This window comes from Salidesulfovibrio brasiliensis JCM 12178, assembly GCF_001311825.1.
GTDB lineage: Bacteria > Desulfobacterota > Desulfovibrionia > Desulfovibrionales > Desulfovibrionaceae > Pseudodesulfovibrio > Pseudodesulfovibrio brasiliensis.
On the sequence record NZ_BBCB01000010.1, the window covers coordinates 1 to 57,645 of the forward strand.

General features: G+C 60.5%; 42 protein-coding genes and 9 pseudogenes. 24 read left to right on the plus strand and 27 right to left on the minus strand.

Annotated features, from left to right (window positions below):
• The 10 genes and pseudogenes from JCM12178_RS04900 to JCM12178_RS04945 form a co-directional block, all read left to right on the plus strand.
• Window positions 1-334: MBL fold metallo-hydrolase (locus JCM12178_RS04900; protein ID WP_054649276.1), on the plus strand; the 334-nt coding region annotated here is incomplete at its 5' end.
• Window positions 325-723, plus strand: coding sequence for a ComEC/Rec2 family competence protein (locus tag JCM12178_RS04905; RefSeq protein WP_054649278.1), 399 nt, complete (start codon window positions 325-327; stop codon window positions 721-723). The genes JCM12178_RS04900 and JCM12178_RS04905, both read left to right, overlap by 10 nt.
• 40 nt (window positions 724-763) lie before the next feature.
• On the plus strand, window positions 764-1,624 hold the full coding sequence (locus JCM12178_RS04910) for an HDOD domain-containing protein (protein ID WP_054649280.1): 861 nt from the start codon (window positions 764-766) through the stop codon (window positions 1,622-1,624).
• A 29-nt stretch (window positions 1,625-1,653) separates the two neighbouring features.
• Entirely contained in the window at window positions 1,654-2,484 is an 831-nt protein-coding gene (locus tag JCM12178_RS04915; protein ID WP_054649282.1) for an MBL fold metallo-hydrolase, read from the plus strand.
• Between the two features lie 79 nt (window positions 2,485-2,563).
• Entirely contained in the window at window positions 2,564-2,962 is a 399-nt protein-coding gene (locus JCM12178_RS04920) for a response regulator (RefSeq protein WP_054649284.1), read from the plus strand.
• A 145-nt stretch (window positions 2,963-3,107) separates the two neighbouring features.
• On the plus strand, window positions 3,108-4,241 hold the full coding sequence (locus JCM12178_RS04925; RefSeq protein WP_054649286.1) for a PSP1 domain-containing protein: 1,134 nt from the start codon (window positions 3,108-3,110) through the stop codon (window positions 4,239-4,241).
• Between the two features lie 39 nt (window positions 4,242-4,280).
• Window positions 4,281-6,230 carry a methionine--tRNA ligase gene (metG, locus tag JCM12178_RS04930; protein WP_054649288.1) on the plus strand — a complete coding sequence of 650 codons (1,950 nt, stop codon included), beginning with the start codon at window positions 4,281-4,283 and terminating at the stop codon, window positions 6,228-6,230.
• A gap of 239 nt (window positions 6,231-6,469) precedes the next feature.
• Window positions 6,470-7,647: pseudogene (locus JCM12178_RS04935) on the plus strand (aminotransferase-like domain-containing protein).
• 32 nt (window positions 7,648-7,679) lie between these two features.
• Window positions 7,680-9,385 (plus strand): annotated as a pseudogene (locus JCM12178_RS04940) (FAD-dependent oxidoreductase).
• Between the two features lie 118 nt (window positions 9,386-9,503).
• Window positions 9,504-9,890, plus strand: coding sequence for a response regulator (locus tag JCM12178_RS04945; protein ID WP_054649290.1), 387 nt, complete (start codon window positions 9,504-9,506; stop codon window positions 9,888-9,890).
• A gap of 53 nt (window positions 9,891-9,943) precedes the next feature.
• Here JCM12178_RS04945 and JCM12178_RS04950 read toward each other — a convergent pair whose 3' ends face one another.
• On the minus strand, window positions 9,944-10,483 hold the full coding sequence (locus tag JCM12178_RS04950; RefSeq protein ID WP_054649292.1) for a GAK system XXXCH domain-containing protein: 540 nt from the start codon (window positions 10,481-10,483) through the stop codon (window positions 9,944-9,946).
• 130 nt (window positions 10,484-10,613) lie between these two features.
• On the opposite strand from JCM12178_RS04950, the gene JCM12178_RS04955 reads away from it, so the two are divergent.
• Complete coding sequence (locus tag JCM12178_RS04955) at window positions 10,614-11,768, plus strand: iron-containing alcohol dehydrogenase (RefSeq protein WP_054649294.1); 1,155 nt, start codon at window positions 10,614-10,616, stop codon at window positions 11,766-11,768.
• On the opposite strand, the gene JCM12178_RS04960 is transcribed toward JCM12178_RS04955, so the two are convergent.
• From JCM12178_RS04960 to JCM12178_RS05005, 10 genes and pseudogenes are all read right to left on the minus strand, one after another.
• Window positions 11,765-12,163 carry an OsmC family protein gene (locus JCM12178_RS04960; protein ID WP_054649296.1) on the minus strand — a complete coding sequence of 133 codons (399 nt, stop codon included), beginning with the start codon at window positions 12,161-12,163 and terminating at the stop codon, window positions 11,765-11,767. The genes JCM12178_RS04955 and JCM12178_RS04960 overlap by 4 nt on opposite strands.
• Before the next feature lie 54 nt (window positions 12,164-12,217).
• Window positions 12,218-14,413 (minus strand): ATP-binding protein, encoded by a 2,196-nt coding sequence (locus JCM12178_RS04965; RefSeq protein ID WP_172677069.1) that lies wholly within the window; start codon window positions 14,411-14,413, stop codon window positions 12,218-12,220.
• A gap of 56 nt (window positions 14,414-14,469) precedes the next feature.
• A complete protein-coding gene (locus JCM12178_RS04970) occupies window positions 14,470-15,222 on the minus strand; it encodes a transporter substrate-binding domain-containing protein (RefSeq protein ID WP_054649300.1) in 753 nt (250 codons plus the stop codon).
• A gap of 293 nt (window positions 15,223-15,515) precedes the next feature.
• Window positions 15,516-15,943: pseudogene (locus JCM12178_RS18600) on the minus strand (methyl-accepting chemotaxis protein); the annotation flags it as partial.
• A 348-nt stretch (window positions 15,944-16,291) separates the two neighbouring features.
• Window positions 16,292-17,326, minus strand: a pseudogene (locus JCM12178_RS20660) (methyl-accepting chemotaxis protein); the annotation flags it as partial.
• Between the two features lie 148 nt (window positions 17,327-17,474).
• On the minus strand, window positions 17,475-18,227 hold the full coding sequence (locus JCM12178_RS04985; RefSeq protein WP_054649306.1) for an acyl-CoA dehydratase activase: 753 nt from the start codon (window positions 18,225-18,227) through the stop codon (window positions 17,475-17,477).
• A 2-nt stretch (window positions 18,228-18,229) separates the two neighbouring features.
• A complete protein-coding gene (locus JCM12178_RS04990; RefSeq protein ID WP_054649308.1) occupies window positions 18,230-19,507 on the minus strand; it encodes a double-cubane-cluster-containing anaerobic reductase in 1,278 nt (425 codons plus the stop codon).
• 114 nt (window positions 19,508-19,621) lie between these two features.
• Entirely contained in the window at window positions 19,622-19,900 is a 279-nt protein-coding gene (gene hgcB / locus JCM12178_RS04995) for a mercury methylation ferredoxin HgcB (RefSeq protein WP_054649311.1), read from the minus strand.
• A gap of 10 nt (window positions 19,901-19,910) precedes the next feature.
• On the minus strand, window positions 19,911-21,041 hold the full coding sequence (gene hgcA / locus JCM12178_RS05000) for a mercury methylation corrinoid protein HgcA (protein ID WP_252989026.1): 1,131 nt from the start codon (window positions 21,039-21,041) through the stop codon (window positions 19,911-19,913).
• A complete protein-coding gene (locus JCM12178_RS05005) occupies window positions 21,034-21,348 on the minus strand; it encodes an ArsR/SmtB family transcription factor (RefSeq protein ID WP_157054761.1) in 315 nt (104 codons plus the stop codon). Before JCM12178_RS05005 ends, hgcA begins: the two co-directional genes overlap by 8 nt.
• A gap of 201 nt (window positions 21,349-21,549) precedes the next feature.
• On the opposite strand from JCM12178_RS05005, the pseudogene JCM12178_RS20665 reads away from it, so the two are divergent.
• Both JCM12178_RS20665 and JCM12178_RS17585 read left to right on the plus strand, forming a co-directional pair.
• A pseudogene (locus JCM12178_RS20665) lies at window positions 21,550-21,852 on the plus strand (hypothetical protein); the annotation flags it as partial.
• A 41-nt stretch (window positions 21,853-21,893) separates the two neighbouring features.
• A complete protein-coding gene (locus JCM12178_RS17585) occupies window positions 21,894-22,358 on the plus strand; it encodes a cache domain-containing protein (protein ID WP_083465745.1) in 465 nt (154 codons plus the stop codon).
• Between the two features lie 73 nt (window positions 22,359-22,431).
• Here JCM12178_RS17585 and JCM12178_RS05020 read toward each other — a convergent pair whose 3' ends face one another.
• A complete protein-coding gene (locus JCM12178_RS05020) occupies window positions 22,432-23,352 on the minus strand; it encodes a Gfo/Idh/MocA family protein (RefSeq protein ID WP_172677071.1) in 921 nt (306 codons plus the stop codon).
• A gap of 192 nt (window positions 23,353-23,544) precedes the next feature.
• Between JCM12178_RS05020 and lpxB the strand changes: the two are divergent.
• From lpxB to JCM12178_RS05045, 5 genes and pseudogenes are all read left to right on the plus strand, one after another.
• Window positions 23,545-24,614, plus strand: a pseudogene (gene lpxB / locus JCM12178_RS05025) (lipid-A-disaccharide synthase).
• Window positions 24,607-26,292, plus strand: a complete 1,686-nt coding sequence (locus JCM12178_RS05030; RefSeq protein WP_054649322.1) for a glycosyltransferase family 2 protein — start codon at window positions 24,607-24,609, stop codon at window positions 26,290-26,292. Before lpxB ends, JCM12178_RS05030 begins: the two are co-directional and overlap by 8 nt.
• Window positions 26,293-26,326: 34 nt before the next feature.
• Window positions 26,327-26,650: a hypothetical protein gene (locus tag JCM12178_RS05035; protein ID WP_054649324.1), complete on the plus strand. Its 324-nt coding sequence runs from the start codon at window positions 26,327-26,329 to the stop codon at window positions 26,648-26,650.
• A gap of 87 nt (window positions 26,651-26,737) precedes the next feature.
• Window positions 26,738-28,024 carry an NYN domain-containing protein gene (locus JCM12178_RS05040; protein WP_054649326.1) on the plus strand — a complete coding sequence of 429 codons (1,287 nt, stop codon included), beginning with the start codon at window positions 26,738-26,740 and terminating at the stop codon, window positions 28,022-28,024.
• 135 nt (window positions 28,025-28,159) lie between these two features.
• The gene (locus JCM12178_RS05045) at window positions 28,160-28,627 is read left to right on the plus strand and encodes a hypothetical protein (protein WP_054649328.1); all 468 of its coding nucleotides are present in this window, start codon (window positions 28,160-28,162) and stop codon (window positions 28,625-28,627) included.
• A 59-nt stretch (window positions 28,628-28,686) separates the two neighbouring features.
• Here the strand turns inward: JCM12178_RS05045 and JCM12178_RS21230 are convergent.
• Window positions 28,687-31,385: pseudogene (locus tag JCM12178_RS21230) on the minus strand (cation-transporting P-type ATPase).
• Between the two features lie 252 nt (window positions 31,386-31,637).
• Between JCM12178_RS21230 and JCM12178_RS05055 the strand changes: the two are divergent.
• Entirely contained in the window at window positions 31,638-32,198 is a 561-nt protein-coding gene (locus JCM12178_RS05055; RefSeq protein WP_083465746.1) for a phosphate-starvation-inducible PsiE family protein, read from the plus strand.
• A 22-nt stretch (window positions 32,199-32,220) separates the two neighbouring features.
• Window positions 32,221-33,132: a universal stress protein gene (locus tag JCM12178_RS05060; protein WP_054649330.1), complete on the plus strand. Its 912-nt coding sequence runs from the start codon at window positions 32,221-32,223 to the stop codon at window positions 33,130-33,132.
• Window positions 33,133-33,305: 173 nt separating this feature from the next.
• Here JCM12178_RS05060 and JCM12178_RS05065 read toward each other — a convergent pair whose 3' ends face one another.
• From JCM12178_RS05065 to JCM12178_RS05080, 4 genes are all read right to left on the minus strand, one after another.
• Complete coding sequence (locus JCM12178_RS05065) at window positions 33,306-34,070, minus strand: Ppx/GppA phosphatase family protein (RefSeq protein ID WP_172677072.1); 765 nt, start codon at window positions 34,068-34,070, stop codon at window positions 33,306-33,308.
• A 108-nt stretch (window positions 34,071-34,178) separates the two neighbouring features.
• Window positions 34,179-35,240, minus strand: a complete 1,062-nt coding sequence (gene mltG / locus JCM12178_RS05070; RefSeq protein WP_054649334.1) for an endolytic transglycosylase MltG — start codon at window positions 35,238-35,240, stop codon at window positions 34,179-34,181.
• On the minus strand, window positions 35,219-35,629 hold the full coding sequence (gene ruvX / locus JCM12178_RS05075) for a Holliday junction resolvase RuvX (protein ID WP_054649336.1): 411 nt from the start codon (window positions 35,627-35,629) through the stop codon (window positions 35,219-35,221). Before ruvX ends, mltG begins: the two co-directional genes overlap by 22 nt.
• Before the next feature lie 3 nt (window positions 35,630-35,632).
• A complete protein-coding gene (locus JCM12178_RS05080) occupies window positions 35,633-39,154 on the minus strand; it encodes an FAD-binding and (Fe-S)-binding domain-containing protein (protein WP_054649338.1) in 3,522 nt (1,173 codons plus the stop codon).
• 371 nt (window positions 39,155-39,525) lie between these two features.
• Between JCM12178_RS05080 and JCM12178_RS05085 the strand changes: the two genes are divergently transcribed.
• Entirely contained in the window at window positions 39,526-40,092 is a 567-nt protein-coding gene (locus JCM12178_RS05085; protein ID WP_054649340.1) for a sulfotransferase family 2 domain-containing protein, read from the plus strand.
• A gap of 195 nt (window positions 40,093-40,287) precedes the next feature.
• Here JCM12178_RS05085 and JCM12178_RS05090 read toward each other — a convergent pair whose 3' ends face one another.
• The 8 genes and pseudogenes from JCM12178_RS05090 to JCM12178_RS05115 form a co-directional block, all read right to left on the minus strand.
• Window positions 40,288-41,409: an NAD(P)H-dependent flavin oxidoreductase gene (locus JCM12178_RS05090; RefSeq protein WP_054649342.1), complete on the minus strand. Its 1,122-nt coding sequence runs from the start codon at window positions 41,407-41,409 to the stop codon at window positions 40,288-40,290.
• Between the two features lie 96 nt (window positions 41,410-41,505).
• Window positions 41,506-42,174, minus strand: a complete 669-nt coding sequence (locus tag JCM12178_RS20230) for an NAD(P)/FAD-dependent oxidoreductase (RefSeq protein ID WP_250635933.1) — start codon at window positions 42,172-42,174, stop codon at window positions 41,506-41,508.
• Window positions 42,171-42,695 carry an NAD(P)/FAD-dependent oxidoreductase gene (locus JCM12178_RS20235; RefSeq protein WP_250635934.1) on the minus strand — a complete coding sequence of 175 codons (525 nt, stop codon included), beginning with the start codon at window positions 42,693-42,695 and terminating at the stop codon, window positions 42,171-42,173. The genes JCM12178_RS20230 and JCM12178_RS20235 overlap by 4 nt, the downstream gene beginning before the upstream one ends.
• 15 nt (window positions 42,696-42,710) lie before the next feature.
• Window positions 42,711-43,322, minus strand: a complete 612-nt coding sequence (locus tag JCM12178_RS20240; protein ID WP_369404464.1) for a RecB family exonuclease — start codon at window positions 43,320-43,322, stop codon at window positions 42,711-42,713.
• Window positions 43,323-43,369: 47 nt separating this feature from the next.
• Window positions 43,370-45,577, minus strand: a pseudogene (locus JCM12178_RS20695) (PD-(D/E)XK nuclease family protein); the annotation flags it as partial.
• Window positions 45,578-48,730, minus strand: a complete 3,153-nt coding sequence (locus tag JCM12178_RS05105) for a UvrD-helicase domain-containing protein (protein WP_054649346.1) — start codon at window positions 48,728-48,730, stop codon at window positions 45,578-45,580.
• Between the two features lie 3 nt (window positions 48,731-48,733).
• Window positions 48,734-49,606, minus strand: a complete 873-nt coding sequence (locus tag JCM12178_RS05110) for a DMT family transporter (RefSeq protein WP_054649348.1) — start codon at window positions 49,604-49,606, stop codon at window positions 48,734-48,736.
• A complete protein-coding gene (locus JCM12178_RS05115; protein ID WP_083465750.1) occupies window positions 49,607-50,593 on the minus strand; it encodes an ornithine cyclodeaminase family protein in 987 nt (328 codons plus the stop codon).
• Between the two features lie 136 nt (window positions 50,594-50,729).
• On the opposite strand from JCM12178_RS05115, the gene JCM12178_RS05120 reads away from it, so the two are divergent.
• Together JCM12178_RS05120 and JCM12178_RS05125 are read left to right on the plus strand one after the other, a co-directional pair.
• Window positions 50,730-51,554 carry an RluA family pseudouridine synthase gene (locus tag JCM12178_RS05120; RefSeq protein WP_054649350.1) on the plus strand — a complete coding sequence of 275 codons (825 nt, stop codon included), beginning with the start codon at window positions 50,730-50,732 and terminating at the stop codon, window positions 51,552-51,554.
• A gap of 71 nt (window positions 51,555-51,625) precedes the next feature.
• Window positions 51,626-52,768, plus strand: coding sequence for a hypothetical protein (locus JCM12178_RS05125; RefSeq protein ID WP_054649352.1), 1,143 nt, complete (start codon window positions 51,626-51,628; stop codon window positions 52,766-52,768).
• 79 nt (window positions 52,769-52,847) lie between these two features.
• On the opposite strand, the gene JCM12178_RS05130 is transcribed toward JCM12178_RS05125, so the two are convergent.
• Together JCM12178_RS05130 and ftsY are read right to left on the minus strand one after the other, a co-directional pair.
• Window positions 52,848-54,320, minus strand: coding sequence for a 30S ribosomal protein S1 (locus JCM12178_RS05130; RefSeq protein ID WP_054649354.1), 1,473 nt, complete (start codon window positions 54,318-54,320; stop codon window positions 52,848-52,850).
• A 32-nt stretch (window positions 54,321-54,352) separates the two neighbouring features.
• A pseudogene (ftsY, locus tag JCM12178_RS05135) lies at window positions 54,353-55,797 on the minus strand (signal recognition particle-docking protein FtsY).
• 141 nt (window positions 55,798-55,938) lie between these two features.
• On the opposite strand from ftsY, the gene asnS reads away from it, so the two are divergent.
• Window positions 55,939-57,306, plus strand: a complete 1,368-nt coding sequence (asnS, locus tag JCM12178_RS05140) for an asparagine--tRNA ligase (RefSeq protein WP_054649356.1) — start codon at window positions 55,939-55,941, stop codon at window positions 57,304-57,306.
• The last annotated feature ends 339 nt before the right edge of the window (window positions 57,307-57,645 follow it).

The window sequence follows — 57,645 nt, forward strand, 5'->3', positions numbered from 1 at the left end:
CTTCGACATCGGTAGGGCCGTGGTGGGGCCGTATCTGGCGAGCGGTCGGCCGCCGCGTCTCGACGCAGTGGTCATGACCCATGCGGACAACGACCACATGGGTGGGCTGGCGTGGATCGTGGAGCGGTTTGCCGTGAACCGTTTCATCGGCAACGGTGACGCGCCGGACGGTGTGGCGGGCGCACGGATCATGAAGCTCTTGATGCGCGCGGAATCCCCCGGATCGATATGCAGTCCGGGGATGCAATCACTCTTGGTCGCGGTGCGGTTCTGCGTGTCCTTCATCCCGGAAATGTCTCGGGATACAACTCCAACGACAGCTCCTTGGTCCTGAGGCTCGAATGGAACGACAGGGTGCTTGCCTTGTTGACAGGCGACATTGAACAGAAGGCCATCAGCGATATTCTGCGTTCAGGCGTGTCGATGAAGTCGCAGGTGCTGGTCATGCCGCACCATGGCAGCAAGGGCAGTTCGCCGGAAATGATCGTGCCCGCCGTTGGTCCGGAGATAGGGCTCATCTCATGCAGGCGTGATAACCGCTACGGATTTCCCCACCCTTCGGTGCTTGGTGCATTGCGTGATGTCGGGGCTTTGATATTGCGTACGGACATAGACGGTGCGGCTTGGCTGTGCTGGGATGACGATATGGGAGCTTTGCGTATAGAAACCGCTGTATCGAATCGGAAAAACGGGCGTATGCAGTTGTTTCTTCCTGTTTATTAAGGTACTGGTCAATCAGGATTAATATGAGGATGGAAATCTGATGACCTCGACTGAAACCATACTGCGGGCTGTTGACATGGTTCCGGCGCTGCCTAAGACGGTGGACGCCATGCTCAATATGGGATGCGAACGCGATTGTTCCTCGATGGAGCTTTTGGGCATCCTCGGCAAGGACCCGGTCTTCAGTCTCAAACTGCTCCGGCTGATCAATTCACCGTTTTGTTCCATGGAAGAAGACGCGGCGTCGTTGCAGCGGGCAGCGGTCTTTGTCGGCACGGACACGCTACGAAACGTCGCCATCGGCCTTGGCGCAGTGGGCGCGTTCCCGGTGCGCAGCATGACCGGCCTCGACCCTGCCGAATTCTGGTTGCACTCTCTGGCCACCGGTGTTTGCGCAAGACTCATCGCCGAACGTCAGGGCGCGTCCGTGGAAGAAAGCTCCGAGTTCTTCCTTGCGGGCGTATTGCATGATATAGGAAAGCTGGTCCATGCGCTTTTCATGGGTGAGGAGTTTGGGCAAGTGCTTAAAATGGCGGCAGAACCCGGATGTGCACTGGCTGATGCCGAAAGCGAGGTGCTCGGAACCACCCATTCCGAAACGGGCTTCATGCTTGCCCGGAAGTGGGGGCTGCCACCGCTGGTCGCCGAGGCCGTCCGGTACCATCATGTGCCGTCGGCCTCCACGGGAAGTTCGGTTGTCGTCTGCGTTCACGCCGCCAACGAGATCGTGAAGCGGTTTGCCTTCGGTTCCGCTGGCGACTTTGAGGTGCAGGAGTTCTCCCCGGCCATAGCCGAAAGGTTGGGAGGATCTCTCGCCGAAGTGGCTGAAGAGCTTGGCGATCTGGACCACGAGGTGGATCAGGCGAGAATTTTCATCAAGTTGGCGGAAGCGGGAGCATAGGCAGGCGTTTAACAAGCGGGGGGTTGCGGATGATTGTCAGGTGCTGGGGCGCGCGAGGTGGCATCGCCGTCTCCGGGACGCGGTTCGACAGGTTCGGCGGGGATACCTGCTGCATCGAAGTGCGCGACTCGGATGGCAGGGTGCTCATCATCGACGCCGGAACCGGAATCCGCAGGCTCGGCAAGCGCCTTGTAGACGAGGGCGTTCCCGACTGCGACCTCTTCTTCACGCATTTCCATTGGGACCATCTCATGGGCCTGCCGTTTTTCAGAGCTCCACACCATTTTGCCGTGCGCATCAACGGCGACCCCCTTCCCGGAGTCACCACCGAGGAAGTGTTGAACAACGTCGTGTCTCCACCGTACTTCCCGGTTCCGTTTGCCGAGTTTTCCAAAGGGATGGAATTTTGTCCATTTGAGGGAAGCGGGCATTTTGGAAATATTGCCGTGACCGCCGTTCCGCTCAGTCATCCCGGTGGCGGCTCCGGCTACCGCTTTGAGGAGAACGGAAAGTCGTTCGTTTTCCTCACCGACAATGAGCTTTCGTATCAGCACGATGGCGGCCTGACGCTGGACGGCTATGCAGAATTCGCAAAAAACGCGGATTTGCTGGTGCATGATGCTGAGTATCTGCCTGAGGAGTACCCCGCCCATCGTCAGTGGGGGCACTCCCATTGGCTTGAAGCTGTTGACCTCGCGGAAAAGGCTGGCGTCAGGGCGCTCGGGTTGTTTCATCACGGTGCGTCGCGGTATGACGGGGAGGTGGCGGAGATAGTGGAGTCCTGCCGTTCCGAGATTCGCGACAGGGAATTGCGGATGGACTGTTTCGCCATGGCTGCGGACGTGGTCATCCGTCTTTAACTTCTTGATTTCCTTGGGGCGCGAGTGTACTACCCGTGCTAGGCCATGAGTTCGATTCTTTTCTGACAGGAGGAGCACGATGAAAGTCCTTATCGTGGATGATGACTTTTACAGCCGCAACATGATTCATGAGATCCTGAGGCCCTATGCCACCTGCGACATTGCGGTGAACGGCGAGGAAGCCATCGAGGCCTTCCGGGCCGGTCTTCAGCGCGGAGAACCGTACAGTGTCGTGTGTCTCGATCTGCTCATGCCCGAACTGGATGGTCAGGAAGCGCTCAAGGAGATTCGCTCCATCGAAAGCGAGCACGGCGTGCACCAGCAAAACGAGGCCAAGGTCATCGTCACCACCATGCTCGACGACAATAAGGAAACCCATGATGCGTTCTTCCTTGGCGGGGCGACCTCGTATCTGGTCAAGCCCATCGACGAGGAAAAGCTGCTCGGGGAGCTGAAGAGCCTCGGCGTCCTTTCCTAGAAAGCCGTCTTGTCCGTATTCCCAAGCAACGCCGCGCCGTTTCGCCGCGGCGTTTGTCATTTGATGTTCCGGCGTTTTTCCACTACATTGTCCGCCTTGAACACAATCGACCCCACCCCGCCGGGACGAGCGCGGGATTATCCATATGAGTCAGATTTTAGGAATTAAGTTTAGCGACTACGGGCAGGTCTACTATTTTTCGTCAGGCCCCTATGTGGTGCGCGAAGGCCAGCAGGTCATCGTCAAGACCGAGCAGGGCATGGGCTTCGGCGACGTGGTGCAGATCAAACAGGCTCCGCCGGATGGTGAGATCGACGACGAGATCAAGCCTATCTACCGGCTTGCCAACGACGAAGACGCCGAAACGGTCAAGGAAAACAAGGCTCTTGCCAAGGATGCCTTCGAGTACTGTCGCAAGTGCATCAAGAAGCGCAGTCTCGACATGAAGCTGGTCGAGGTCGAAGTCTTCTTTGACCGCTCCAAGATGATTTTCTATTTCACCGCTCCGGGCCGTATCGATTTTCGCGAGCTCATCAAGGACCTCGTGCGCGAGTACCGCACCCGCATCGAGCTTCGGCAGATCGGGGTCCGGCACGAGACCCAGATGCTCGGGGCCATCGGCAATTGCGGCCAGCTCTGCTGCTGCCGCCGCTTCCTGCGCAAGTTCGCTCCCGTGACCATCAAGATGGCCAAGGAGCAGAACCTCTTCCTCAATCCCACGAAAATTTCCGGCATCTGCGGCCGCCTCATGTGTTGCCTGAGCTATGAGCAGGAGGGCTATGAGGAGTTCAACCGCGAGTCGCCCAAAGTGGGCAAGCGGTACTCCACGGCCTTTGGTCAGGCCAAGGTGCTGCGTGCGAATTTCTTCAAGAAAAGCCTGAGTGTTCTGCTCGAAGGCAATGAGGAGAGGGAAATCTCCCTTGACGAGTGGAAGGAAATTGTCAACAAGCCCGTTGGAAGCGTTGAGGGGGCACCGGCTCCCAAGCCCGCTCCGAAGGAACAGCGCGAACCCCGCAAACGGCCGCCCAGGCGCGACAAGGGGCCGTCCGGCAAGGAGGCCCCCCAGCAGCGCAAGCCCCGTCGCAAGCCGACTCGCGAAGACGGTGGCGAAGGCAAGCCTGCGCCCGAAGGCAAGGGGGGCAAGGCAGAATCAGACGGAAAGTCCGGTCAGCCAGCACGCAAGAAGCGCTCCGATGACGGGCGCAAATCGCGTCCGCCCCGCCGCAGGCCCAAGCGCAGAAAAGGCCGCCGTCCGGCAAAAAAGAAGAACGAAGAATAACAGGCATGCATGGCTGAAGAGCCAGCAGGAGCGAATGACTTGGAACCTTTCTACATTACGACACCGATTTATTATGTGAACGCCCGTCCGCACCTGGGACACGCGTATACCACCATCGTTGCCGATTCCATGACGCGATTCAACAAGCTCATGGCCCGGGAGACCTTCTTCCTCACCGGCACTGACGAGCACGGCGACAAGATCGTACAGGCTGCGGAAAACAACAACATGTCCCCACAGGAATATGTTGACGGCATCTCCGCGGAGTTCAAGGCGCTCTGGCCCGATCTTATGTGCGAGAATGACGATTACATCCGCACCACTGAGAAACGGCACGTGAAAACCGTGCAGGACATTCTTCAAAAGGTCTACGACTCCGGCGACATATATTTCGGTGAGTACGGCGGCCACTACTGTTATGGCTGCGAACGCTTCTACACGGAAAAGGAACTGGTGGACGGCAAGTGTCCCGACCACCAGACCAAGCCCGAATACATTTCCGAGAAGAACTATTTCTTCAAGATGTCCAAGTATCAGGACTGGCTGAAGGATCACATCCAGAAGAATCCTGATTTCATCCGTCCCGAGCGCTATCGCAACGAAGTCCTGAGCCTGCTGGATTCCGGCGCGCTTGAAGACCTGTGCATCTCCCGGCCCAAGTCCCGGCTGACCTGGGGCATCGAGCTGCCCTTCGACAAGGACTACGTGACCTACGTCTGGTTCGACGCGCTCATTAACTACCTGACCGCGCTCGATTACCCGGACGGGGAGAATTACAAGGAGTTCTGGCCCGCCGCAAACCATCTGGTGGCCAAGGACATCCTGAAGCCCCACGCCATCTTCTGGCCCACCATGCTCAAGGCTGCCGGAGTGGAGCCGTACCAACACCTCAACGTGCACGGGTACTGGCTCATCAAGGACACCAAGATGTCCAAATCTCTCGGCAACGTTGTCGAACCGCTTAAGATGAAAGACACTTACGGCATCAACGCCTTCCGCTATTTTCTGCTGCGCGAGATGTCTTTCGGGCAGGATGCGTCCTTCTCCGAAGAGGCGCTTGTTGGCCGCCTGAACGCAGACCTCGCCAATGACCTCGGCAACCTCTTCAACCGCACCCTGTCGATGACGCACAAGTACTTCGGCGGCGAGGTCCCGACCCCGGTGAACGAGGAGATCGAGGACGCGGAGATCAAGAAGATCGGCCGCGACGCCATGAAGACCTATCAGGCCATGTTCGACGAGTTCAAATTCTCCCGTGCCCTTGAAGGCCTCTGGGAGCTGGTTCGCGGTCTGAACAAATACATCGACGTCACTGCGCCGTGGGCACTCAAGAAAGAGAACGACATGGACCGCCTTTCCACGGTGATCTACGTGCTTCTTGAGAATATGCGTAAAATCGCCGTGCACCTCTGGCCGGTAATGCCCGCAGCCTCCGAGCAGATGCTGGAGCAGCTCGGCATCAGCTTCGACCCCCGCAAGGTGGACCTCTCCAAGGAGATCGACGTCTGGGGACTGCTTGAGTCCGGCTCCACCGTGGACAAGACATCCAACCTGTTCCCGCGTGTGGAAATGCCCGAGCCGGAGCCCGCCAAGCCCGTCAAGGAAGAGAACACCGACAAGAAGTCCAAGAAAAAGAAAAAAGCCGACGAAAGCCAGAACGGCGAGTACATCGAGTTCGAAGACTTCACCAAGGTGGACATGCGCGTCGGTACCGTCCTCGATGTGGAAAAACACCCCGATGCGGACCGGCTTCTGTTGGTGAAGGTCGAGGTGGGCGAGGAGGAACCGAGACAGGTCGTTGCCGGACTGGCAGATTTCTTCTCCCCGGAAGACCTCAAGGGCAGGCAGGTGGTGGTCGTCACCAACCTCAAGCCCCGCAAACTCCGCAAGCAGCTCTCGCAGGGCATGATTCTGGCCGTGAAGAACGGTGATGACATGCAGCTCTTGACCCCGAGCGCGGAGGTCTCTCCCGGCTGCAAGGTCAGCTAGACGGGCTCAAATGAATGTAAAGGCCTCGTCCCTTCCGGGACGGGGCCTTTTTGTTTTCCTCTGTGTCGATACGGTACAGAATTGCGGCGGCACTCCGCGCATCTGGCACCATTGCGCACCGACTGATTTATCGCTGGAAATTCGGTGGCGTTCATGGTTTCATTCCCGGATTGTTTCATCCGGCCTTGCGCTATATCAAGAATGGGAGTAATTCCCCTACAGGAAAAAGGAGAATGGCAATGGAGGGCAGATTTGCCGCCCGGATGCAGACGGTGCATCGTTCGTTCATCCGGGAAATTCTGAAAGTCACGGCCGACCCGTCGATCATATCGTTCGCCGGTGGGCTGCCGAACCCCCGTATGTTCCCGGTCCCTGCCATGGAAGCGGCGGCGGGCGAGGTGCTGAGCGCCATGAACGGCCCGGCGTCCCTGCAGTATTCGACCACCGAGGGCGACCCTGTCCTGCGGTCCATCATTGCTGAGCGTTATGCCAAAAAGGGTGTCACCGTGGACCCGGACGAAATCCTCGTCACCACCGGTTCGCAGCAGTGCCTCGACATCGCGGGCAAGGTCTTTCTGGACAAGGGTGACATCGTTGCCATCGAGGCGCCCGGATACCTCGGCGCCATCCAGTCGTTCTCCGTATTCGAGCCGACGTTCGTGACCGTCCCGCTGGAGGACGACGGCCCGGACCTTGCCGCGCTTGAGGAGACTTTCAAGGCCGGTGCCAAGCTTTTTTACGCAGTGCCGAACTTCCAGAACCCGTCCGGTGTGAGCTACAGCCTTGAAAAGCGCAAGGCCGTGGCCGAACTGCTGGACAGATACGATGTGGTGTTCGTCGAAGACGACCCGTACGGAGAACTGCGCTTCATGGGCGAGCACCTGCCGCCGGTGTACTCCTTCCGAAAGAAGCCGGGGCTGCTGAACGGTTCGTTTTCCAAGATCGCCGCGCCGGGATTCCGCATCGGCTGGGTGGTGGCCCCCGGCCCCGTGCGCGACAAGCTCGTTGTTGCCAAGCAGGCGTCCGACCTGCACACAAGCACGGTTGCGCAGGCCATCATGCGTAATTACCTTGAGAACAACGCCATAGACGAGCACGTTGAAGCCATCCGCGAGACCTACGGTGCACACCGCAAGGTGATGGTCGAGATGATCGAGCGGCATTTTCCCAAGGGCGTGGAGTTCACTCGGCCCGAGGGCGGCATGTTCCTCTGGGTCACGCTTCCGGAAGGGTGTTCCTCCATGGACCTCTTCGACGTCGCCATTAAGCGCAAGGTCGCGTTCGTTCCCGGTCGCCGTTTTACGCAAACGGCGGGGGAGACAACACCTTGCGGCTCAACTTTTCCAATGCCGATCCCGAACGGATCGAGGAAGGCATCGCCCGACTGGGCGAAAGCATCCGGGATTTCATGAACTGATTTCCTGAACCGTCAAACCGGATGGAGCAGATATGTCCCAACATGTAGTAGTCATAGGCGCCGTGGCGCTCGGGCCCAAGGCCGCCTGTCGTTTCAAGAGGCTGGAGCCGGGGTCCCGTGTGACCATGCTCGACATGAGCGACGTGATTTCCTACGGCGGCTGCGGCATTCCCTATTATGTCTCCGGCGAGGTCTCCGACGAGACCCAGCTCATGACCACCAGCTTCCACATGGTGCGCGACGTGCCGTTCTTCAAGGACGTGAAGGGCGTTGACGTCATGACCCGCACCAAGGCCGTGAAGATCGACCGGGACGCCAAGAAGGTTTACTGGGAAAACCTCGACACCGGCGAGACCGGCGAGCTTGATTACGATCAGCTTGTGGTTGCCACCGGCGCGACCCCGCGCAGTCTGAACCTGCCCGGCGAAGACCTTGAAGGCGTCCATTACGTCTCCAATCCCCATGACGCCACGGACATCAAGGATGCCATTGCCAAGGGCAAGGTCGGCAGCGCCGTGGTTATCGGCGCAGGGTTCATCGGCCTTGAAATGGCAGAGGCGTTCACCGACATGTGGGGCGTGGACACCACCGTAGTGGAGATTTTCGACCAGATCATGCCGAGGCTTGTAAGCCCGGACCTGGCCAGGATGGCCCAGAACCACATGGAAGAACAGGGCGTGGTTTTCCACCTCGGCGAGACCGTCAAGGCCATCGAGGGCGAAGGCCGGGTGCAGCGCGTCATTACCGACAAGCGGACCATTGAGGCCGAATGCGTTATCGTCTCCGTGGGCGTCATCCCCAACGACCAACTGGCCCGTGAGTCCGGTCTGGAGTGTCACGAGCGCGGCGGCATCATGGTTGACGAGACCATGCGCACCAACGACCCCGCCATTTTCTCCGGCGGTGACTGCGTGGTGGTCAGGAATCTGTTGACCAACCAGCCCATGTTTTTGCCGCTCGGCTCCATGGCCAACAGGCAGGGCCGCATCATCGGCGACAACCTTGCCGGCGGCAGTTCCAAGTTCGACGGCGTGCTCGGTTCCTTTGTGGTCAAGACGTTCGAGACATCGCTTGCCGGAACCGGCATGAGCCTCGACACGGCCAAGGCATCGGGATTTGACGCGGCCAGCGTCTTGTTGGTGCAGCTCGACCGTGCACATTTCTATCCCACCAAGGACCTGATGACGCTTGAGCTGGTCTACGAGCGCGGAACCGCAAGGTGCTCGGCATTCAGGGCTTCGGCAGCTCGGGAGACGCCATGGTGGGCCGTGTTAACGCAGTAGCCGCTGCCATGAAATACGGCCTGACCATCGACGAGCTTTCCACCATGGAGCTTGCGTATTCGCCGCCGTTCTCCGCAGCCATGGACGTGCTCAATTCCGTGGCGAACATGGCGGACAACGACGAGCGCGGTATCAACCGCGGCGTGGGGCCGCAGGGATTCGTGGAGCTTTGGGACGAGCGCGAGACCGGGGATTACTGCTTCCTCGACTGCCGCGAAACCCCGGACGCAAAGCCGTTCATGGAAAAGTTTCCGGACCACTGGTGCAACATCCCGCAGGGCGAAATCTACAAGCGTTTCGAAGAAGTGCCGGAGGACAAGGCCATCGTGCTGGTCTGCAACACTGGCGCCCGCGCTTACGAGGCCCAGATCATGCTTGAGCACAAGGGTGTGAAGGACGTTCAGGTCATTCGCGGCGGCATGGCCGCGCTCAAGAAGTGGGGCGCGGATTTATAGAATCGGCTCAGAACGTATAGAGAAGACAAAATAATGTGGCCCGGCGTTGTCTCAAACGTCGGGCGTGTTACGTTCAGGTTCCGTTACGCATGAAAGACTGTATGAAGAGGGGTGGAAGATGCGTTTTCTGATCGTGGATGATGATGAATCCATTCATGTGTACCTCAAGAATATGCTTGCGCCGTATGCCGAGTGCGATTCTGCCATGACCGGGCAGGAGGCGGTGGACATGTTCCGCAAGGCCAGAGAAGAGGGGGAACCCTACGAGGCTGTTTTCATGGACATTCTCATGCCGGGCATGGATGGTCATGAAGTTGCCGAGAAGCTCCGTTCCGAAGAGATCGCCGAGGGCGGCGGCGCATTCAAGCTGGTGATGATCACCTCGCTGGCGGACAGCAAGAACGTCAGCAAAGCATTTTTCGATACCTTTGCCACCTGCTACATCGTCAAGCCGTTCGACAAGAGCATGATTCTCGACGAACTGTATGCGAACATGGTCATCTGAGCTCCCAAAAGCGAGCGTCTTTCCGCATGAAGGCATGGCTTCATGCGGTTTTTTTATTTGTAGCGGGCGTGGCAGTGGCTGTAGAGGGACTGGATCATGTCCACGGTTTTGTGCAGTTCCGGCATGTCTTCGGCCTCATAGGCGGCTGCGAATGCGTCGCAGACTTCGGTGTATTCGTCGTAATACTCGTCGCCGTACCCCGGATAGTCGACCATGAGCTTCGAGTCCGCAAGGAACTCATCCACGGCCTCTTTGGGCGGCATGGTGTCATCGTGAATCATGCGGAATATCATTTTGAAGCTGCCTTTCATGCGCTTCTTGAGAGTCTTGTACGAAGGCTTTTCGTCCTTGGAAGCGGCAGGCTCCATCGGCGTATCCTCGCTGCCGAGGCAGACCTCCATGTTGCCGGGGGCGGCTTTGACCTTCACCTCCATCTTGCCGTAGCGCTCCTTGGCCGTGAGCTTCAGTTTTGTGAAATCCTCGGGACACTCCATCCCGTCCGCTGCCTTGCCTTCAAGGGCGTCGGCAAGTTCCCTCAGAAAGGCGGGAAGCTCTTCGCGGGACATGTATCGTTCGATCTTGTTGCGGCTCATGCGTGCTCCTTGCAGACCGGACGCTTGCCCGGTGTCGGGTTCATGGGGTACGACCGATACCATAGCATTGCCTGAAGAAATGGCAATCATTACCCATTGAATTCTCTTCTCGAAATCGGAGGAAATCCATATGCGTTTCACCTTTTCCGCGCCCGGTTCCATCATCTTTGGTCGAGGCCGAGCCTCGCAGCTTGCGGAGATCGCTTCAGCCCGAGGCGACCGAGCCTGTGTCGTTACCGGAGCAAACCCCAAGCGGCATTCAGGGCTTGTCGAGCAGCTTGAAGCCGTTGGTCTGAAGCCGCTTCTGCTGAGCGTGGCGGGTGAGCCTGACACGCAGGTCGTCATGGAGATGACCGCCAGGGCGAGGGAGGCCGGCTGCGATGTCGTCGTCGGCATCGGTGGCGGCAGTGTCATGGACGCGGGCAAGGCCGTGTCCGCGCTTCTGACCAACGAGGGGGAATTGCTCGACTACCTTGAAGTGGTGGGAAAGGGACATTCGATTGCGCATCGCCCGGCTCCATACATCGCGGTGCCCACCACGGCCGGGACCGGGGCCGAGGCCACGGCGAACGCAGTGCTGCTTTCGCCGGAGCATGGAGTGAAAGTCAGCATGCGCTCACACATGATGATTTCCGAGGTGGCGCTGGTGGACCCCGAGCTTTCGGCGACCATGCCTCCTTCGGTCACGGCAGCCACCGGCATGGACGCCCTGACCCAGCTTCTTGAGGCGTTGGTCTCGAAAAAGGCCACGCCAATGACCGACCCCTTTTGCCGGGACGGGCTGGCCCGTGCCGCCGACGCGCTGCCAAGGGCCTATCATGATCCGGATGACATGCAGGCTCGTGAGGACATGGCATATGCCTCACTGCTTTCCGGCATGGCGCTGGCGAATGCGGGGCTTGGTGCTGTTCACGGTTTTGCGGCTCCCATCGGCGGACGGTACAAGGCGCCGCACGGAGCGGTCTGCGCGGCGCTTCTGCCGCATGTGATGGAAGTGAACATCAGGGCCCTGCGGGAGCGGGACTCCGGTTCGGACCGTCTGGCGGCCTATGCGGGCGCAGCGTGGCTGCTGTGCGGGAGTGCGGAAGCAGATGTGGACGACGGGGTGGCCATGGTGGCCGACCTGTGTCGTGACATGGCCATTCCGACGCTGGGCGAGCTGGGCATGGCCGAGGCGGACATCGCCCCCATGGTCGACGCCGCCTCAAAGGCCAGCAGCATGCGCGGCAACCCGGTGGAGTTGACGCGCAAAGAGTTGCAAGAGATTCTGGAGCGCGCGCTCTAGTTGGTGAATTCCATCGCGAATTCAGGCGCTTCCAGCACGTTTTTCTTCACCGTACACTGATCCACGGTTCGCAGAAGGGGCTTGCGCAGCTTTTCCGGAAACCCGTCCGGCAGGGTGATGTCCAGCACCATGCGCTCCATGCGCGGCTTGCCGTCGGCCATCTCGCATCGCGCCTTGATGGAGAGCCCGTCCGTTGGAATCTCGTGGTTGATGCAGAAGCGATTGGCGTACACGCCTGCACAGGTCGCCAGCGAGATCATGAAAAAGTCGAACGGGGTGGGGGCGCTGTTCTCGCCGCCTTCGTCCGTGGGAAGGTCGGTGATGACTTCGTGTCCGTTCATGGTTGCCCCGACCTTCATGCCGCCGGGGAAATGTACGTCTATGATCTTGTCCATTACTGCCTCCTTGCTTGGTTGAAGAGGGCAGTATAGGCGTCCTGACTGGTTGGATCAACCCAGGTGGTTGCGAATTGTCTGCAACAGGGCGAGCTTGCTTACCGGTTTGGAGAGGTAGAAATCGCAGCCCACGGAAAGGCAGCGCCGTTCATCGTCTTGCATGGCGTTGGCTGTCAGGGCGACGATGGGTGTTTGCGTGCGGCGGTCTTCCTTTTCAATGGCCCGGATCATCCGGGTGGCCCCGTAGCCGTCCATTTCGGGCATCTGGATGTCCATGAGCACGAGGTCGTATTCGCTGGTGCGGTAGAGCGCCACGGCCTCGACGCCGTTTTCTGCAAAGTCGATACGCTCCACGCAGTTTTGCATGAACAATTCCAGCAGGCCACGGTTGCTGTCCGAGTCCTCGGCGACGAGGATGGTGGGCTTCCTTTTACGTATTTGCGCTTCAATGGCTTTGACGTTTTCCTTGTCCGGCCTTTTGGATCCCTCTGGCGCGGCGGCAATTTCAAAGGGTGCCCTGAGCAGTACGCGGGTTCCTTCGCCTTCGTTGGAGTCCAATATGAGCGAGCCGCCCATGAGATCGGCCAGTGCTCTGCATATGGCCAGCCCGAGGCCGGACCCGCCGTATTTTCGCGTCGTGGAGGCGTCCGCCTGTGTAAAGCGCCCGAAAATGGCGTTTTGCATATGCTGCGGTATCCCGATTCCGGTGTCCGAGACAGCGAAAGACAGGTTGAGCATGCCGTCCTTTTCATGCGGCTCGGTGCTGATCGAAAGCTCTACGTGGCCTTGTTCGGTGAACTTGACTGCGTTGTCGAGCAGGTTGAGCAGAATCTGACTGAGCCGGACCCTGTCGGCGACCACAGCGTCGGGGACATCCGGCGCAACGAACTCCTGAAAGGCCAAGCCCTTTTTTTTCACCTTGTCGCGAATGATGTTGGCGACCTCTTCAATGCAGGTTCTTATGTTGACGGTTTCTTCGGCAAGCTGAAGCTGCCCGGCTTCGATCTTGGAGAAGTCCAGAACGTCATTGAGGATGCCGAGGAGCAGTTCGCTGGACGATTTGAAGGTGTCGATGTATCGACGCTGTTGCTTGGTCAGGTCGGTCTCGAGCATCAGTTCCGCCATGCCGAGAATCGAGTTCATGGGTGTACGGATTTCATGACTCATGCCTGCCAGAAAGTCGCTCTTGGCTCGTCCCGCCGCTTCCGCCGAGGCCTTGGCGGCGGCAAGCTGTCGTTCGGTCTTGCGGTGTTCGGATATTTCGCGCACCAGCGCGGCGTTCGTTTTCTCCAACTCTTCGGTGCGTTCGGCGATCTGCCGCATCAGGCGAGCCGAACGTTCCACCGCCCGACCGATGTCGTCCAGTTCACGGAGTCGCGCTCCGGGAAAGGCGTCGGGCGTTTTGCCCTGCTGGACCTGATCCAGAATCGTTACCGAGTTGAGGACCGGGCGGAGAATGTCGCGGCGTATGAGAAAGATGATGGAAACCAGCGAGGCGGAAATCAGGATGAAACAGGCCGCCCCAAGGTAGAATGCCTGCTCGGCCTTGCTGGCGATGACCGTGAACCGTTCCGAGGCGGTCTGAACCGTTCGGATGGAAAGCTGCCCGATGGTCCTGTCGAGCTGCGTCGAGATGGCGTGCCACAGGGATTTGAGCCGGTTTTCCTGCGCCCGGTGGGTCTCGAGGTTTTCCACGAAATCCCGGAGCAGGGTTTGTTTCGCTCCCCCTTTCAACGCGGGATTGCCGAGCAGCTCTTTGAGTTGCTCTATGGATTCATAGAATTCCGTGTCATTGTCAGTGTATATGGCCCTTGCCATTGCCGGTATGGGGTCGACCCCCTTGGGAAACGAAGGATTTTCGGCCTGCATTGTTTCAAGGCCGACTCGGGCCCTGCGCATTATCATGGTCTGCCTGCCGCGCAGTGCGTGGATTTCCCGCAACTGTTCCGCAGTCTTGCGGACGATGTCCGTAATGGCCTGATTGCGCTCGAACGCCGCGTCCTGCGAAAGGACGTGGGACGCGAGCATGAACCGTCGGCGTTCCAGCGGGTCGGGGCTGCGGTAGATGATCTGGGCGAAACGAAAGAGCTTTTCAAGGTTGATGGCGGTGCGGAGGTTGTCGGAGACGGCTTGCAGCACGTTGTCCCGGGTATCCACGGAGAGTGAGTTGATGCTGTTCAGGGACTTGACGATGATAAGCCCGAAAAGCAGCAGCAGTGTGGCAACGACCGCAAGGTAGCGGGTCGCCATGGGCATGAGTCCGCTTTTGGAATGTTTTTTTGATGATCGCGGATCAGCCATAATGATCAGTAGATACTGAAGGGAAAGTACTTCTTGTTGATACGGTCATAGGTCCCTTCGGCGCGAAGTCGCTTGAGTGCGTGGTTTATCTGTTTGCACAGTTCGTCATTGCCTTCGGCCACGGCTATGTGGGAGAAGCTGCTCACGTCAGATGCGGGCAGGGCGGAGCCGATGAAGTCAAAGGTGCGGCCTCTGGGGGTCTGCAGAAATTCGTAAATGGTCAGGCTGTCGGAAAGGACGGCGTCCACTTCTCCGGCCACCAGCAGGTCAAAGGCTTCCTTGGTGGTTCCTGCGGACCGGATGTTGCTGGTGCCGTAATGCTCGTAAAGGTAGTTCTCCTGAACGGTTCCTTTCTGTGCCGCGATTGTGCGCCCCGTCAGCACCTCGGGCGTGGCCTGAGGGAAGCGCCCCGCTTCGCCGACAAAATTGCTTCTGGAGCGGTAGTAATGGTCGGTGAAGTCGATAAGCTTGTCCCGTTCCGGTGTCTTGGCCATGCTGGCGACCACCATGTCGTAGTCTCCCTTAACAAGACGCGTGATGATGTCATTCCATGGCACGACGACTATCTCGCATTTTCGGGAAAGTGCGGTGCAGATGGCCTTTGCCATTTCCACGTCGAAACCTGCCGGTTCTCCGTTTTCGTCTATGTAGTTGAAGGGCGGGTAAGCGCCTTCCGTTGCCACCCTGAGCGGCTCGGCCGCGGCAAAGGCAGTTGTGAGAAGGATGAAAAGTGCGGCAACCGCTATGATTCTGGACATGCTGTCCCCCTTTCTGTCCAGCAGGTAGGATTCCTGAGGCCCTGATGACATCATTTTAGGACTGATGGTCGAAGCGTCCTGCAAGGCAGGGGCGGCCCGTACCTGTGCGCTTGTTGGCCCGCTGGGTGCGCCGGTTTGGACGAGGCGCCCGGAGTATCCGCGAAACGGTACAACATGTGCCGATAAAAATGAAGACCATAATAATCAATGCATTCCGCCCCGGATATCCGGGGCGGAATGAGCGGTTATGCGGGAAGCGCCTGTTGCGGCATGGCGTGCCTGCGCGGCGCGTCCACCCGGAAGTAGGCAATGGCCTCCTGCAGCTCCTCTGCCTGCTGGGAGAGCGTTTCCGAAGTGCCTGCAAGCTCCTCCGCAGCGGACGCGTTGCTCTGGATGGCCTGATCCATGTGACCCACAGCTTTGGCGATTTGTTCAATGCCATGGTTCTGGTCGTCACTTGCTCCGGTTATCTCCTTGATCATGTCCGCCGTGCGGCTGATTTCGGGAATCATGTGTTCGAAGAGGTCTCCCGCCTGCTCGGCAATGGTGACGCACTCCGTTGAAAGCTCGCTGATTTCCCCGGCTGCAATGCCGCTTCGCTCCGCCAGCTTGCGAACCTCTGCCGCCACCACGGCAAAACCCTTTCCGGCTTCGCCTGCACGGGCCGCCTCGATGGCGCGTTCAGGGCCAGAAGGTTCGTCTGCCGTGCGATATCCTCGATGATGGTGATGCGTTCCGCGATCTTGTGCATGGACTCCACGGCGTCATTGATGATCGTGCCGCCCTTGGTGGCGTCCTGGGCGTTGCTGACCGCAATGGCCTCGGTGCGGTTTGCAGCGTCCGTGGTCTGCCGTATGTTGGCCATGAGCTGTTCAATGCTCGCGGACACCTCTTCAACGGCAGCCGCCTGTTCCGTGGACCCTTGCGACAGGTTTTCCGACGAGGCGCTGAGCTCTTCGCTTCCGGCGGCCACGGATGCGACGGACTCCTGAATGGCCGCGATGACATCCTTCAGGCGGTTGCCCATTTCGGAGAGCGCTCCGGTTATCCTGCCGATCTCGTCGTGGCGATTCGTTTCAAAGGTTTCGGTCAGGTCGCCTTGCGCCACACGCCCGGCGTATCCGGCCCCCTTGTTGAGCGGTACCGTGATGCGGCGTGTGGTGAATATGGTGATGAGCACAGCCGCAACCAGTGAAATCCCGCCCATGGCCGCTGCGGATTGCTGCCCTGTCTCTGCGCTGGCGATGGTCTCCTGCTCCATGGTCGCCATGCGCTTGTTAGCGCGTTCCACCACCGAGGCAACCAGCGGTTCGATCTTGTGAACCTGCTCGCGCAGCGCCGCGATGTTCGTGGCGATGACGGTGTCTTCCTTCACGAGGGCGTTGAATGCCTTGTCATATGCGTCAAGACGGCTGGTCATCCCGGTCTTTTCCTGTCCGGAGACAGGCAGCAGGGAGGTCTTTTCACGAAGAACGTCGAGTCGCTTGTTTGTCTTGTCCACATACTTGTCGAGTCCACGAAGCAGATAGTCCTTTTCGTGGCGGCGAAGCATGAGCATCTCAACCATCACGTCACGGGACGCGTAGCTCGAAAGCTGTTCGTCCACCTTGCCGAGGGTCTCCTCAAGAGCATGGACCTCTCCGCGAAGCGCGCCCTGAAGTCCGGATTCGTGATCGAGCCCCCGGCGTTGCCATGCGGCGACAGTGGCCGCGAACGCCTTTTGGTAGGCTGCAATGTACTGGCTGATGGCCTCTGCATCCCGCACGCCTTGCTCGTTGCCCGAGGCTTGCTGGACGGCCTTGAGCTTCTCGGCCTTTTCGGCAACCTGTCCAACACTGGCCGCAACCTTGTCCACATACTTGAGATCCTTTCTGGCAAGGAAATCCTTTTCGGAGCGCCGGGCCTGCAGCATGTCGTTTTCGATGCCTCGCGCCAGCGCCATGGATCGGGCGGGTTGCGAGAGGAGGGTGTCGTAGTCGGAGCTGACAGTTTGCAACGTCAGGCGGTACGCGAAGAGGGCTGCCAAAAAGATCAGGCAGACCAGCCCGAATCCCGCGCCTAGCTTGCCTGCCATGGGAAGGTTGTCCAGAAATCGGCTTATCATGTCGCCTCCTCGGGATAAGAGCTAAGAAATTATATCCAGCGTAACACAATCGTAACGTCTCAAAAAGCGTCTTATACAGGTCTTGCGCAAAAATAATGTCGACACCTGATGGTGTCGACATTGAGTACGGTCAAACGTTTCGATTGTCTTATGCGAGCAGTGCGGCTCCGAGCGCGCCGGTCATTTCCGGGGCGTCGGGAACGAGGAGTTCTCCCTGCTCCCTTGTCAGGTCACGACGAAGCAGTTCCGCCATGCAGGGGTTTCTTGCAACGCCTCCGGCAAAGGCCACCGGAGAAGTCAGCCCCACACGGCGCAGCATATTCATGGTGCGGCGGGCGATGGCCATGTGAAGGCCGAGGGCGATGTCCTCGGGCCGCGCTCCCCGGGCCATGAGTGAGGTGGCCTCGGTCTCGGCGAACACCGTGCACATGCTGTTAATCACCGGCGGATTGTCGCCCCTGAGCGCATAAGCGCCGAAATCCTCCACGGGAATCTGGAAGACTCCGGCGGTGTATTCGAGGAATTTTCCTGTCCCGGCTGCGCAGCGGTCGTTCATCTCGAACTTTCTGACCTTGCCCGTCTCGGTTATGGAGATGGCCTTGGTGTCCTGTCCGCCGATGTCCAGTACGGTGCGTGCCTCGGGCTGCAGATAGTGCATGCCTGCGGCGTGGGCCTTGATCTCGGTGACGGTATGAACCTCGCAGGGAAGACCGGCTTCCCGGACAAGTTCGCGCCCGTATCCGGTCGCCACGCAGGTTTCCGGTTTCACACCTTCCAACAGCCGCTCAAGCTGGCGCAGCGGGTCGAAGGTGGTGGGCAGCGTGCGCTGCTCCACCACCGTATTGTCACGCATGAGCACCAGCTCCATGGAGCGGGAGCCGATGTCGATTCCGGCGATCATCGCTAGAGCATCTCCAGAAACGCCTCAACACGCGTCTTGAGCTGTTCGGCGTCTTCCATGGAATAGTCGGTCTCAATGGCGAGCGAGGGAATATCCTTGCCCGAGAGCCTTTTTTCCACCTTGATGGCCTCGTGGGTGTAAGGCTGGCAGAACATGAGCGCGTACTGGATGACACCGTCGGCGTTCAGCTCCTTTGCCATGGACTCCACATTGTCCAGCCGTTCGTCGTTGGGCGTGAAGCAGGCACAGTCTATGTTCATGTAACGATCGGCGATGGCGTCGAGCATTTCCTCCACGGTCTGGCCGGACTCGTCCACGAGGTCTCGGGAGTTGCGGGTGCCGATGCAGGATTCCTCGCCCACGATGACCGCACCGGAGCTTTCCACCAGCCACGGCAGCTTCCAGTTGGGCACGGCCATGGGGCAGCCAGCCAGCATGACACGCGGTGTCTTTTCCGAAACCACGCCTTCCTTGCGGGCGATGCGACCTTCAATTTCGTCGCAGAGTTCATTGATCTTGGCGGTGAAGCGGACCGGATCGTCGTAGAAGCTGATCTGATTGACCAGCAGCACGTCACGGCCGGAGATGGGTGTGGGCACGGCGGCGCGCAGGGCGTTCAGGCGTTGCAGGGCGCGGCGTTTTTCATTGACAATGCGGATGCCTTCCTTCAGGCGCTCGGCAGTGATCTCCACGCCGGTCAGCTTTTCCAGAGCGTCCTTGTAGCGCAGGACTTCCGACTTCCAGAGCTTGCGGTCCGCCTCGTCCTTACGCTGCGGCACTTCCATCACATAGAGGTTGTCCACGTGCTCGCCAAAGGCTTCATAGGCCTTCTTCTTGCCGTCGCAGGTGGTCTCGCCCACGATCATGTCGCAGGATTCTGTGAACGGACAGAGTTTTGCCAGTTTGAAGCCGATGAACGACTTGATGAGCGCGCAGGTGTTTCTCGGGACAAGCTGTTCGGCCTGTTCCTTGCCCGCGTCCGCGCCGGAACAGAGGCCGACCTGCACGGCATTCGCCGCAAGGGTCAGCTCCTCGGGCACGAAGACGCAGAACGTGCCGATGATCTTCTTGCCCTCGGCTTTGGCGTCCTGAATCTCCTTGATGCGCAGGCCGTGGACTTCGGACAGTACGAAGTCGAGGTATTCGGCCCCGCTCAAACGTCCCTGCTGGGACATGAAAATATCTCCGTAAAACTTGCCCAGCACCTCAAGCAGCCCGTCGTGCGCCTCAAGGTCCAGGTCAAGATTCTCCCACATTTCACGATACGCCGACTCGGACATGATTCCTTCCCTCCGGTTGAGATTTTCGATGGTGGGAAGTGTACCCTTACCGGTGCCCAACTGGGCAAATCGTTTGTGGGTATGCGCTGATGTTGTTCGTATAGACAGAACTAATCAGCAGCAGTTGATCGCTTCGTTTCGGCTGCCAAGCCAGCGCCTGATAATCAGGGCAGCACAGCCAACGCCCGGCGTGACGGACACGGCCTCGACAGGGCAGTTCATGGAGCAGGCGCCGCATTCCATGCAGGCTCCGTGGTCCACCACTTCGGCCTTGCGCTCGTTCATGATGAAGACCCCGTGCGGACAGACCGCGGCGCACATGCCGCAACCAACGCATTTGTCCCTGTCGTATTCAAGTGTTGCCTTGCCTTCGATGTAGCGGAATTCTTTCATGTCATACCTCTTATATGAACGGTCCAGCCAGCCAGAGCCCGAGGCCGATAAGCGCGGCAGCGAACTGGAAGGGCAGGCCGAGTTTCATTTCGTACTCGACGCCGGTGGGGGAAGTGTATGGCGTGGAGCCGGTGAAATTCATCATCATGTATGAGCCGAACGCCGTGCCCATGAGCAGCGGGCCGACACCGGCGTTCAAGATGAGGGCGAACGGCAAGGCAGTAACGAGTCCGGCCAGCGCGCCCTTGAGCCAGAACATGCGTCCCGGAAGGTGGGGGAGAAGCAGGGGAGCCACTGCCGTGCCGCCGAGAAACCCGGCAAATCCGCTCAGAAATGCGGAAAGACCACGTTGCCACGCCAGCGTGAGGTCATATCCCCACGGTCCGATGCCGCCCAGCAAAAGATATAGCAGCAGGCATATCACGATATATCGCCATGAATTGGTGATTTCCACGGGGATTAGCTCCGAGCGTTCTTTCAACGTGAAGCTGACGGCGCGCATGTCCGTGTCCGGCTCAAAGCCGTTTTTGATGAACCGGACAAGGTCTGTGGAGCGCACCGGGCCGTATTTCACGGTCATGCCGCATTCCCGTTTGATCGTATGGGCCGATACGCCGGGAGCGCCGAGCTGCGGCAGGATGAGCGTTGCGTTGGGCGCAATCCTGTCGAGTTTGGTGGAGTGTATCTTGCGGAGGATTTCCCGTGTGGAGAAAAGATGTTTGCCCGCTGCGCACCACACGTTGATGCCGCGTGTGTCGATGACGAGCAGCCATGCGCTGCTTTCGGCAAGATCCCGGCGCACGACGTCGAAGGTCAGCTTGTAGTTGGCTGTGACCACCACCGGGGAGCTTTCAGTCGGCAAACCCACGGCGTACAGGCCCGGCACAACGCGGTAACTGTGACGGTAAAACCCTGTTCGCACGCCGAGCGTTCCGAGATGGTCGCGCAGGGTCAGCGTGCTCGAAACTCGGGGCACGTCTCCGGCCGGTGTGCGGAGGAAATCCTCGACATAGCCGCAGATATCGTATCCGGGACGCTCAAAGACCCCGGCCTCGGGGTCGGGCTTCGGGTCTCAGCAAATCTCGTCGAGATTCGGTTCGCAGCAGCCCCCGGTCGGCATGTTCAGCGTAAGATCATCCATTGGTAATTCTCTCCAGTGCCCCGATGGGGCGACCCAGTTTTTCCAGCAGCCGTTCAAGCTCTGCCAGCGCACCGTGGTCCACGCAGTAACGGGTCTTCGGTCCCTCGACCTCGCCGTCCACCAGTCCCGCCTCCTTGAGCACCTTCAGATGCGCGCTCACCGTGGACTGGGCCAACGGAAGCTGGTCCACGATACTCCCGCAGGTGCAGCGGTCTATTTCCACGAGTTTTCGCAGTATCAGAACCCGTGTCGGGTGCCCGAGTGCCTTGCAGTATCCGGCCAGAAGCTCCATGTCGTGTTCGGTCATTGTTTGCCTCTTCTTAATCGTTAATCGACGATAGGCGATTGGTCTGTTGAAGTCAACGGGGCGGATAAGGGCATTCCCATCGGCAGCGGAATCACGTATAGAGGGGCCTCAAAGACCCTGAGGAGGAGTTTGATGAAGTTTTTCGCCGGAATTGCTGCACTGCTTATGACCTTCGCTCTGATCGGACCTGCATCCGCCCGCATGGCCTGCGACAGCTACCAACACAAGGAGACCGGAGAGCTTGTGAAGCTGGTCCGGGACGCGGTCAAACTCGTCCGCAGCAAAGGCGAAGCCGCCTTCAAGGACTTTGAAAAACAGGGCTCGCGCTGGAATTCCGGCGACCGCTGGGTAACGGTGACGGACCTTTCCGGCAAGGGCGTTTGCAACCCCCGCTTCACTCAGGCCGAAGGTCGTGATCTGCTCGAATTCCGCGACAGGAACGGGAAGCCCGTGCTCAACTACATGCTCCGCGAAGTGACCGGAGAAGACGGGGACGAAGGGTGGACCTTTTTCTATTGGCCCAAACCGGGCAAAAGCACCCCCGAATGGCGTTCCCTCTATGTGCCTACGCAGCCGCACCCTCCGGCAAGGAGTACATCGTCTCCGCAGGTGACTACGACCTGCCTATGGAACGATGTTTCGTGCGAAATCAGGTGGATCAGGTCGCCGATCTCGTCCAAAGCATGGGCAAGGAAGCCTTCCCCCTCATCCGAGGCCGCGACGGTGAATACTTCTGGCGCGACACTTACGTCTTTGTGATGTCGCCCGACGGCACCGAACTGGTCAATCCGGCCTTCCCGGAAAACGAAGGCCGAAACATGATCGAACAAAACGGTCCGGCCAAGCAGTACATGCCCATCGTTCTCAAAAAGAAAAACGTCTGGGTGCGCTACGACTGGCCGAAACCCGGCTCTGACAAGCCCGAACCCAAGCGCACCTACCTCAGGAAAGTCGAGTACCAAGGCAATGTCTACATCATCGGCTGCGGCGTCTATCTGAGCGACGAGTAGCCGGAGGCACAAGAAGAAAAAAAGGGCGCACCGTAACGGTGCGCCCTTTTTCGTGTCAGTTGACTGCAGCTCTTTAGCAGCCGCAGGTGAAGATGCGATCGAAGGTCTTGAGAACTTCGAGGCCGTCTTCGCCGGTGATGGGCGTTTCGGTTCCTTCCTTGACTGCCTTGAGGAAGGCGGTCAGTTCGGACCGGACGGGCTCGCGGTAGACGAGCGGCCATTCGCGCACGGAATAGGATTTGTCGTAGGTGGAGAAGGCCGAGTATTCCTTGACTTCCTGCGTGACGAGGTTGGCGTCTATGTACTTGGACTCGAAGGCCACGTTGATTTTGCGGGACTTGTAGGGCGTGACCCAGTTGGTGCTGATGTTGGCCAGCACGCCGTTTTCCATCTCGCAGGTGATGAGCGCGGTGTCTTCGTGCTTGCCGATGGAGGTGGAGGTCACGGCATAGACGGTCTTGAACTCGGAGCCGGTGAGGAAGCGCACGAGGTCGAGGTCGTGAGAGCCGAGGTCCTTGACCACGCCGACGTCCTGAATGCGCGGCGGATAAGGGCCGACGCGCTCGATGGTGATGGAGATCATGTCGTCGCCGACGAGTTCCTTCACGCGCTGCACGGCCGGGTTGTAGCGCTCGATGTGGCCGACCATGAGGGGCACGTTGTTGGCGCGGGCGCGGTCAACGAGCTCCTGGCCTTCCTCGGCAGTGGTTGCCAGGGGTTTTTCCATGAGCAGGCCCACGCCTTTGTCGATGACCTTGAGGCCGGTTTCGTAGTGCAGGCTGGTGGGTACGCAGATGCTCACGGCGTCGAGGTCGTTTTTGAGCAGTTCGTCGAGGTCGGTGTAGGTGTCGACGCCGAACTGTTCCTTGACTTCCGCGAGGGTCTCTTCGCTGACGTCGACGACGCCGACCACGTTTGCCTCGGGCATTTCAATGTAATTTCTCAGGTGGACGCGGCCCATCCAGCCGAGTCCGATGACTGCTACGTTCATCATGAATTGTATACCTCAAATGATTGTTTGCGTTGGTGGGGCCTTGGTACCCGCTTGGGGCGTTCTTGGCAAGTCTGTCCGGTGTGGCTTGCGCGCGGTGTCGTATCAAGATAGTCTCCCGGCATGAAAATCATGAATCCGGACGGACCGGTATGGATCAGCGCGGGCGAGGCTTCGGGCGACCTGCATGGGGCGATGTTGGCCCGCGAACTGCTTGCGCGCGAGCCGTCGCTGTCGATCATGGGCATGGGCGGCCCGGCCATGGAGGCCGCGGGCTGTGACGTGCGTTATCCCATGAGCCTGATTTCGCTGGTCGCTTTACCGAGGTATTCGCCGGGCTGCCCCGGATACTCAAGCTGTTGGGCGAGCTGAAGGCTGATTTCCGGCGCGAGCGGCCAAGGGCGATCATCCTGCTGGACTGTCCGGACTTCCACTTCCGGGTGGCGAAGATGGCCCGCAAGATGGGTATCCCTGTCTATTACTACATAAGCCCGCAGATATGGGCGTGGCGTTCCGGCAGGGCGAATTTCCTGCGGGAGAACGTGCGTAACGTGTTCTGCATCCTGCCGTTTGAAAAGGATTTTTACGCCAAGTACGACATGGACGTGGATTACATCGGCAACCCGCTGGTGGACGAGGTGCCGCTTGAGCGGTTGGACGCCATCGACCCGGAACCGAATCTGGTGGGCATTTTGCCCGGCAGCCGCAACCGGGAGATCAGCACGCTGCTGCCGGAATTCACGGAAGCCGCGCGGGTGCTGCGCAAACGCAACCCGGACACGCGGTTTGCGCTTTTCCGCGCACCGGGCATGGATGAGAGCAATTTGTGGCGCTTCTGGGGCGACGACCTGCCCGCCGAGATCGTGGAGCCGGAAGACCGGTACGAGGGCATGCGCCGGTGCAGCTTCGTCATGGCCGCGTCGGGCACGGTGTCGCTGGAGCTGGCGCTATGCGGAACCCCGGCCATCATCGCATACAGGCTCTCCAGCCTTTCGTATTTCATCGGTCGCTTCATCATCAATGTGGATTTTATCAGCCTGCCCAACCTGATCCTGAAACGTGAAGTCTTCCCGGAGATGATTCAGGAGGACGCTCGGGCCACGCCCATCGCCGAGAAAGCGCTTTCGTGGCGTGAGAATCCCGACGAGCTTGACGCCATTCGCTCTGACTTGGCGCGGCTTCGGACCATGCTGGGCGAGCCGGGCGCGGCGGGCAGGGCTGCGGACCTGATTCTGGAAGACCTCAAGGAGTTTCGCCATGGCTGATCTGCCAATGATTCCGCAGTGCGGACCGGCGTTCTACGAGCTGATGCGTAACCGGTATCCGGGTTGGATTCTCGGGGTGGTGCAGAGCGATCACGTCCGTGGGGTCATGCACGCGCTGGATCTTCTGGGCAGCGAGTCTGCCGAAGCCGGGGCCGCAGGGTGCGGGCTGGGCTGGTGGACTGCCGCGCGCCAGCCGTTCGACGCAGATTTCCTGACCCGGTTCGCCGCCTTCAACGCGGCCCGCCCGTTTCTGCCGGAAACGGGGCGGCGGTTTTTCGAGACGCTCTCATCGCGTTTGGGCGACTTGCCGGAGGAGGATCGGGAGCTGTGGCAAGCGGTCATGCAGGAGGGCGACACCAAGTACGCCATCAAGTTTCTCATGCCCCGGCTGGCGACGCCCATGGGCCTCTCCTGGCTCGGGCACTGCTGGGACGGGCTCCTGCGGTTCGGCAGCGTGTCGCTCATTGAAGCGGCGCTGGCAGGGCTGGCTCTTGACGAGGCTCTTGCGCCGCTCATGCCGAGGCTGCGCGCCGAGGCCGCTTTTCATTACGAGTCTTTCGAGAGCGCGCTTAAGGCCGTGGACACAGTCGATCCCGGGGTATGGGGCTTCTGGCCCGCCTACCACCGCGCGGAGTTGCTGATTCGGGCCGGGGAGACGGATGAAGGGTCTGCGCTGCTGGCCGAGCTTGTGGAGCGTATGCCGTGGCACCCGAATCTTGCGCTCAAGCTGGATGCGCTTCGTAATCCTCTGCCGCTGGCGTCCGCGCCGGAGCAGGGTGACGTGGCGATACTGGCCTACTCGTGGAACAAGGCCGACCTGCTGGCCGATACCTTGGAATCGCTTCGGCAGAGCGACATCGGCTCGGCGCGTATTTTTCTTTTGGATAACGGCTCCACCGATCACATGCAGGACGTATTCAGCCGGGCTGGGGAGTGGTTCGGCGATCGGCTGCACAGGGTGACGCTGCCGGTGAACATTGGCGCGCCGCCTGCGCGGAACTGGCTGCTCTCGTTGCCGGAAGTGCGCGCCTGCCGCTGGGCGGCGTTTCTGGATGATGACGTGATCCTGCCCGGGGACTGGCTTCGCAGGCTGCTGGGCGCGGCCGGAATGAAAGCCGACGCGGGCGTGGTGGGGTGCCGCATTACGGCTTCCACGCCGCCGTACGGGTTGCAGTCGGCGGATTACAACCTGCTTCCCATCCCGCCGGATCCGGGCGGTCCCGGCGAGTTTCCCCGGCGCATCAACATTTTCGACTCCTGCGCCGGAGCGCTCGATGACGGACTGTTCACCTACAACCGTCCCTGTCTTTCGGTTTCCGGCTGCTGCCACATGGTCAGCCTCAAGGCCGTGAAAAAGGCCGGTGACTTCGATGTGCGCTTCAACCCTTCGCAGTTCGACGACCTTGAGCGCGACCTGCGCTCCGCTCTGCACGGGATGCCCGCGGTATATTGCGGCTCCCTCGCCATCAGGCACGTACAGCACTCCAGCCTTGCCAAGCTTCCACGCCGCAGCAGATGGGCCACATCATGGGCAACAAGTACAAACTTGAGACCAAGTACGAAGACGCGCAGGCCGTCAAGCTGGCCGAGGTGGACATGGAACTGCTCTGGCGCAGCTTCGATGACACGCTTCGAAGACTGGACATTCGGGCCAACGGGTCTTAATTTCCGCGCATGAAAGTATGAAAACACCGTGACAACAGGAGGTCACTATGGAAGATGTTCGTATTTACGGAGATTTTCACGGCCTGACGCCTGAAAAGTTCGAGATGATCAAGGACGAGATTCCGCTGGATCAGGTGGACTATGAAGACAACGTGCTCCGCATTGACCACGAGGGCGTGTATATCGACATGGACGACTTCATCGAGCGCATGGCCGAAGTGCTGGGCGATGAAGGCCGGGGCGCGGTGGAATTCATCGACCATGTGGAATGGGAAGTGACGCGCTACACTATTGAGAAGGGCAGGATTTCGTCCAAGAAGGTCAAGGTGGACAATGTGCTGGATGCGCATATGCGCGACCACGGATTGTAGCCGATCCACTTGACGCAACGCCCCTGTTCCACTAACAACACCCTATTATCAGTATAGTATTATTTATTCAAACGTATCGGAGTACTTGTGGGCCGTCCTGAACAAATCGCCGTTTATTGGGATTTCGAAAATATTCACGCATCGCTTTGCACCCTGCATTACGGACCGTATTGGTACCGTGACAAGATGAACCGCCATTCGCGCCAGCCGCAGCTCATGGATATCAATTCCATCATGGAGTTCATCAATTCCGTAGGTGATATCAACATCAACAAGGCATACGGCAACTGGAGCTTCTTCTTCGGCTACAGTTTCGACCTGCAGAACCACGCCGTGGACCTCGTGCAGATGTTCCCGCGCGGGTCGCACGGCAAGAACGGCGCGGACATCCGCATGGCCATCGACGCCATCGAGGACATCACCCTCAACCCGCACATCTCAACCGTGGTGGTCATCGGCGGGGATTCAGACTACATCGCGCTGGCCCAGAAGGTGCGGCAGCGCGGCAAGCGCATCATCGGCATCGGGGTCAAGGAGACCTCCAACCAGTACTGGATGAAGTCCTGCAACCAGTTCAAGTACTACTCGTCGCTGCTGGTAAAGTCCTCGTCCATCTCCAGCCTCGAGAAGGAAGGATATGAAGCGGGCGACCTTGAAGACGCCAAGAAGCTGCTTATCAAGGCAATCAAGCGCATATGTTCCGAAACCGGCGAGGCCAGCGTACTCAAGGCGTCCATCAAGCCCATGCTCATGCGGCTGGACCCGTCCTTTGACGAAAGCAACTACGGCTTTTCCAACTTCACGTCCTTTTTGGAGTCCTGTCAGGATGTCGTCTCCATTCACGTTGGCGAGCACGACCACCGCCTGTCGCTTCTGAACACGGAAAACGGCGACGCTTCCGTGCCGGAGCCGAAAGTGCTGCATCCCTATGAGCTGATTCTGCAGAAGCAGCACGTGCAGCTCCCGGACCCGGCCATGCTCACGGCGGGAATCAAGGAGACCTTTGCGCTGTTCGTGGAGCACGGCGAGATTGCCGGATACCCGCGTTTCCGCGAGAAACTCGGAGATCGCCTTGCCGACATCGGCATTGAGGCGGGCACGCGCGACCTGAACAACGTCCAGCAGGTGCTCTTCCGTACCTTCTGCTTTCAGCTCAACCGCGAACGGCACACCCTGAGCCTTTCGCCGGAGGTGGTCAGCGCGGACATGCTCTGGGTCCGCGTGGTCAGCTATCTGGTCAAGCGCATCACCGACAACCTCGATGACATCCCGGACTACAAGGCCATGTCCCGCCTGTTGTTCGGCGACGAGGAAAAGTCCGACCAGCTCAAGGACATCCACGACAACGAGCTGTGGAAGCGTCCCCAGCGCTGACGGCGTGACGGCCTTTCGGCCCGAACTATCCCGCTTTGCGCCTTCTTGACCCGGCAGCATCGTGCCGGGTAGGTTTTTTGCGTATCGTCAACCATCCTCATCCGGCGTTGCCGGAAATGGCGCAACGGAGGCACCATGGACACTCCCGAACACGTCGAAGCGGTTCGCCAGACGCTTTTTAAAGCCTACTGCCTTACTGCCGTGCCAGCGGTCGTTCTCTTTGCGGTATGGGCATTTTTCGGCGGCAACACGGTCCTTGAGCCGCCGCTGGCCCGCGCGGTGCTCGGGCCTCTCGGATTCGTGGGGGCCATCGTCTTTTCCGTTGGGCTTCCGGTGTTGGTTCGGGCCAAGTTCGTGCAGAGGTACGAGAACGAAGTGTCCGTACCGACCGAGGTGTTTCTCGTTTTCCAGAAGACGCTTCAATCCGTTGCGTTGACCGGGGCATATTTCGCGGCAGCGGCATACATGTTTCAAGTCAGCCTGTTTCATCTCGCAGGAGCGTTGCTGGCGGCGCTTTACGGCGCTTATTACTATTTCCCGTCCGCGAGTCGCGTGGCCGGAGAGATGGAGGTGTTCGGCGTGAGGGAAGAGAAACGGCAGTAGGGCGCATTAATGACGGAAAAGAGAAGGGGACCGGCTGGCCGGTCCCCTTTTTGTGTGCACTAGATGTCGGTTCGCGTTCGCTTTTTGTCCCATTCGACGATGATGAAGACGATCAGTCCGCAGAGGAATATCTTGAACCAGTCGAAGAGGTTGATGGCCGCGCTGCTGAAGAGCGCGTTCATGAACGGCGCGTGGGTGTAGAGAATTTGCAGGATGACCATGATGCCGAATCCCCCGACGACCCAGAGGTTGGTACCGAGTCCCAGCTCAAACGGTGAACGTCTGAAGGATCGGGAGTTGAACAGGTAGAAGGCTTCGATGATGACGAAGGCGTTGACCGCCATGGTCCGGGCCTTCTCCGTGGTCGCACCGTTCATGAGCTCCCACTTGAACAGCCCGAAGGCCGCCGCAAGGAGCAGGACGCTGACCAGCCCGATGCGCCAGAGGATGACCTTGTCCAGAATGGGTCTCTCGGGCCTGCGGGGCGGGCGCTTCATGATGCCCGGCTCCATTGGCTCGAAGGCGAGCATAAGGCCGAGGCACCCAGCCGTGGTCATGTTGATCCAGAGAATCTGCACCGGCAGGATGGGCAGGGTTGCGCCGAACAGGACGGCGGTCAGGATGACCAGTCCCTCGCCCGCGTTGGTGGGCAGGGTCCAGGCGATGAATTTCACGAGGTTGGCGAAGACCCCTCGGCCTTCCTCCACAGCCGCCTCGATGGTGGCGAAGTTGTCGTCGGTCAGGACCATGTCCGCGGCTTCCTTGGCCGCGTCCGTGCCGCTGATGCCCATGGCGATGCCGATGTCGGCCTGCTTCAGGCTGGGGCGTCGTTCACGCCGTCGCCCGTCATGGCGCAGACCTCGCCGAGCGATTGCAGAGCCATTACCAGCCGGAGTTTCTGTTCCGGGGATACGCGTGCGAACACGGGGACGCCCTGCACCCGTTCGATAAGCTCCTCGTCGGTCAGCTCGCCGATCTCCTTGCCGGTAAGCACCGGGCAATCCTCGCCGAGGTTGCAGCTGTCGCCGCGCAGGCCGAGCTTCAGCCCGATGGCCTGCGCCGTGATGGCGTGGTCGCCGGTGATCATCTTGACCCGGATTCCGGCGTTCTGGCAGGTGGCAACGGCCCGCTTCGCCTCTTCGCGAGGTGGGTCGATCATGCCCTGCAGGCCGACGAGCGTCATGCCCGACGCGACCGCATCGTGGCCGAGTTCGCCGGAAAGGGTGGTGCGCTTCTTGGCAAGGGCGAGCACTCGAAGGCCCTTGGAAGCCATGGCGTGCTGGTGTTCGATGATCTCGTCCGGGTTGATGGGGATCATCTCCCCCTCAGCCGTCAGCACCGTATCGCAGCGTTCCAGCACGCGTTCGGTGGAGCCTTTCATCAGTAGCAGGGCTTCGCCGTCCTTCTCGTGCATGGTGACCATGTATTGCAGCTCGGATTCAAAGGCCAACTCGTCCTTTCGGGGAAAACGAGCCTGCTCGTCCTGCCTGGAGAGGCCGTGCTTTCGGCGGAGACCAGCAGGGCCGCTTCCGTGGGGTCGCCCAGAACGATCTGTTGTTCTCCGTCGTTGCGGATGGCGGCGTCGTTACAAAGCATCCCGGCGCGAAGGCATTCGTGCAGCGCGGCGTTGTCGGTGGTGTGCGGCGCGTCCCCGGCCGGGCTGATGCTGCCGCTGGACGCGTAGCCGGTTCCTGAAACATCGTAGCGACCGAAGCCCGCGAAGATGTCCTGAACGGTCATCTGGTTCTCGGTGAGGGTGCCGGTCTTGTCCGAGCAGATGACAGTGGTGCCGCCGAGGGTCTCCACGGCAGGGAGTTTGCGGACAATGGCCTTTCGCCCCGCCATTCGGGAAACGCCGAGGGCTAGGATGATGGTTACGGCGGCGGGCAGCCTTCGGGAATGGCGCCCACGGCAAGGGCCACGGCAGCCATGAAGGTGTCGGTGAACGGCTCGTTTCTGAGCAGGCCGAGGAGCATCAACACGCCTGCGAGCACCAGAATGGCGATGAGCAGCACGTGGCTGAAGCGGGTGATCTTTCGGGTGAGCGGGGTGTCCAGTTCCTGTGCGTCGTCGATCATGCCGGAGATGCGTCCGATCTCGGTCTTCTGGCCGGTGGAGGTGACGATGCCTCGCCCCTGACCGTAGCTGACGAGGGTGCCCGCATATGCCATGCAGGTGCGCTCGGCCAGCACCGAGTCTTTGTCCACTGACGAGGCCTGCTTGTTCACGGGCACGGATTCCCCGGTGAGGGTGGATTCGTCGATGCGCAGCTCCTTGGTGCGGAAGATGCGGACATCTGCCGGGACCTTGTCGCCGGAGCGCAGCAGGACCACATCACCGGGAACCAGTTGGGATGCGGCCAGGTCAACGGCGGTGCCGCAGCGCAGCGCCGTGGCGTGCACGCTCATGGACTTCGCAAGTGAGTCAAGGGCCTTGACCGCCTTTGACTCCTGAAAATAGCCGACAAGCGCATTGACGAGCACCACGCCGAGTATGACTCCTGCGTCCACCCATTCGCCCAGCGCCGTGGTGATGACGCCTGCGGCTATGAGGATGTAGACCAGTGCTGGTGGAACTGGAGAAGAAAGCGCTCCAGTGCGGTTTTCTGTCGTTTTGTGGCGATGACGTTTTCGCCGAATTCCTTGAGCCGTTTCTCGGTCTCGAAGCGGTCAAGTCCCATTTCCGGGTCAACGTCGAGCAGCTCGGCCACGTCAAGGGCCTGCATGTGGTGCCAGTGTTTATCCAGTAAACGTTCCATTTCATCCTCGTTCGTCGATGGTCTGTATGTGCATGGTTCTTTGATTCGGAATCCTGAAGGATTTCGGTCAGTATACAACCTGTATGAGATGCGGCCGAGTGTCAAGTGTGTCGATCGCGGTCGGTATGATTTCTGGGGAAATGCAGCAGCGGAAAAGGCAATACCCGATTGACAACACTACCCTATAGTGCAACTACTATTCATAATCCCGTGCCTTACGATAAGGTGTGTCTGGCAACGTAGCGAGGTCTCATGTTCTTCTTCGACAAAAGCAAGGAATGCCCGGTCAATACGGACCCGCTTATCAGAAATCTCTGGTCCGTTGTGCGGCTTTCCGTGCGTGTCATGGCAGTGCTGATGACGCTGGTCATCATCTGGGGGATTTTCGATGTCGGGTATGTCCTCTACCAGCGCCTCACCACGCCACCCATGTTTCTGCTGGACATCAACGACATTCTGGCGACCTTCGGTGCGTTCATGGCCGTGCTCATAGCCATTGAAATATTCGCCAATATAATTATCTATCTGGAATATGAGATGATCCATCTCAAGCTCGTGCTTTCCACGGCGCTCATGGCAGCCGCACGGAAAATCATCGTGCTCGACTTCAAGGTGAACACCTACGAGCAGGCGTTTGCCCTCGGCGTGGTCATCATCGCGCTCGGCGTTTGCTACTGGCTTGTCTGCCTGCACCCGTTCACCAACGCGACCGCTGATGAGGCGCTGGTGCGACGCGCAGAGGAGGTCGAAGCAGGGGAAACATGCGCTGAAGATGACGGCTCGACCCCGAGGCCGCCGTCTGCCTCGGCATAGCTAAACAGTAAGGAAGTGAGAGATGTTCAAGAAGATTCTGCTCGACTGGAACCCCGGCCACGATGCGAAGCTCCTCGGCCACGTGCTGGAGTTCGCCCGCAAGGCCGAAGGCGATCTGACCGTCGTGACCACGCTGGAGCAGCCGACCAAGTCCATTCTCGGTTATTTCAGTTCGCGAGGTGAAGACCTCAAGGAGATGATCGTCGACGATTACAACCAGAACCTTGACAGCGCGCTGGAGCAGAACGGGCTGGAGAGGCATGAGGTGCGCACGGAACTGCGCTGGGGAAAGGAGTTTATCGAAGCCATCAAGATGGTGCAGGAAGAGAAGTCCGATCTTCTGATATGCCCCACGCAGAAAGAGGGCGAGCCGCCGGACAGCACGGCCATGCATTTTCTTCGCAAGTGCCCTTGCCCGGTGTGGATTCATCAGGGGCACCTCTGGCGCGGCGCGGTGCGCATCCTCGCGGCTGTCGGCGGTTCGGATGCAGCGGACAGCGACGAGACGCTGGACAGGCGAATCCTTCAGCACGCCGCCCGGTTGAGTGAAATCCTGCGCGGCAGACTGCATGTCCTGCACTGCTGGCAGGGATATCTTGAATCCATAGCCAGCAGCAGCCCGCGTTTCAGCACTCCGGAGACCTCCAAGTATATCGAGTACGCCCGTGAGGAAAGCGAAGAACGTTTCAAGAGCATTCTCGAAAGCGTGCCTCTGCCGGAGACCGCCCGCCAGGCGGTTGTGCACGGCGATCCCGGAACGGTCATTCCAAAGTACGCGCGCGAGCATCGAATGGACATCGTGGTCATGGGCAGCGTGGCAAGGTCCGGCATACCGGGCCTGTTGATAGGCAACACGGCGGAGCGGATCATCAGCGGGCTGAACTGCTCGATTCTGGCGATCAAGCCGGAAGGGTTCGTTTCTCCGGTGCGTTAGGGCTGACCGGGCCTACTGCCAGTATCGCTGCGATACGAGGAGCCCGTCGGCCAGCGTCACCCGGACAGGTTCAACCTGCATTATGCCCAGTTCCTGCATGAAGCCGAGAATCAGGATAAGGTTTGATACCTGCGTAGGGGCGAAAGCCCCGCCGATCTCGCTGTCGGTCTTATTCAGACTGGATGTGATGGCGTAGGCGATGTCCTGCCAGTGTAGGGAGCCTTGTTCTGGACCTGTGGGAGAATGCTGCGGTTGTGTACCGGGCCGATGCCGAGGACCGGAAACTCTCCCGAGGAGAGGCGGCGTTTTTCCTTTTCCGGTATCCGTGCTGCTTCGGCACGTGCCCGTTGCAATGCCCTGTCGGACTCGGCGTAGGATATCGGATTCGGTGAGGAACCCGGCTTGTTCTGTATTTCTTCGACAATCAGGTTCTTGAAAGGGATGGAGCCGAGTTTGCTTGAATAGAAAAAGACCGGCTTGTCATCGATAAGGGTGATCTGCATACTCCCGCCGCCGACATCCCAGACTGCCACCGGACCTTTGGGGATATCCTTCTTCAAGCGTGCTGCAACGATGCCGAGAAGCGCTTCTTCGTCCACGCCAATCACTCTTGTGGGGATGCCTGCTTCCTCTGTGAGACGTTTGGCGAAATCCCGACCGTTTTTCGCCATCCTGAACGCCTCTGTCGCCACCGCTGCATATTCTTCGGCCCCGGCATTACGCGCTCGGGTCTTGAGTTGCAGCATGAGCGTCATGCCTTCGGCCATCATGGCCGGAGGAATCCGTTCGTCGGCCCGCCCCGTGAGTTTTTCAACAAAGTCGGCCTTGACGTTTATACGCAAGTGTTCCTTGACCACCTTGCCGGTGGCCGTATTCACGTCCGCAACCACGCATTTGATCGAGCCGGAACCAATGTCAAAGGCGGCCCTTCGAACCATTTCGTCCCGTCCGAGAATCCAGAGGGCGGCGATAGCAATGAAAATTGCCAGAACAGTCAACAGCTTTCGCATGACTACAGGTGTAGCGGGAATCCTTGTCCTGAGCAATTATTGCTTTGTGGAGCGGTAGGTGGCGCGGTTGCGACGGAGTTGGTACTTGTGTACGGCGCGGTTGTGTTCCTTCAGGCTTTTGCTGAAGTAGTGCGAGCCGTCACCTTTGGCCACGAAGTAGAAGAAACGGTGTTCCTCGGGCCTGACGGCGGCCTCGATGGAGTCCAGCCCGGGCGAGCAGATGGGCCCCGGCGGCAGGCCGGGATGGACGTAGGTGTTGTAGGGGTTGTCCCCGTCCGTGAGGTGCTTCTTGCGGATGTTGCCGTCAAAGGCGGGACCGAGGCCGTAGATGATGGTCGGGTCGGCCTGAATGAGCATCCGCCGTTTCAGCCGGTTGGCGAAAACGCCCGCGATGCGCTCGCGTTCGGTGACGTCGCCGGTTTCCTTTTCCACCAGCGAGGCCAGCACCACGGCGCGGTTGAGGTCCTTCCACTCGGGACGTCCCTCGGGCCAAACTGCTTCGCTTTCTTCAAAGAACTGCCGAAGCATGGTTCGGACCATGTAGCGGCCCTTGTCGCTCTCAGGCGGGGTCAGCAGGTAGGTTTCCGGGAAGAGGAAGCCCTCGGCGGTCTCGGACTGGATGCCGAATTCCGCCAGCAACTCCGGGTCCTGCACGGCTTCCGCAAACTCTTCCTCCGTACAGATGCCAGACTCCGCAACCACCTCGGCGGTCTGCCACCACGTCAGCCCTTCACGGACCGAGACCTTGATCATGATGCCGGGCGTGGTGGTCAGGACGGTCAGGGTCCTGTCCGGCGTCCAGCCCGTATTCAAAAGGAATTTTCCGGCCCGGACCTTGGTGGCCGAGTCGGTCTCGCGGGCAAGCGCCCAGAAGCGGTTCACGTCGGTGATGAGGTTCTCGGTCTTGAGTTCGCGGGCAACCTTGAAGAACGTGCTGCCCTTCTCGACCGTGAAGACGATTTCGCGGCCCGGCGATTCCGGCGGAACGGTGCGGAATTGCTGGTCGAGCCATGCCATGCGCCAGAAATAGGCGGACGCGCCAAGGGCCGCCACCGAGGCGGCCAGAAGCAGGAGTATCAGAATGCGTTTTCGAGCCATGTGCGGAGTATAACTGTTGCGGCCTGTTGGTCGAGTGCCATTTTCTTTTTCTTTCGTTTCAGTCCTGCGGCGCGAAGCTCGTTTTCGGCTTCGGCCGAGGAGAGGCGCTCGTCCACGAGGTGCACGGGCTGTTCGATGCGCCGTGCGAGACTGTCGGCAAAGTTGCGGGCCTGTCGGGTGGTCAGGGTATCCTCGCCGTCGAGCGAGAGGGGCAGACCGACCACCACGGTTTGTACCGCTTCCTTTTGAATGATTTCGAGCAGTTCGTCAAAGAGTGCGTCGCGAGTGCTGCGCTCTATGGTCTTATACGGCGAGGCCAGCGTGCCGGTGGGGTCGCTTATGGCAAGCCCCACCCGCCGGGTCCCGAAGTCTATGGCGAGAACGCGCAAGGTCTAGTGTCCCCTGCGTTCCACGCGGCTCATGAGCTGTTTCAGCTCGCGTTTCCACTTGGGGCCGCCCATGCAGCGGGCCAGGTATTCCACGGTATGCAGCACCGGGTTGCCCTGACGGTTCTCGGCCAGACAGCGGCTGATGCCCACCTTGCAGGACGGGCAGCCGACCACAACGGGCAGGCGGCGATCCTCGCCGGTGTCCTCGCGAAGCTGTTCCTTCTTGCGGTTGCGGATGCGATTGTAAATCTCCGGGCTGGAGAGGGCGCCGAGGCCGGACTCGCCACAGCAGCCGGGCGAGAGGGTCGCCTTGGCGCCGGTGAGCTCCTGCAGGGCGGAGCGGTACATCTCCGCAGCCTTGGCCTTGGGCACGTCCACCCATTCGGCGTGACAGGCCGCGTGGTAGATGACCTCATCCTTGCAGCTGACCTTGTCCAGCCGCTGGGACAGGAACTGCACCGCGTCCATATGCGCGAGCGGATCGACGAGGTCGCGGGCGAATTCGTGAGTCTCCAGCGATTCGCGGCAGGTGCCGCAGGCCGTGAGCAGGGTGGTGGCCTTGAGGCCTGCCTTGCCGGTGGCCACCAGCAGGTCGAGCATGGCCTGCCCGTTACGGTGGCGGTTGGTTTTGTACGCCTCTTCACAGCCCGAGGCCAGCAGCGGATAGCCGCAGCACATGTGCTTGCCGGGCAGCACCACGTTCAGCCCCGCCTTGAGCAGCAGGTACACGGTGGCCATGCCGATATCTCGTGAGAAGAGGGCCGCGCCGCAGCCGGGGAAGTAGAGGACGGTGTCGTCCTTGGCCGCGTTCGGGTTCTTGAGCACAAAGCCTTTGTCCAGTTCAAGCGACTCGAACAGGTTGCGGAAATCCATGTGCGGCGTAGGCGAGGAAATGGCCGGGTTCTTGAATTTTCTGCGCCAGTGCGGGGGCATCAGGCCCACGGCCTTGCTCTGCATGGTCTGGCCCAGGGAAAGCGCCTTGGCGACCTTGGGCAGCCGCTGGGCCGGGTCCTGCGCGATGCGCTCAAGCACCACTTTCTTGACCGGATGGCCGCTGCGGCCCTTGTAGTCGAGGAAGGCGCGCATCCGGAGCGCGGCCCCGGCGGAGTCGATCTTCACCGGGCAGACCGCCTGACATTTGCCGCAGGCCGTGCAGTGCTCCATGAGTCCGCGCAGCCTGTCCAGCAGGCCGGGATCGGGGCGGCCGCTCTGAATCTGTGCGTAGTAGATGGCCTCGATAAGCGCGCCGAGGCCGATGTTCTTGTTGCGGGGGTGGTGCATCAGGCCGCTTTGCGGGTGGAACATGGGGCAGACCTGTTTGCACTTGCCGCAGCGGGTGCAGGTCTGGATGTCCCGGAGCAGCTGCATCAGCTCCTCCTTGTCCTTCAGCGCGGTCATGTCCAGATCCTGAATCAACCGGTTGAAGGAGAAGGTGAAGGGCTCACTCGGGAGTTTTCTGCTTGTCAGCTTGCCGGGGTTGAGGATGTCGCGCGGGTCGACCTTTTTCTTGTAGGCGGCCAGCGCGCTGATCTTCTCGTCGTCCAGATAGTTGATCTTGGTGATGCCGATGCCGTGCTCGCCGGAAACAACGCCGTCGAGCTCCAGCACCTTCTCGAAGACCTGCCCGGCAGCGCGGTGCGCTTCCTCAAGCATTTCGGGATCGTTGGAGTTGACCGGCAGGTTGACGTGGCAGTTGCCGTCGCCCGCGTGCATGTGGTTGGCGATGATGACGCGCTTGGCCTGAAGCTGTTCCCAAAGCGCCTTTATCTCGCGGTCCAGTTTTGGGTAGCGGTCCCGCAGTTTGGCGAAAAGGTAGCGGCACTGCGATTCCTGCTCCTGATCGGAGATGTCGGCAAAGGTGATTTCGCCACGCATGATGGCCTTGCCGCGCTCCAGCCCTTCGTCGAGGTCCGCGTCTTCCGGGTCCATGCCCGGCAGGTCGCGCACGCGGTAGAGCGTGCGGCGGTAGATGCGTGCGAGGTATTCGAGGTTCAGGTTTTCAAGGAAGTCCGAGAAGTCTGGAATGACTTCCAGCGGGATGACGATGTCTTCGTTGATCTTGAAGCCAGAGGTGCGCTTGGAGATGGCCGACAGCTTGTGGCGGTCTTCCCAGAACAGTTCGGCTTCCTTTTCGTCACGCGCGGCGAAGATGTCCACGCCCTCGTAGTTGTCTGCCAGCGAGACCACGGTCTCCACGGCGTCGTCAAGCGCCTCCTCGTGGTCCGAATCGAGCTGCATGATGATGACCGAGATGGGGTCGCCGTCGTACTGGCTGGTCTTGGGCTTGTATTCGATGGCCTGAACGTACTTGGTGCCGAACTCCTCCAGCGCGGAAATCTTCACGAGGTCGCCCTGTTCGCGGATGGTGTCGCGCAGGCCGACCACGTCCTTGATGACGTACATGGCGTTGCGCATGGAGCGGCCGTAAAATTCGAGGCAGAGCACGCGGGAGTGCTTGGGCCTCGGATAGCAGACGAGGGTGGTCTCGGTGAAGATGCCGTCCACGCCTTCCTTCTGCACGCCCGGAAGCCCGCCGAGGTACTTGTTGGATACGTCCTTGCCGAGGCCCGGGGAGCGGATCTCCTGCCCGGTCAGCTCCACGGTGTCGATGCACTTGCCGGACTCGTCGTAGACGTCGAATACGGCGGTATCGGTCTCGAAGACCTTGTGCCTCGGGTGATCGCGCCGGACCACCGTGATGATCTCGCCCTGCGGCGTGACCATGCGGTAGCTCAGGATATTGTCGATGGTGGTGCCGTACTCGAAGGCGAACGGGCCGCCCGCGTTTTCCGAGAGGTTGCCGCCGATGCTCGATCCGGCCTTGGACGCGGGGTCCACGGTGAGCAGCAGGTCCTGTTCGGCAGCGGCTTTGATGGCGCTCAGGGTGATTACGCCGGTCTGGACGGTGATGGTCTGCTCGTCCGGATTCACGTCGATAATCTTCTTGAAGCGCGCCAGCGAAAGGATGACGCAACGGTTCATGGTGGGGATGGCGCCGCCGGTCAGGCCGGTGCCGCCGCCGCGCGGGATGAGGGAGAAGCCCATTTCTCCGGCAAGTTTGACCATGCGCCGGATCTGCTCTTCGGTCTCGGGGTAGACCACCAGCATGGGCAGTTCCATGCGCAGGTCGGTGGCGTCTGTGCAGGACTGCACGATGCACAGGGGGTCGTCACCAATGCCGTCCTTGGGCATGAAGTCTTCAAGTCGCTCGACGAGGTCCTTGCGGAAGGCCGTGTCCGCGTCGAAGCTCTGCCAGAACTCGCGGATACCGGCGGAGAGAATCTTGGGATATTCGCCGGACATGAGCGGGCGGGACATGTTCAGCCGCCTGTCCACGCTCTTTCGGACCAGTTCGGGGTCGATGAACGGGTTGTAGCGGACCATGAAGAGTTCCGCTGCGAGATCGGACGCCAGCTTGCGGACGGATTCGGGCCACTGGGCCACCTGTTCCATGTCCACCATGCCGAAGACACGGGTGAAAAGCTGTTCGTCCGAAATGGATATATGCGGGCCGGTATGTGCCATTTGGGGTCTACCTTCCTTGCGCGCCGGGCGCGATTGGTTGCGAAATGCGGAAGAGGGGAACTATAGGCATCCGAAAGGCGGTTGGCAACCCCCGGATGAGCGGGAACCCCCGGCAGTGCTGGGTTTTCTTTCCTGAAGACGAAGTTCAGGTTCGGTTAAAGCTGGTCTTATGATGCGAAATGAGGAAACTGGTGCCAAGATTTTCGCGTCCAAAGTAAATGGCTGTTGATTTTTGCGAAACGCGAATCTGCGGAGAGGGCGAATCGTGGGGCGGCCGCAATTCCCTTTGACAACGCTTTCAAAATGCTCAAAACCATGAGGGTGCGGCCTGTGCCGCATAGAATTTCCGTAAACCGAAACAGGCCCTTGCCGTGCATTCCATACGCAACGACATCATCTTTTTTCATATCCCCAAGGCTGCCGGGACTTCGTTTTATCGTCGTCTTGGCAAAGAGCTTGGGGCAACGCCGGTACTGTTTCGGCACGTGGAGGAAGATGCTTTTCTGGACCGCTTGGCCGACCCCGCACCCGCGCTCTGGACGGCCCATCCCAGCGGCGGATTCGACCGCTGGAAAAAGCTGCTGGAGAGCCGCCCGGAGGCCCGCTTCGTAACCTATCTTCGTGAACCGGTGGACCGGTACGTGTCCGAATATTTCTACAAGGAGACAGAGTATCGGGAGATGGGTATCGCCATCGAGGATACCTTGGACCTCGATCCGCTCAGGCATCTGTTGGTGGACAACCTTCAGACCAAGATCGTTGCATCCATGGGTCAGCCGAGGGATTACGCGGCCCCGGCCACACAGGCTGATCTGGATCAGGCCAAGGCCAACCTGCTGCGGCACTTCTCGTTCGGCTGGTGGAAAAGTATGAAGAAACCTACGCACGCATCGTGCAGTCACTGGGCGGTGAGGTTCATACGGAGCAGAAGCGGCTGAACGCCAACGTCGGGCGAAAGCCTGTGGACGCGTTTTCGGACGAACTTGTGGAGCGCATCGAGCTGCATAATCTCTACGATCTCGACCTCTACGACTTCGCTGTGACGCTTTTTCTCGGCAGACTGCGCAAGGGTGGTTGAGCCGTCCCGGAATCCTGAATAAAAAGGCCCGCCGATCGGCGGGCCTTTTTGTTGGCTATTTCTGTATGGGCTCTTCCTTGCCCCAGCGTCGATCGAATTCATCCGAAAGGGAGGTCATGAGTTCCCGGACGGTGACGATCTTGTCCACGAGGTAGGCGTTGGCCCCGGCAAAGGCGAAGCCGTGTTTCAGCTTGCCCTTGTAGGCGTTCACCAGCGCCTGTGCGATGCAGTACGGGGAGTTTTCCTCCGCGCAGGAGTGCAGGCACTTGTGGATGCATTTCTTGGGCTTGCGAAGGCCTTCGGAGACGGTGTCGAGGAAGTTGTTCATGATGGCGCGTCCGGGCAGGCCGACCGGGCTCTTGATGATGCCCACGTCTTCCTTCTTGGCGTTGACGTACGCGCGCTTGAACTCGATGTCGGCGTCGCATTCCTCGGTGGCCACGAAACGGGTGCCCATCTGGACGCCCGCCGCGCCGAGCTGCAGGAACTTGCCGATGTCTTCGCCGGAGTAGACGCCGCCTGCCGCGATGACCGGGATGGCGCGGCCGTGCTTGTCCTCGTAGGGCTTCACGGTCTCGATGACATCAGCCACGATCTTTTCGAGCTGGTGGTCCGGGTCTTCGATCTCTTCGGGCTTGAAGCCGAGGTGGCCGCCCGCCTTGGGGCCTTCCACCACGAAGCCGTCCGGAAGGTAGCCGAACCGGGACGTCCATTTCTTGGCCAGAATGTTGGCCGCCCTGCCGGAGGAAACGATGGGCACGAGCTTGGTGCGCACTTCCTGTTTGAGCTCTTCGCTGGTCTCGCGAAGATATTTCGGCAGGTCCAGGGGGAGTCCTGCACCGGAGAAGACCACGTCGACGTTTTGCTTCACGGAGGTGGTGACCATGTCCGCGAAGTTGGTCAGCGCGCACATGATGTTCACGCCGAGCAGGCCGTCCTGCATCTTCTCACGCGCCTTCTGGATTTCCTCGGTGAGGGCGCGGATGTCCGAGCCGTGAGGGTCCTTGGCCCGCTGCGGGTCGCGCATGCCGATCATGGACGTGGCGATGACGCCGACGCCGCCCTCGTTGGCCACTGCCGAGGCAAGGCCGGAAAGGGAGATGCCGACACCCATGCCGCCCTGAACGATGGGCATTTTGGCGACCAGGTCTCCGAATTTAAGGCTGGGTAATTGCATTATATGAACCTCGCTGTAAGAGAGTTGTGAGGAACATACACCAGCCTTTTGTCAAGTCAAGGGTGCCAGTGTTAAACTACTGTTTAAACAGTTGTTTTATTTTGGCACATATTGGTCCGCAACCATGGCCGCAAAGCTCATGGAGCTGGTGAACGCGGGTGAGATGGAGTTGAGCACATGGACGGATCGTCCGACGCGTTCGACAAGGAAATCCATAACCAGTTCATGGGTTTCCATGTTCACCAGCTGCGGACGGATTCCGGCCTTGGGGCTGTCCTCGACGTCTTCGGGCCTGAGGTCCTTGACGAGTTTTCTTGCGTCACGGAAGAAGCTCGCGAAGAGGTATTTTTTTGGTTCTTCAAGTGCCACGCCGCGGAATTTTCTGTTGTTGAGGAACATGAGCGCGTCGCGCCAGAGGATGACGAAGGCTTCCGGGTCCATGCCTTTCAGTATCCCGTAATTCTCTCGCCCGAAGGCCGGAATTGCCGTGGGGCCGAGGTAGACCTCGCCGTGCACGCTGCGAGTGAAGTGGATGCCAAGGAAGGGATTCCTGATGTTCGGCACCGGGTAGATGCTGCTCCGGATGAGGTCCGCCGCCGGGCGCTTGAGCGTTTTGTAGATGCCCTTGAACGGAATCAGCCGGTAGGTCATGCCCGCGCCGAAAGAGTGGGCCACGGTGTCGGAGTAGGCACCGGCCGCGTTGATGAACAGGCCGTAGCCGAGGTCGCCTTTCTTTGTAGTAATGAAGTTTCGTCCGGCCTTCACGAAGCGTTGCCGAAGTCGAAGGTCACGGCCCCTGACTGTTCGAGATCGTTTATGAGGCTGGCGAGCACCGCCTTGGGATCGACCACGGCTGTATATGGGGAGTGAAGCGCTTTGCCCGCTGTCTTCGCGTTCGGCTCCAGTTCCGAGAGCTGCTGTTCGTCGATGATCTCCACGGTCCCGCCGTTTGCCGTGGCCCGGCGTTCCAGTTCAAAGAGCGTGGGAAGCTCGCTGGCGTCACGGGCCACGATGACCTTGCCGGACTCAAAGAGCGGGAGCTTTCGATCCTTGCAGTATTGGCGCATGAGCATGTTGCCTTCAAAGCACATGCGGGCCTTGAGGGTGCCGGGATCATAGTAGATGCCTGCATGCAGCACGCCCGAGTTGCGGCCCGAGGCGTGCTTGCCCGGGTACGGCTCCTTGTCGATGATGAGGATGTTGCCGCGTTTTCGCGCCACCAGTTCCCGGGCGATGGTCAGGCCGATGATGCCCGCCCCGCAGATGATGATATCGTAGTGTTTCATTGGCATGGTTGTTCCCTACTGGCCGCAGTTGCCGCGGAAGGAGCACCACTGGCAGTGCGTGTCCGGTATGCCCTCGAAGGTCTCGGCCCCGATCATGTGGCCGACGATGAAGCCGAGCAGTTCCGGAATCTGGTCCACGATGATTTCGTTGCGCGCTTCCTCGTCCTGTTTGTTGATGAAGAGCGGCTTTTCCTCGCCTTTGTTCTTGAGCTCCACCAGCGCGGCGTCCCACGGAATTTCATCCCGGTCGTTCCGGTAGAGGTGCAGATAGGCGGGGAGCTGCACGCTGCCGAGGGCTTTGGCGAGGTCGGGCAGCAGGCTCTCGTCCGGGGCTGCCGGGTCATGTTTTGACATGCGTTCCCAGAGGTCGCCCTCCCAGAACTTCGCAGCGGGTTTCTTGATGGTCCCGGTCTTGTAGTCGAGGATGACGATGCCCCCATCCCTGCGGTCCACCCTGTCGAGGAACCCGAAGAAGGGTATATCCAGCCCGTTGGCGGTGAGCGTGGTCGAGAACCGTTCCTCCAGATAGAGCGGCTTGGTCGTGCCTGATGGGCCATGAACGAGAGCAGACGGTTGCGCCCGGTTCGCCGGATTGATTCTCTCGCGTCGAATGGAAGGTTCTGAAATTCTTCCTTTTCGGTCAGATGTCTTTCGAAAATGGAAGTCAGGTTGTCCTGACTCAGGCCGCTGATGTCCACGGTGCGCCCGAGGTGCGGGGTTAGAAACTCCTGCAGGGTGTCGTGGATGACGTTGCCGAGGTGGCGGTTCAGTTCGTCTTCGGGCCGGGAGTCCTCGCGCAGGCGGGCCAGATACTCGAAGAAGAACTGCTTGGGGCAGCGCAGGTAGGCGTCCAGCCGCGTAGGCGAGAGGCCCTGTTTGGCGAGCTTGGTCCGCAATTCTTTACGGATAGTGTCGGTCACGGGGATGCCGGTCACGCCAGTGGGAACCGGGCTGGAGCGCATGGTGACGGGTTGCAGCAGGGCATCGCCCACCTCCACGATGGCACCGCGTTTTTTTTCCTCGTCCCAGAGAAGCTGCTCCACAAAGCGGCTGCGGATGCTCTTGGAATCAAGCAGTCCCGGCTGTACTCCGGCCTGATACAGGATCACGGCTTCGTCCGCGCCCTTGACGAGACGGTGGAAGTTGTAGGCGGCCACGTAGTCGCGGCGGCGTACGCCGGGCAGACCCAGCTCCCGGCGAAGGGTGTCGGGGAGCAGCGGGTCGTGCGGGTTGGTGCCGGGAATGCGCTCCTCCACCGCGTCCATGAGGATGAGCTTGCGGAAGTGCAGCAGGCGCGTTTCCAGCACGCCGAGCACCTGTAGCCCGGAGAGCGGCTCCGGCTCGAAGGAGACGCGCTCCGCCGAGAGTTGCTGCCGGAGCATGGCAAACAGTACGGGCAGGGCGAACCGCTCGTGCGAGGCCAGCGTGTCCCGTAGGGCCGGGGACGCCCCGTGTAGCAGGCGGTGCAGGCATTCCGCGTCCATGAGGTGCGCGATCAGCACTTTTTTGCCGCGTTCATGCAGCAGTCTGCCGAACCCGTCGAGGGCATCCGCTACCCCGGCAAGGGTGTCCGCCTCTTCGAAAAGGGTCAGACAGGTATTGAAGACAGCCTTCCGGGTTTCCTCCACTGCGACACCGCTGACGTCGTCCAGCGGGCTGACGCCATAGGGCGCGTCCCAGTGGCGCGGATCCACGCGGGCCGGGCCGATCCTGAGCGCGCCTTCATGCAGGTGCAGGGTGCGCCGGTAGTCGTCGTCGCCGAGCATGCGGATGAAGGGGTGGCGCAGTAGGGCCACGCAGTCCTTCCAGAAATACAGGCCGTCGCTGTCGCGGTTTTCCTGCAAGCGCATCAGGATTTCCAGCAGCCGGGCCAGCGGGGTGCGGTCCAGCGGGTAGCCCATGGAGATGTTCACGTCCTCTTCGGGCAGGTGGTGCAGTACCGGCATGAGCGCGCCGGGATCGGGCAGCACCACGGCGGTGTCGGAGTGCTCGGGGTCGCGGCCAAGCTCTTCGCCAAGTGCCTTGAGCTGGGAGTGTCGGTCAAACCCTTCCACGAAACGTAGCTCGGTCTGGCGCTCTGTCTCGTCGCCGTGCACCACTGCGGACGCGTGCCAGTCGTCCCGCCATGCACGGTGCTCGAACACGGCCCAGTGGCTGTGCTCCCGGTAGGCGATTGCAGGGTCGGAGTGCCACCAGACCTCCAGAAGCCCCCGCTGCCAGAGCGTCTTCATCAGGACGTCCTCGGCATGGGAGAGCGCATAGAAGCCCGCCGCGACGATCCGTTTCCCGTCCATGAGGTCGGCCACCGCGTGGGCGTTGGCCGCGGCAAACTGCAGGTCAAGGCCGCCGGTGGTCCAGCCCCTGTGGTTCAGTTCCTTGAGGTAGGCCTCGTGGATGGCGGAAAGCTGTTCAAGAAGGGCCGCCGCATAATCGGCCACCTCGCCGCCAGCAAGCGCGATGTCCATGGGGTCGGCGTCCTGACGGAAGAGGTCTTCCATGAGGTCGGCCAGCTTGCCGCCCCATGGCAGAAACTTGTCGCGCGAGAGTTCGGGCAGAGTCGCCAGCAGGCCGGATCCGTCACGCCGCAGGTCGTGCACGATGCGGTAGAGCAGCTCGATGCGGTCAAGCCGGTTGGCCTGTCGCATGGGGCCGGAAAGCTCGTCGCGAATCTGCTGCACGAAGGCGGCCATGTGGGTGATTTGCGGCATGCGACAGGGGCGCGGCAGGCCGATGTGGTCCTTGAGATATTCACGCATGTAGCGGCGCGGTCTGTCGTGGGTGAAGATCACGACATGGTCGGAAAACTCGGGTCGTCCGGTCAGCTCGTCGCCGAGGCCTTCCACGAAGCGGCGGGTCCATGGGATGATGCGAATCGGTTCCATCTATGCCTCCCTCACGTCGCGGACTTCGTGCAGGTCGAGGTAGGCGAGCAGTCCCCGCCGACCGGGCGGCAGGTCCGGCATGTCCCGCAGCAGGGCGAGGTAGTCGCGCACCTGCTGGTCGTGTTTCGGGTCGGGCTGGCCGGTCTTGAAGTCCAGCACCACGGCCTCGTCGGGGCCAACGGCAAGCAGGTCGAGGCGACGGTATTCGCCGTCCTCGCCGAGAACCTCCACTTCGTAGTCGCCGGTCTCCAGCAGGGGGCGGAGCACCGGCTCACGCAACGCCCAGCGCAGCATGGAGGTGACGTCCGTTTCCGCTGCATCGCGGGTGTCGCCGCAGATGGCGGGGAAAGCGCGCAGGGCCAGCAGCACCGCGCGCCGTGCGTCAGCCTCGTCATCGCCGGTGGGCCGCAGGTTCTCAAACGCCTTGTGCGCCAGATCGCCGCGTGTGCGTTCGCTGTAGAAGAATTCGTCGCGGGTGTGGCGGTGCACGCGCATCCTCGGCAGCCACTTGCCAAGCTCCGGCGGTTCGGTTCGGGGGGGCAGGGCATGACCGGGGGCAGGCTGTGGCTTTTCGGCAGCAGGACCGGGATCGGGCCGCGTGCCGTGTTCCACGATGTCCTGTCCGTCAAAGGCCAGCCTGATCGCATCAAGTGCGGGGTGCGGACTGGACTTCTGCGGCGGCGTATCCACCCAGAAGCCATACAGCTCCTGCGCCGCGCGGGTCCACGCCACGTACAGCAGGTTGAGCTGCTCACGGCTGTTTTTGGCGAGTTGCTGCCAGTATGGGGCACCGAGGCCTTTGCGGAAGGTGGTCACGAGGCTCATGCCGCCCTCGCGAACCAGCGTAAACTCGTAGGGTTTTGGTGAGGCGTCCCAGTCGTGGAACGGCACGATGACCACCGGAAATTCCAGTCCCTTGGACTTGTGCATGGTCATAACCCGCACCGCGTCCACGTTTTCGGGCAGGGGGACCTTCTCTTCCTCGGAGTTCTCGCGCCAGTAGTCGAGGAACTCCGTAAGCGAGCCGAAGCCGGATTCCTCGGCAAGGTGGACCACTTCGAGGAAGCGGCGAACGTACAGTTCGGCGTCCGGGTAGCGCTCAAGCACGGCAAATGCTTCCACGGCCTCCTGCGTCAGATCGTAGGGCGTCATCAGCCCGGCCTGATTGAGGAAGGGCGCGATGCATGTCTGCCATGCCTCGGGAAATGCCTTGCGGAACCGCGCGGCCAGCGGGCCGTCAGCGTACCGGGCCATGAATTCCAGCACCGCCTCGGGCGTGAGGCCGGACGCTGGTTGAAAGAGCCACGGGCCGGTGATGAAGGTGGCGAACGCCGTGTCGTCGCGCGGTGCGTCGATGTATTCGAGCAGCGCGGCCAGTTCTCGCACCACCGGGTGCCGGTCAAGGCGCAGGCTGGATTCCGTAATGAACGGGATGTTTCGTTCCAGCAACATGTCGCAGACCGGGTCAGAGTGCTTCTTACCGCGCACCAGAATGGCGATGTCCTTCAGTTCGCGCCTGCCGGAGAGTTCGTCCATCAGGCCGGAGAGCTTCTCAAGGGTCTGCTCCTCCACGGCGCTCTTGTCCCCGCCGGAGAGCCGCTCCAGCCGGACGTAGCCGCCGGTTTCGGCGTTGCGGGGGGCAATGCCCTGTGCACAGTCCGTGAAGTCGCTGTTGATCTGCCGTGCGAAGTCGGCCTTTATGGTCAGGTCCGCGTCAATCAGCACGGATGCGGCCAGTTCATTGGCAGCCCTGCCGCGCTCCAGCCGCCTGAAGAAATCATTGTTGAAGCGAACCACTTCCTCAAAGCTGCGCCAGTTGTCCGGCAGGGTGCTGGCGGAGCGGTCGGATGCGACCTCGGCAAGTCCGGCCTGATCGATGACCTCGTCGAAGAGGTCCGCGTCGCCGCCGCGCCAGCCGTAGATGGCCTGCTTCACATCGCCCACGTAATAGAGGGAGCCGCCCTTGGAGAGGCATTCCTCTGCCAGCGGGGTCATGGCCGACCACTGGTCGCGGCTGGTGTCCTGAAATTCGTCCACGAGCAGGTGGTGCAGCCGGGAACCGAGACGGCAGAACGCTTCGGGAACGGCCGGGTCCTGAAGCAGTCTGGCAACGTATCCCGCGATGCCGCTGCCCACCACCTTGCCCTGCCGCCGTTCCACCTCGGCGAGTCTTTCCAGCAGGTCTTCGGCGACCTCCACGGCCGGAGCCAGCGAGCCAGCGCCCTTCATGAGCGTCTGCACCCGTTTCCACTCGTTCCACTCGTCCTTGAGGGCGGCGTAGACGCGCTCGCCTTCGTCATCCACGAGCGGGATGCCCTTCTTGTTGCAGCACTCGGTCAGGGAGTCCTTGGAGAGAAATTTGGATTCGTTTTCAAGTTCGTCGTAAAGACCGATGTCGTCGAGTTTTGCGAGGGCTTTCGGGAAATTGGCGTTAACGGCCATGTCGCGGTCCGTGACGTGCTTTTGCATGGCGGCAACGGCCCTTTTCATTTTCGCGTTGGCCTTTTTCAATACTTCTTCCATGGCCGCGCCGTCCGTGTCGGGCTTTCCGGCGGTGCGCAGGAATTGGACGAGCTTGAGCACGCGCTCCCGGATGGCGTCCTGTATGAGAAATCCCTTCTTGGATTCGATGCGCAGAACGGCGTGGAGCATGGCAGCGAAGCGGTCCCGCTCCGGTTGATCGGCTTCGCAGCGGGCCATGAAGTCGCTCCAGACCTCCTCGAAGAGGTCGTCCTCGTCAAAGACCACGTCAAAGCCGGGATCAAGCCCTTTCTCCAGCGCGAAGAGGCGCAGCACAAGGGCGAGCAGGGAGTCGATGGTGCGGATGTTCAGCCGGTGGTAGCGGCGCAGGATGTCCTTGAGCGCGGCTTCGTCGCGGGCCGGGTCATGCCCGTCGAGCCGGGCGCGGTCGCCCTTGCCGAGCGCGCCTTCCTTGAGCGCCTCGACAACACGTTCCTTCATCTCGGCGGCGGCCTTGTTGGTAAAGGTCACGGCGAGGATTTCCGGCCATGAATAGCCTTCCCTGACGCGTTCGCCGCAGACGCGGGGCACGTCTTCTGTACTGGCTCCGTCCACGAGGGAGAGGAAGCGCCGCGTGAGCTGGTAGGTCTTTCCCGACCCTGCCGCTGCCTTGACTTGCTGAAGTTCGGACATGGTTTATTTTGCCTTTTTACTGCTGAACAGAACGGCCATGAATACGGCCAGAAGGATAAGCGCGCTGCCCGCATACCCCCATGGCCCGAATTTTTCGTCAAAGAGTGCGTAGGCCAGTATGCCCGCCACAACGGGCTCGAAGGTGGCGGTGATCGCCGCGCTGGTTGCTTCAAGGCGTCTCAGTCCCGCGTAGTATGCGGTAAAGGCCCCGTAGGAGCAGACCGCGCCGATGCCCGCGAGCAGCATCCACGCGGTGAAGCTTTTGGGAACAAAGTCCACGAAGGGCATCAGCACCAGCGCGCCGAAGGGCAGGGCGTACACGAAGATGGTCGGCGTGGAGTAGCGGTACAGCCATTTCTTGCCGAAGATATAGTAGAGCGCGTAGGTCAGCCCGGCGGTCAGCCCTGCCAGCAGGCCGAAGACGTTCAGCTCGATGGCCGCGCCGCCCATGAGTTTGGGGCCGAGGCTGATGGCGGCAACGCCGGTGATGGTCATTGCAACGGTGGTGGTCTTGATCGTTGTCATGCGCTCCCCGAGGGTCAGCCATGAGAGAAAGGCCACCCAAGCCGGAGCCGTGTACAGCAGCACGGCCGCCAGCGCCACACCCACGTCGCGGATGGCGAGCTGGTAGGACGCGTAGAAGAGGGTCACGCAGACGAAGCCGAAGCTCAGGAGCACCGGCAGGTCGGCAAGATGGACCCAGACCCGTCTTTTCACCCTCGCATGTGCCACGAAGAGCAGCCACGCGAAGACGGCGCGCCAGTACGCTATCTCCAGTGCGGAGATTCCTTCTTCCAGCAGAAACTTGGTGAATACGCCGATCAGCCCCCACATGAAGGCTGCGGCGAGCATGTAAATGTAGCCGCGCGGATCCATCTACAGGGCCACTTTGGTGCCGAGGCCCTTGTCCACGGCCTGATCGAAGATGAGGGACGCGGTCATGACGTCGTGGCTGGCGATGCCCATGAGCACCGCGCCGCGAAGCCCTTCGCGAACGCCGGTCTTGATGCCCGCGCAGATTTCACCCATGTCGGAGTGGATTTCCTCGCGTAGCGGGTAGCCGTTCTGGAAGTAGACGCCCTGTTCCTGCGTCCAGAGGTACTGGCCGTGATTGTCCACCGTGAAGATGCTCTTCTGCATGATCTCGGCGCTGAAGGCCGCGTCGTAGTCAACGGAGATGCACAAAGCGTCGGGCTTGATCCAGTCCATGGCGATGGGCCGGGGCGGCTCCTCCACGATGGGGGTGCAGGTGATGATTACGTCCGCGTCGAGGCACGCTTCCTTGAGGGTGCGGCAGACCCGGAAGCCCGCGTCGGGCAGTTCCGGCTGCATGTCGAAGAGGAAATTGCCGATCTGTTCCTCGGAAATGTCGTAGATGTTCACGCGGTTCAGGGCCGGGAAGACCTCGCGCATGGCAATGAGATTTACGCGGCCCTGCACGCCCGCGCCGATGATAGCCACGGTCTGCGTCTCGTTGCTGCCGAAATGCTTTGCGTAGACGCCGGAGGCCGCCCCGGTGCGCCATGCGGTGATCCAGCCCGCGTCCATGACGGCCTTGGGAATTCCGGTTTCGGCGTCGTTAAGGACCATGACCCCGGTGATGTAGGGCAGCCCCTTGGGCGTGTTCGGCGGATACCCGGAAACGCATTTGACCCCGGTGCGGTCCACTGCGCCGCCAACGTGGCAGGGCATGGCGTGGATGAAGCAGTCTTCGCGCGGATGCACGCCGATCTTTGCAGGCATCTCCACTTCACCGTTGCCGATGGCGGCAAACCCCCGCTCCACGGCGTTCATGACCATGGGCATGGTGATGTTCAGGGACTCTATTTCGTCGCGGGAAATCCACAGGACGTCGAAACTCACGGGAGCCTCCTCGGTTACAGGTGCGGAGTGGCAGGACCGATGATAATAGCAGCAATATGTACGATATGATGCCCCTTGCCGTAAAGGGGGATTCTCGCTTGCCCGTTGCGTTACCCGACTGTATCCTGCGGCTCTCATGAATAGGAAACAACTCACTGTCAGCGTTGAAAACGAGGGCGTCCGGCTGGACAGGGCGCTCGGGGACCTGCTGCCGGAAGCCGGGCTGCGTCTTCGTCGCCGCATGTGCGACGAAGGACTCGTCACGGTCAACGGCCGTCCTGCCAAACCGTCACTCAAGCTGCGCGAAGGCATGGAGATAGCCGTGGGCGAGGCCGAAACAGCCACACCGTCTCCTGACGCGCTCGGTGTGTACATTGTCGGTATTCACGACGATCTTGCCGCAGTGTTCAAGCCGGAAGGCGTTCACAGCGCGGCCATTGCCGGGCGCGGGAATGCCTCGGTGGAAGGGGCGCTGGACGAACTTTTCCCGGAGCGATCAGCGGTGCTTTTGAATCGTCTGGATCTGCCCACATCCGGTATTGTGGCCGTGGCTCTGACCGAAGAGGCCAGGCGTGACTATCTCAAGGCCGAGGACGCCGGGCAGATCGAGAAGGATTACGTGGCGCTGGTGGCGGGGCGTTTTGACGGGACGGTCACGGTTCGCCTCGCCCTTGACGCGGAGAATCGCAAGACCACGCACGTAATCAACGACGAGACCCCTGACGACACCCGCTGGACCGAAGTAACGGCCGTTTCCTATGACCCTGACCACGACCGTACGCTCGTTCGCTGTCGCATCAAAAAGGGTGCGCGGCACCAGATTCGGGCGCATCTGGCAACCCTCGGTCACCCCATTGTCGGGGATACCCGGTACGGCGGCCCGGATGCGGACCGTCTGTTTCTGCACCACGAGCGGCTTTGTGCCCTCGGCCATTGCTTCGAGGTTCCTGCTCCTTTCTGAAAAACAACGCCGGCTCGGTATAAAGCTCCACACTTCCCTGTCCGATAAGGGAAGAGAACGGAGTACCTTTTATGACGGCAATCGGCGGATTCGACAGCATGACAAGCATGGGCGTCCTGCAGCAGCGGGCGGCCAGCATTGCGCGTTATGCGGACGGCGGCGCAAGCGGCGTTTCGTCACCCTCTGCGGGGACGAAGGCCACCGGCGCCTATCAGTCCGATGTCGAACTGCAAACTGTCAGTTGGGACGAGATTCGTGACGGCCTGAAGGAGGCCGAAGCAAATGCCGCCGCGACCATCGTGGACGAACTCGATTCCTACATGCGCGACGGTGCCGAAGCCAAGGTCGCCGGGCGTACGCAGGCCGAATACCAGTCTTTCCGCTCCCGCCTCGACGATGCCGTAAACGACGGCAACTACCGCAAGGCCCGTGAGCTTGTGGGTGACTTCTATTCCGGAAGTACGGCGACGTTCCGCCGGGAACTGGAAAACATCATGGAAGAGGCGGACAACGCCTTTGCCGCAGGGGTCAGAAACGCTTTTTCCGGCTATAAACTGGAAAGCGAGGCCCGGGGACAGGCTACCGGCGACCACGACAGACTGAGCTTCATCGTTGCCTCCGCCCTTGACGCGGCCAAGGCCAGGAATCCTTCGCCCGCCAGCATGGAGGACTGGGAACAGTCCATCAACACCATGCGTACCGAGTCCATCCAGCACGGTATCGGCAAGCTGCATGACGCCGGACGCAACCTCTACACCGAGAACGCGCAGAGTGTGCTGGCAGCAACTTCAGACAGACTGCGCGACCACCTGGCCGGATCGAAGAGCACGCTGAACGAGCTTGACCGCCAGAGCGAGAGTGGCCGCGACGTCTCCTACGGTTCCGAAGTGGGCGGTCTGGCTGAACGGTATGGGCAGCTTCGCAGCGAATTTCTGCGGGAACTGCACAGTAGGCTCGGCGGACGCAATATCGTCGAGGTCGTGGATCCAAACGAACCTGCTCAGGAAGTCCAACAGCCTCAGCCCGAATCCCTGCAGCTGCAGGCGGAACAGATGGCCATTTTGCAGCAGACCAAGGCTGTATCGGATAAGTGGAAGGAAGACGCCATGGACGGAGACCGGAAGGGCGACCGCAAACCCTATGAAGTCTACTCCGCCAATGCCGAGCAGGAAGGCGAATTCACTACCGGTCAGGCCCTGAGCATAGCGGTCTAGCTGAAGAGATTTCCAAAAGGATAAACGCCCCGGCGACGTTCGTCACCGGGGCGTTTTCATATTCCTTGAGCAGCGCTGGCTACTTCTTGTTCTTCATGGCTTCCTGCAGCTTCTCGCCCAGCAGGCCGAGTCCGCCGCCGGAGCCGCCGGAAGCGGCGGGCTTGGATTTCTTGGGGGCTGCGTACTGTTTCCATTCGTCGCCGTCCTGCTCGTCGCCAACGCGCAGGCTGATCTTGCGCTCATCGGCCTTGACGTCGCCGATAACCACGGCTGTCTCGTCGCCCGGCTTGAGCTTCTCGAACTCGGCCGCTTTTTCCGAGCGGGAGAGCACGGACTTGGGCAGCAGGCCGGTGATGCCGGGTTCAAGATTGATGAACAGGCCGAACTGCTCCATCTTTTCGACGGTGCCAGTGACGCTCTGGCCGGGCGTGTACTTCTCGGCCACGTCCAGCCACGGGTCGCCTTCGGCGTCCTTCATGGAAAGGGACAGGCGGCGGCTTTCGGCGTCGATGCCCTTGATCTTCACGGACACGGTCTGGCCTTCCTCCAGCACATCGGCGGGCTTGTGCACGCGCTGGGTGTAGCTGATCTCGGAGACGTGCACGAGGCCGTCGAGGCCCGGTGCGATCTCCACGAACGCGCCGAAGTCGGCCAGACGGACCACCTTGCCGGTGACCTTGTCGCCTTCGCTGAACTGCGTGACAACGCTGTCCCACGGGTCCTGCGCCAGTTCCTTCATGGAGAGCGATATGCGCGCGCGGCCCTTGTCGTCCTCGCCGAGCTTGGTGAGCTTGGCCTTGACGCGCTGGCCCACCTTCACGGCTTCCTCGGGATGCTGTACGCGGGCGTATCCCAGCTCGGAGATATGCACCATGCCTTCAAGGCCCGGGGCTATCTCCACGAATGCGCCAAAGGGCGCGATGCGGGTGACGGTGCCTTCGACCTCGTCGCCCACGGTGGTTTTGGAAAGAAATTCCTCTGTGGCGGCCTGTGCTTCGCGCATGAGCAGTTCGCGGCGGGAGACAACGACGTTGCGGCCGCGGTTGTCGAGCTTGGAGATGAGGAACTGGTAGGTCTGGCCCACGTATTCCTCGGGGTTCTCCACAAAGCGGGTGTCGATCTGGGAGACCGGGCAGAATGCGCGGCGCTTCATGATCTCGACGTCAAAGCCGCCCTTGTTGGTGCCGGTGACCTTGCCCTCGACGGGCAGATTGGCCTCCTTGGCCTCTTCGAGCATCTTCTGCCCGCCGATGCCCGCGAGTGCGCGGGAGAGGCGGATGCCGCCGGAGTCCTTGCCCACCACGTAGAGTTCGACCTCGTCGCCCTCGGCCACGGTCAGGTTGCCGTCGTCGTCAAGGAGTTCCTCGCGCTCCACCACACCGTCGAGTTTGGTGCCGGTGTCCACAAAGATGCTGCCCGCATCGATGGCGATGACCTTGCCGTTGACCTTGTCGCCGACGTTCAGGTCGTCCATGCCGCCTTCGCTGTACTGTTCAAACAGTTCGGCGAAAGATTCCTCGCCCTGGCCGTTGTTCTTGATTTCCTCGGACATCAAAGGGTTCCTGTGAATAAGGGTTTTTGGGGTTAGGTGAGAAGCGCCTTGGCAAAGTCCTCGCCGTTGAACGGGCGCAGATCTTCCATCTTCTCTCCGAGGCCGACAAAGGTAATGGGCAGCCCGAATTGCTGGGCCACCGCCACGACGACACCACCCTTGGCGGTCCCGTCGAGTTTGGTCAGGATGATTTCGTCCACGCTGCAGGCCTTGTGAAACAGCTTGGTCTGGGAAAGGGCGTTCTGGCCCGTGGTGGCGTCGATGACCAGCACGCTGCGGTGCGGCGCGCCCTCATGCTTCTTGCCCACCACGCGCTTGATCTTCTCAAGCTCCTCCATGAGGTTCGCCTTGGTGTGCAGGCGGCCCGCAGTGTCCAGCAGCAGCAGGTCGTAGCCCTCGCTGATGCACTTGTCCATGGCTTCATAGGCCACGGCTGCCGGGTCCGAGCCTGCTTCCTTGGCAAAGAATCCTGCGCCGATGCGTCCGGCCCAGACTTCGAGCTGCTCGATGGCGGCGGCGCGGAAGGTGTCGCCCGCCGCGATGAGCACCTTGCGGCCCTGCATCTGGGCGCGGTGGGCCAGCTTGGCGATGGTGGTGGTCTTGCCCACGCCGTTGACGCCGATCATCATGACCACTTCGGGCGGATTCACGGCGGTGATGCGGGGCGGGGTGCGGAAAATCTCTTCCAGCTCTTCGCGCAGGATGTCCTTGAAATCCTCGGGGTTGGTGGTCCCGGCCTTGCGGCGCGCGCCTTGAGGCTCTCCATGAGCTGGTTGGCCGCTTCCATGCCCACGTCGGCCATGATGAGGATTTCCTCGAACTCCTCCCAGAAGTCGTTATCCATGGTGTCATGGCTGGCGAGCATGCTGTCGATGTGCTTGGTCAGCGTTTCCTTGGTCTTGCTGATGCCTTCGGAAAGCTTCAGGAACAGCCTGTCGCGCTCGTCTTCCTCGTCTTCAAGGTCCAGCGCGAGGGCGAGGCGGTACTGCAACTCCGAGCGGAACTCTTCCACGGCCTCGTAGCCCATGTCGTCGAGCCAGTCCTTGAAGCGGCTGATGAAGTCCTGTGCTTCGTCCTTGGGTGCGCCGAGGCATTCAAAGAGGAACGCAAGGCGTTCCCAGAGCCGGTCGTCCGCGACGTCTATGTCCTTGAGGATGACGGAGAGCCACTCGGATAGCTTGGGCTCTGCCTGACGCAGGGCAAGGACGAGGCCTTTCTGCCAGTCCTCCGGAGCGGCCTGCTCGCCTTCGCTGGCGGGGGCTTCCGGGGCGGTGACGGGTTCGGAAACGGGTTCGGCCGCGGGCGTTTCAGGAGTCGGCGCTGCCACGGGTTCGGCGGCAGCCTGTTCCGCTGCTTCGGGAGCCGCTTCGGGCAGATCGACGTCGATGCCCTTTTCCTGAACGTATTCCTCGACCGCCTGGCGGGCCACCTCGTCCGGGCTTTGCCAGAGTTTCTTTATCTTCGAAAAGAAAGCCATGTTGCTGTGTGTCCTCTCGGTATCATTGCGTGCGTTGGTGCAGGGGTTGTATATCACGCGTGCGTCGGACGCAACAGTGGGCGTTGCCATTTGTTTTCCGAACAGCTAGAAAGACCGAAAACAATTTTGCGGGGGAAAATAATGAAAAGAACAAAAATCAAGGCTCTGCTGAATGCAGAAAGCGCAATGCCCGAGATCGTCGTCAAGGGCTGGGTGCGTACCAAGCGCGACAGCAAGGGCTTCTCCTTTCTCGAACTGAACGACGGCTCCTGCCTCAAGAACATCCAGACCGTTATCGACCACACGCCCGAAATCGAAGCCGAACTCGCCAAGATCGGCACCGGCGCGTCCGTTGCCATCGAAGGCGAGTTGGTCGAGTCTCCGGGCAAGGGCCAGAAGTGGGAAGTGCGCGGCAAAAGCCTCAAGATGCTCGGCGAGGCCGATCCCGAAACCTTCCCGCTCCAGAAAAAACGCCACTCCGACGAGTTCCTGCGCGGCATCGCCCACCTGCGCCCGCGCACCAACAAGTTCGGCGCCATGTTCCGCATCCGCTCCGAGCTGGCGCAGGCCATCCACAAGTTTTTCGCGGAAAAAGATTTCTTCTACATCCACACGCCCATCCTGACCGGCTCCGACTGCGAAGGCGCGGGCGAGATGTTCCGCGTCAGCAGCCTCGAACACGGCACCAAGGCGCCCATCGAAGAGGACTTCTTCGGCAAGCCCGCACACCTGACCGTCTCCGGCCAGCTCGAAGCGGAAATGTTCAGCCTCGCCCTCGGCGATGTCTACACCTTCGGTCCCACCTTCCGCGCCGAAAACTCCAATACCCCGCGCCACGTGGCCGAGTTCTGGATGATCGAGCCGGAAATGGCCTTTGCCGATCTCTCCGACGACATGGACCTCGGTGAAGAGATGATCAAGTACACGGTGCAGCACATCCTCGACAACTGCGCCGACGATGTGGAACTCTTCGGCAAGTGGGTGGACAAGACCCTCATGCCCACGCTCGACACCCTGCTCAAGAACGAATTCATCCGTCTTCCCTACACCGAGGCCATCGAGATTCTCAAAAAGACCAAGAAAAAGTTCGAGTATCCCGTGGAATGGGGCATGGATCTGCAGACCGAGCACGAACGCTTCCTCTGCGAAGAGAAATTCAAGCAGCCGCTCTACGTCTACGACTACCCCAAAACCATCAAACCCTTCTACATGCGCCTGAACGATGACGACAACACCGTGGCGGCCATGGACTGCCTCGTGCCCCGCATCGGCGAGATCATCGGCGGCTCCCAGCGCGAAGAACGCCTCGATGTTCTGCACGCCCGCATGAAGGAAATGGACCTGCCCGAGGAAGAATACTGGTGGTACCTCGATTCCCGCCGCTTCGGCACCGTCCCCCACGCAGGCTTCGGCCTCGGCTTCGAACGCCTGCTCATGCTCGTCACCGGCGTCAGCAACATCCGCGACGCCATCCCGTTCCCAAGAACACCAAACCATCTCGAGTTCTAGGACCCAAGATCATACGATGAACAGAGCCCTCGCCGATTCCACGGCGAGGGCTCTGTTTGGATGCCTCCGGCGGGCAGGGCGCTGCCCTGCACCCGGCAAAGGGGATAATCCCCTCTGCACTCCCTGACTTGAAGGCGTTTGCAAAAAGCGAAAGTCTAGCGCGACCGGACAACCCCGCCGAAGGCAAGCTAGAAGATTTTGGAGATTCTTAAGAACCTTTTTGCAAAAAGGTTCTTTAAGCCGCCGGAGGCATTCCCCGGAGGGTCGCCGGAGGCATAGAGTTCTCCCAAGATGCCTCCGGCGGGCGGGCGTTGCCCTGCACCCGGCAAAGGGGATAAT

Bases quoted from the DNA above. Each gene is read 5' to 3' on its own strand.
- JCM12178_RS04990 (WP_054649308.1), bottom strand. From the start codon at position 19,507: ATGTCCGAGTCGGCGTATCGTGAAATGTGGGAGAATCTTGACCTGGAC.
- JCM12178_RS05030 (WP_054649322.1), top strand. From the start codon at position 24,607: ATGGCTGATCTGCCAATGATTCCGCAGTGCGGACCGGCGTTCTACGAG.
- JCM12178_RS05080 (WP_054649338.1), bottom strand. From the start codon at position 39,154: ATGGCACATACCGGCCCGCATATATCCATTTCGGACGAACAGCTTTTC.
- JCM12178_RS04960 (WP_054649296.1), bottom strand. From the start codon at position 12,163: ATGGACAAGATCATAGACGTACATTTCCCCGGCGGCATGAAGGTCGGG.
- JCM12178_RS04970 (WP_054649300.1), bottom strand. From the start codon at position 15,222: ATGTCCAGAATCATAGCGGTTGCCGCACTTTTCATCCTTCTCACAACT.
- JCM12178_RS05020 (WP_172677071.1), bottom strand. From the start codon at position 23,352: ATGATGAACGTAGCAGTCATCGGACTCGGCTGGATGGGCCGCGTCCAC.
- JCM12178_RS04920 (WP_054649284.1), top strand. From the start codon at position 2,564: ATGAAAGTCCTTATCGTGGATGATGACTTTTACAGCCGCAACATGATT.
- hgcB (WP_054649311.1), bottom strand. From the start codon at position 19,900: ATGAAAGAATTCCGCTACATCGAAGGCAAGGCAACACTTGAATACGAC.
- JCM12178_RS04915 (WP_054649282.1), top strand. From the start codon at position 1,654: ATGATTGTCAGGTGCTGGGGCGCGCGAGGTGGCATCGCCGTCTCCGGG.
- JCM12178_RS05055 (WP_083465746.1), top strand. From the start codon at position 31,638: ATGTTCTTCTTCGACAAAAGCAAGGAATGCCCGGTCAATACGGACCCG.
- JCM12178_RS04965 (WP_172677069.1), bottom strand. From the start codon at position 14,413: ATGGCGACCCGCTACCTTGCGGTCGTTGCCACACTGCTGCTGCTTTTC.
- JCM12178_RS05065 (WP_172677072.1), bottom strand. From the start codon at position 34,070: ATGGTTCGAAGGGCCGCCTTTGACATTGGTTCCGGCTCGATCAAATGC.
- JCM12178_RS04910 (WP_054649280.1), top strand. From the start codon at position 764: ATGACCTCGACTGAAACCATACTGCGGGCTGTTGACATGGTTCCGGCG.
- JCM12178_RS05125 (WP_054649352.1), top strand. From the start codon at position 51,626: ATGACGGCAATCGGCGGATTCGACAGCATGACAAGCATGGGCGTCCTG.
- JCM12178_RS20235 (WP_250635934.1), bottom strand. From the start codon at position 42,695: ATGAAACACTACGATATCATCATCTGCGGGGCGGGCATCATCGGCCTG.
- JCM12178_RS05045 (WP_054649328.1), top strand. From the start codon at position 28,160: ATGGACACTCCCGAACACGTCGAAGCGGTTCGCCAGACGCTTTTTAAA.
- JCM12178_RS04950 (WP_054649292.1), bottom strand. From the start codon at position 10,483: ATGAGCCGCAACAAGATCGAACGATACATGTCCCGCGAAGAGCTTCCC.
- JCM12178_RS04985 (WP_054649306.1), bottom strand. From the start codon at position 18,227: ATGATCGCCGGAATCGACATCGGCTCCCGCTCCATGGAGCTGGTGCTC.
- asnS (WP_054649356.1), top strand. From the start codon at position 55,939: ATGAAAAGAACAAAAATCAAGGCTCTGCTGAATGCAGAAAGCGCAATG.
- JCM12178_RS17585 (WP_083465745.1), top strand. From the start codon at position 21,894: ATGGCGTTCCCTCTATGTGCCTACGCAGCCGCACCCTCCGGCAAGGAG.
- JCM12178_RS04925 (WP_054649286.1), top strand. From the start codon at position 3,108: ATGAGTCAGATTTTAGGAATTAAGTTTAGCGACTACGGGCAGGTCTAC.
- JCM12178_RS05110 (WP_054649348.1), bottom strand. From the start codon at position 49,606: ATGGATCCGCGCGGCTACATTTACATGCTCGCCGCAGCCTTCATGTGG.
- JCM12178_RS05035 (WP_054649324.1), top strand. From the start codon at position 26,327: ATGGAAGATGTTCGTATTTACGGAGATTTTCACGGCCTGACGCCTGAA.
- JCM12178_RS04955 (WP_054649294.1), top strand. From the start codon at position 10,614: ATGCGTTTCACCTTTTCCGCGCCCGGTTCCATCATCTTTGGTCGAGGC.
- mltG (WP_054649334.1), bottom strand. From the start codon at position 35,240: ATGGCTCGAAAACGCATTCTGATACTCCTGCTTCTGGCCGCCTCGGTG.
- JCM12178_RS04945 (WP_054649290.1), top strand. From the start codon at position 9,504: ATGCGTTTTCTGATCGTGGATGATGATGAATCCATTCATGTGTACCTC.
- JCM12178_RS05005 (WP_157054761.1), bottom strand. From the start codon at position 21,348: ATGACCGAACACGACATGGAGCTTCTGGCCGGATACTGCAAGGCACTC.
- JCM12178_RS05105 (WP_054649346.1), bottom strand. From the start codon at position 48,730: ATGTCCGAACTTCAGCAAGTCAAGGCAGCGGCAGGGTCGGGAAAGACC.
- JCM12178_RS05060 (WP_054649330.1), top strand. From the start codon at position 32,221: ATGTTCAAGAAGATTCTGCTCGACTGGAACCCCGGCCACGATGCGAAG.
- JCM12178_RS05130 (WP_054649354.1), bottom strand. From the start codon at position 54,320: ATGTCCGAGGAAATCAAGAACAACGGCCAGGGCGAGGAATCTTTCGCC.
- JCM12178_RS05120 (WP_054649350.1), top strand. From the start codon at position 50,730: ATGAATAGGAAACAACTCACTGTCAGCGTTGAAAACGAGGGCGTCCGG.
- JCM12178_RS05090 (WP_054649342.1), bottom strand. From the start codon at position 41,409: ATGCAATTACCCAGCCTTAAATTCGGAGACCTGGTCGCCAAAATGCCC.